Source organism: Shewanella algidipiscicola (genome assembly GCF_900380485.1).
In the GTDB taxonomy this organism is placed as follows: domain Bacteria; phylum Pseudomonadota; class Gammaproteobacteria; order Enterobacterales; family Shewanellaceae; genus Shewanella; species Shewanella algidipiscicola.
Window position 1 is genome coordinate 57,672 of the sequence record NZ_OXJV01000022.1, and the last position, 57,671, is coordinate 115,342.

The 57,671-nt window shown below is 46.5% G+C and carries 45 protein-coding genes and 4 tRNA genes (2 of these 49 cut by a window edge); 24 read left to right on the top strand and 25 right to left on the bottom strand.

Features of this window, described 5'->3' with window-relative positions:
* The 8 genes from DN599_RS18315 to DN599_RS18350 all read right to left on the bottom strand — a co-directional run.
* On the bottom strand, positions 1-3,267 hold the 5' portion of the coding sequence (locus tag DN599_RS18315) for a hypothetical protein (protein WP_110459035.1). The gene continues 294 nt to the left of window position 1, outside the view; the window shows 3,267 of its 3,561 coding nt (coding positions 1-3,267); it begins with the start codon at positions 3,265-3,267; the stop codon falls past the left edge of the window.
* Positions 3,268-3,464: 197 nt separating this feature from the next.
* Complete coding sequence (locus DN599_RS18320; RefSeq protein WP_204165152.1) at positions 3,465-4,553, bottom strand: porin; 1,089 nt, start codon at positions 4,551-4,553, stop codon at positions 3,465-3,467.
* Between the two features lie 131 nt (positions 4,554-4,684).
* Positions 4,685-5,656, bottom strand: coding sequence for a formate dehydrogenase subunit gamma (locus DN599_RS18325; protein ID WP_110459037.1), 972 nt, complete (start codon positions 5,654-5,656; stop codon positions 4,685-4,687).
* Positions 5,657-5,665: 9 nt separating this feature from the next.
* Complete coding sequence (locus tag DN599_RS18330) at positions 5,666-6,298, bottom strand: TorD/DmsD family molecular chaperone (RefSeq protein ID WP_110459038.1); 633 nt, start codon at positions 6,296-6,298, stop codon at positions 5,666-5,668.
* On the bottom strand, positions 6,295-6,843 hold the full coding sequence (locus DN599_RS18335) for a 4Fe-4S dicluster domain-containing protein (RefSeq protein ID WP_110459039.1): 549 nt from the start codon (positions 6,841-6,843) through the stop codon (positions 6,295-6,297). Before DN599_RS18335 ends, DN599_RS18330 begins: the two co-directional genes overlap by 4 nt.
* Before the next feature lie 11 nt (positions 6,844-6,854).
* Positions 6,855-9,056: a molybdopterin-containing oxidoreductase family protein gene (locus tag DN599_RS18340; protein WP_110459040.1), complete on the bottom strand. Its 2,202-nt coding sequence runs from the start codon at positions 9,054-9,056 to the stop codon at positions 6,855-6,857.
* Positions 9,057-9,179: 123 nt separating this feature from the next.
* Positions 9,180-10,622 (bottom strand): disulfide bond formation protein B, encoded by a 1,443-nt coding sequence (locus tag DN599_RS18345; protein ID WP_110459041.1) that lies wholly within the window; start codon positions 10,620-10,622, stop codon positions 9,180-9,182.
* Positions 10,623-10,832: 210 nt separating this feature from the next.
* Positions 10,833-11,795 (bottom strand): LysR family transcriptional regulator, encoded by a 963-nt coding sequence (locus tag DN599_RS18350; protein ID WP_110459088.1) that lies wholly within the window; start codon positions 11,793-11,795, stop codon positions 10,833-10,835.
* A 338-nt stretch (positions 11,796-12,133) separates the two neighbouring features.
* Between DN599_RS18350 and DN599_RS18355 the strand changes: the two genes are divergently transcribed.
* The 3 genes from DN599_RS18355 (at position 12,134) to DN599_RS18365 (ending at position 15,130) form a co-directional block, all read left to right on the top strand.
* Complete coding sequence (locus DN599_RS18355; protein ID WP_110459042.1) at positions 12,134-12,706, top strand: hypothetical protein; 573 nt, start codon at positions 12,134-12,136, stop codon at positions 12,704-12,706.
* A 965-nt stretch (positions 12,707-13,671) separates the two neighbouring features.
* Positions 13,672-14,619 (top strand): hypothetical protein, encoded by a 948-nt coding sequence (locus DN599_RS18360; RefSeq protein ID WP_110459043.1) that lies wholly within the window; start codon positions 13,672-13,674, stop codon positions 14,617-14,619.
* 106 nt (positions 14,620-14,725) lie between these two features.
* Positions 14,726-15,130, top strand: coding sequence for a DUF1801 domain-containing protein (locus DN599_RS18365; RefSeq protein WP_110459044.1), 405 nt, complete (start codon positions 14,726-14,728; stop codon positions 15,128-15,130).
* Between the two features lie 1,184 nt (positions 15,131-16,314).
* Here the strand turns inward: DN599_RS18365 and DN599_RS18370 are convergent.
* The 4 genes from DN599_RS18370 to DN599_RS18385 form a co-directional block, all read right to left on the bottom strand.
* Complete coding sequence (locus DN599_RS18370) at positions 16,315-16,893, bottom strand: lipid-binding SYLF domain-containing protein (RefSeq protein WP_110459045.1); 579 nt, start codon at positions 16,891-16,893, stop codon at positions 16,315-16,317.
* A gap of 317 nt (positions 16,894-17,210) precedes the next feature.
* Positions 17,211-19,292 carry a S9 family peptidase gene (locus tag DN599_RS18375; protein WP_110459046.1) on the bottom strand — a complete coding sequence of 694 codons (2,082 nt, stop codon included), beginning with the start codon at positions 19,290-19,292 and terminating at the stop codon, positions 17,211-17,213.
* Between the two features lie 93 nt (positions 19,293-19,385).
* Complete coding sequence (locus DN599_RS18380) at positions 19,386-20,282, bottom strand: hypothetical protein (protein WP_110459047.1); 897 nt, start codon at positions 20,280-20,282, stop codon at positions 19,386-19,388.
* Positions 20,283-20,547: 265 nt separating this feature from the next.
* Entirely contained in the window at positions 20,548-20,934 is a 387-nt protein-coding gene (locus DN599_RS18385) for a nitrous oxide-stimulated promoter family protein (RefSeq protein WP_110459089.1), read from the bottom strand.
* A 337-nt stretch (positions 20,935-21,271) separates the two neighbouring features.
* Between DN599_RS18385 and DN599_RS18390 the strand changes: the two genes are divergently transcribed.
* From DN599_RS18390 to DN599_RS18415, 6 genes are all read left to right on the top strand, one after another.
* Positions 21,272-22,069 (top strand): hypothetical protein, encoded by a 798-nt coding sequence (locus tag DN599_RS18390; protein ID WP_110459048.1) that lies wholly within the window; start codon positions 21,272-21,274, stop codon positions 22,067-22,069.
* A gap of 362 nt (positions 22,070-22,431) precedes the next feature.
* Positions 22,432-22,728, top strand: a complete 297-nt coding sequence (locus DN599_RS18395) for a hypothetical protein (RefSeq protein WP_110459049.1) — start codon at positions 22,432-22,434, stop codon at positions 22,726-22,728.
* Positions 22,698-23,009 (top strand): DUF3630 family protein, encoded by a 312-nt coding sequence (locus DN599_RS18400; RefSeq protein WP_162599249.1) that lies wholly within the window; start codon positions 22,698-22,700, stop codon positions 23,007-23,009. Before DN599_RS18395 ends, DN599_RS18400 begins: the two co-directional genes overlap by 31 nt.
* The gene (locus DN599_RS18405) at positions 23,006-24,010 is read left to right on the top strand and encodes a serine/threonine protein kinase (protein WP_110459051.1); all 1,005 of its coding nucleotides are present in this window, start codon (positions 23,006-23,008) and stop codon (positions 24,008-24,010) included. The genes DN599_RS18400 and DN599_RS18405 overlap by 4 nt, the downstream gene beginning before the upstream one ends.
* A gap of 128 nt (positions 24,011-24,138) precedes the next feature.
* Positions 24,139-24,750, top strand: coding sequence for a thiol:disulfide interchange protein DsbA/DsbL (locus DN599_RS18410; RefSeq protein WP_110459052.1), 612 nt, complete (start codon positions 24,139-24,141; stop codon positions 24,748-24,750).
* 406 nt (positions 24,751-25,156) lie between these two features.
* On the top strand, positions 25,157-25,369 hold the full coding sequence (locus DN599_RS18415) for a DUF1107 domain-containing protein (protein ID WP_110459053.1): 213 nt from the start codon (positions 25,157-25,159) through the stop codon (positions 25,367-25,369).
* A 23-nt stretch (positions 25,370-25,392) separates the two neighbouring features.
* Here DN599_RS18415 and DN599_RS18420 read toward each other — a convergent pair whose 3' ends face one another.
* Together DN599_RS18420 and DN599_RS18425 are read right to left on the bottom strand one after the other, a co-directional pair.
* Positions 25,393-25,599 carry a cell division protein ZapB gene (locus tag DN599_RS18420; RefSeq protein ID WP_110459054.1) on the bottom strand — a complete coding sequence of 69 codons (207 nt, stop codon included), beginning with the start codon at positions 25,597-25,599 and terminating at the stop codon, positions 25,393-25,395.
* A 322-nt stretch (positions 25,600-25,921) separates the two neighbouring features.
* On the bottom strand, positions 25,922-26,512 hold the full coding sequence (locus DN599_RS18425) for an outer membrane beta-barrel protein (RefSeq protein ID WP_110459090.1): 591 nt from the start codon (positions 26,510-26,512) through the stop codon (positions 25,922-25,924).
* Positions 26,513-26,710: 198 nt separating this feature from the next.
* Between DN599_RS18425 and DN599_RS18430 the strand changes: the two genes are divergently transcribed.
* On the top strand, positions 26,711-28,129 hold the full coding sequence (locus tag DN599_RS18430) for a lipase family protein (RefSeq protein WP_110459055.1): 1,419 nt from the start codon (positions 26,711-26,713) through the stop codon (positions 28,127-28,129).
* A 173-nt stretch (positions 28,130-28,302) separates the two neighbouring features.
* The gene (locus DN599_RS18435) at positions 28,303-29,406 is read left to right on the top strand and encodes a branched-chain amino acid aminotransferase (protein WP_110459056.1); all 1,104 of its coding nucleotides are present in this window, start codon (positions 28,303-28,305) and stop codon (positions 29,404-29,406) included.
* 293 nt (positions 29,407-29,699) lie between these two features.
* Here DN599_RS18435 and DN599_RS18440 read toward each other — a convergent pair whose 3' ends face one another.
* The 3 genes from DN599_RS18440 to DN599_RS18450 all read right to left on the bottom strand — a co-directional run bounded on the left by DN599_RS18440 (position 29,700) and on the right by DN599_RS18450 (position 33,347).
* Complete coding sequence (locus tag DN599_RS18440) at positions 29,700-30,647, bottom strand: acyltransferase (protein ID WP_110459057.1); 948 nt, start codon at positions 30,645-30,647, stop codon at positions 29,700-29,702.
* A gap of 30 nt (positions 30,648-30,677) precedes the next feature.
* Entirely contained in the window at positions 30,678-31,559 is an 882-nt protein-coding gene (locus DN599_RS18445; protein ID WP_110459058.1) for an acyltransferase, read from the bottom strand.
* Positions 31,560-31,823: 264 nt separating this feature from the next.
* Complete coding sequence (locus DN599_RS18450; protein WP_110459059.1) at positions 31,824-33,347, bottom strand: YifB family Mg chelatase-like AAA ATPase; 1,524 nt, start codon at positions 33,345-33,347, stop codon at positions 31,824-31,826.
* Between the two features lie 383 nt (positions 33,348-33,730).
* Between DN599_RS18450 and paeA the strand changes: the two genes are divergently transcribed.
* Positions 33,731-35,047 carry a polyamine export protein PaeA gene (paeA, locus tag DN599_RS18455; protein ID WP_110459060.1) on the top strand — a complete coding sequence of 439 codons (1,317 nt, stop codon included), beginning with the start codon at positions 33,731-33,733 and terminating at the stop codon, positions 35,045-35,047.
* Positions 35,048-35,091: 44 nt separating this feature from the next.
* On the opposite strand, the gene ilvY is transcribed toward paeA, so the two are convergent.
* On the bottom strand, positions 35,092-35,982 hold the full coding sequence (gene ilvY, locus DN599_RS18460; protein WP_110459061.1) for an HTH-type transcriptional activator IlvY: 891 nt from the start codon (positions 35,980-35,982) through the stop codon (positions 35,092-35,094).
* Between the two features lie 179 nt (positions 35,983-36,161).
* Here ilvY and ilvC point away from each other — a divergent pair, with 179 nt between their 5' ends.
* The 7 genes from ilvC (at position 36,162) to DN599_RS18500 (ending at position 46,042) form a co-directional block, all read left to right on the top strand.
* On the top strand, positions 36,162-37,643 hold the full coding sequence (gene ilvC, locus DN599_RS18465; protein ID WP_110459062.1) for a ketol-acid reductoisomerase: 1,482 nt from the start codon (positions 36,162-36,164) through the stop codon (positions 37,641-37,643).
* Between the two features lie 513 nt (positions 37,644-38,156).
* Positions 38,157-39,830, top strand: coding sequence for an acetolactate synthase 2 catalytic subunit (ilvG, locus tag DN599_RS18475; RefSeq protein WP_110459064.1), 1,674 nt, complete (start codon positions 38,157-38,159; stop codon positions 39,828-39,830).
* Complete coding sequence (gene ilvM, locus DN599_RS18480; protein ID WP_110459065.1) at positions 39,827-40,129, top strand: acetolactate synthase 2 small subunit; 303 nt, start codon at positions 39,827-39,829, stop codon at positions 40,127-40,129. Before ilvG ends, ilvM begins: the two co-directional genes overlap by 4 nt.
* A 22-nt stretch (positions 40,130-40,151) precedes the next feature.
* A complete protein-coding gene (locus DN599_RS18485; RefSeq protein ID WP_110459066.1) occupies positions 40,152-41,075 on the top strand; it encodes a branched-chain amino acid transaminase in 924 nt (307 codons plus the stop codon).
* A gap of 161 nt (positions 41,076-41,236) precedes the next feature.
* Complete coding sequence (gene ilvD, locus DN599_RS18490) at positions 41,237-43,087, top strand: dihydroxy-acid dehydratase (RefSeq protein WP_110459067.1); 1,851 nt, start codon at positions 41,237-41,239, stop codon at positions 43,085-43,087.
* A gap of 1 nt (position 43,088) precedes the next feature.
* On the top strand, positions 43,089-44,639 hold the full coding sequence (ilvA, locus tag DN599_RS18495) for a threonine ammonia-lyase, biosynthetic (RefSeq protein ID WP_110459068.1): 1,551 nt from the start codon (positions 43,089-43,091) through the stop codon (positions 44,637-44,639).
* Positions 44,640-44,899: 260 nt separating this feature from the next.
* On the top strand, positions 44,900-46,042 hold the full coding sequence (locus tag DN599_RS18500; protein WP_110459069.1) for a pyridoxal-phosphate-dependent aminotransferase family protein: 1,143 nt from the start codon (positions 44,900-44,902) through the stop codon (positions 46,040-46,042).
* A 200-nt stretch (positions 46,043-46,242) separates the two neighbouring features.
* On the opposite strand, the gene DN599_RS18505 is transcribed toward DN599_RS18500, so the two are convergent.
* From DN599_RS18505 to ubiK, 4 genes are all read right to left on the bottom strand, one after another.
* The gene (locus tag DN599_RS18505) at positions 46,243-47,601 is read right to left on the bottom strand and encodes a sodium-dependent transporter (protein ID WP_110459070.1); all 1,359 of its coding nucleotides are present in this window, start codon (positions 47,599-47,601) and stop codon (positions 46,243-46,245) included.
* A gap of 275 nt (positions 47,602-47,876) precedes the next feature.
* A complete protein-coding gene (locus DN599_RS18510; RefSeq protein WP_110459071.1) occupies positions 47,877-48,362 on the bottom strand; it encodes an Lrp/AsnC family transcriptional regulator in 486 nt (161 codons plus the stop codon).
* A complete protein-coding gene (locus DN599_RS18515) occupies positions 48,359-49,168 on the bottom strand; it encodes a phosphatase PAP2 family protein (protein ID WP_239473345.1) in 810 nt (269 codons plus the stop codon). Before DN599_RS18515 ends, DN599_RS18510 begins: the two co-directional genes overlap by 4 nt.
* A 109-nt stretch (positions 49,169-49,277) precedes the next feature.
* Entirely contained in the window at positions 49,278-49,538 is a 261-nt protein-coding gene (ubiK, locus tag DN599_RS18520; protein WP_110459072.1) for a ubiquinone biosynthesis accessory factor UbiK, read from the bottom strand.
* Positions 49,539-49,707: 169 nt separating this feature from the next.
* Here ubiK and rep point away from each other — a divergent pair, with 169 nt between their 5' ends.
* Positions 49,708-51,720: a DNA helicase Rep gene (gene rep, locus DN599_RS18525; protein ID WP_110459073.1), complete on the top strand. Its 2,013-nt coding sequence runs from the start codon at positions 49,708-49,710 to the stop codon at positions 51,718-51,720.
* A gap of 29 nt (positions 51,721-51,749) precedes the next feature.
* Here rep and DN599_RS18530 read toward each other — a convergent pair whose 3' ends face one another.
* Positions 51,750-54,392, bottom strand: a complete 2,643-nt coding sequence (locus DN599_RS18530) for a sensor domain-containing diguanylate cyclase (RefSeq protein ID WP_110459074.1) — start codon at positions 54,390-54,392, stop codon at positions 51,750-51,752.
* 236 nt (positions 54,393-54,628) lie between these two features.
* Between DN599_RS18530 and DN599_RS18535 the strand changes: the two genes are divergently transcribed.
* From DN599_RS18535 to DN599_RS18550, 4 genes are all read left to right on the top strand, one after another.
* A tRNA-Arg gene (locus tag DN599_RS18535) sits at positions 54,629-54,705 on the top strand.
* A 45-nt stretch (positions 54,706-54,750) separates the two neighbouring features.
* Positions 54,751-54,826, top strand: a tRNA-His gene (locus DN599_RS18540).
* A 63-nt stretch (positions 54,827-54,889) separates the two neighbouring features.
* Positions 54,890-54,966, top strand: a tRNA-Pro gene (locus tag DN599_RS18545).
* Between the two features lie 50 nt (positions 54,967-55,016).
* Positions 55,017-55,093 (top strand) — tRNA-Pro (locus tag DN599_RS18550).
* A 258-nt stretch (positions 55,094-55,351) separates the two neighbouring features.
* On the opposite strand, the gene DN599_RS18555 is transcribed toward DN599_RS18550, so the two are convergent.
* Both DN599_RS18555 and DN599_RS18560 read right to left on the bottom strand, forming a co-directional pair.
* A complete protein-coding gene (locus DN599_RS18555) occupies positions 55,352-57,274 on the bottom strand; it encodes a bifunctional diguanylate cyclase/phosphodiesterase (RefSeq protein ID WP_110459075.1) in 1,923 nt (640 codons plus the stop codon).
* Between the two features lie 8 nt (positions 57,275-57,282).
* Positions 57,283-57,671, bottom strand: the 3' portion of a protein-coding gene (locus DN599_RS18560; RefSeq protein ID WP_110459076.1) for a transglutaminase-like cysteine peptidase. Its footprint extends 319 nt past the window's final position; 389 of the gene's 708 nt are visible here — the last part of the coding sequence; its start codon lies beyond the right edge, outside the window — the gene reads right to left on this strand; the stop codon is at positions 57,283-57,285.

A 57,671-nucleotide genomic window follows, 5' to 3' on the forward strand; every position in this document is an offset into this window, starting at 1 on the left:
ATAGGCGTCATCTTCATAGTCGTCGCTATCGAGGGTTAGGCGCGTCGCCAAATCGATAGCGCCCTCTTGTACGTGCCTATCCATATAGCCCTTGACGAGTTCCTCCATCATTATCTTGTAAGCCCGGTAGCTATGATTCGCCAGCAGCAACATGAGTCGTTCACGGCGGTCAACATCGATGCACCACAAAAACTGTCCCACGCTATAGCAACGATATTGGTCGACACCAACGGTGGTCTCTGTAGATAAATATGCGTTAAATAAGGGAGCGATCGCCTCATAGGGGGTTTCCCCCTGTAAGTAAGACCAGAGGGTATTGTCGATAATGTGTTGGCGCTGTGTTAAGTCGGGTAACTGATGCAGAGCATGGAGCACTGCGCTGGCATCTACCTTGCTGTCAAGGATCAGGAGTTGGCCGCCGAAGTAGAATTGCTCTTGGGCGGCAGAGGCTTTATCGACAACTAACAGTTGCAACTCGTCGCCAACACGTTGGGCAATGGTGACATTAATCCAACTCATGTTATCGCAATGGCGAGATTGACTGATCTCGGCCTGTGGATGCAACTTGACGGGCAGTCTCAGCTTCTTGGGTAAATCATTGGTATCGCCGATAAAGCCAAAAAACAGTGTCGATGCGGCAAATGTGTGCGCAATCACGTTCTCCCACGATTGGATGTTCAGCGCGATAAAGTGGCGCAAGCATTGTCTAAAATCATCATCTAATGCAAAGGGAAGTTCTGGGAATCTGAGCGAGACATCCTGATGAAAATTCAGCTTATGGCTTTGATAGGTATAATCGAGTCCCCGCAGCAACGCCTGTGCTTGGGATCGTTGTCTTGCGCCCATCATGCTGGTATCCGCTTGGGCGCTGGGGGTCGTGGCTTGCATCAGTTCGACTAAAGCAAGGTAATCGTTCTCACGTTGTGAGCTGTAGATGGACTGCTCGACCTGAAACGCTAAAGTATAATCTTCGGCGATACCGTGGTGGTTTAGCATCTCATAGAAATTAATCTCATCGAGGGGGTTATCAAACCGTAAGCGGTAATCATGCTCACTATAGAGACGGCTGATGTGACGGATCATCTTCATTGGCGCCATGGCGATTAACAGTTGCCACAACCGCTCGGCGATATGAGCCTGTGCTATTGGCAACTGTTTCAACCAGAAGCAGATAATCGCTACACGCTGATAATCATCGTCATAGTCTTTGAAGCAGTGGTAGCTGATCTGCTTGTCACTGATCTTAGGGAAGTAGAGATCAGATCGGCGGCACACCTCGTCTCTGTGTAGGTGTTGATCGAAGAGTTCGATGATCCCTTGCTGACTGAGCTCGGCCTCATCGGCTGTGAAAAAATGGCTGACCTGCTCGAGCTCAGCAGGGGTAAATCCTAGCTCTTTACGATGACCTTGGCCCTGAATCTCGGCGCGCTCGAGCAGTAAGGCTAACGCGCGCTTGAATACGCCGGTTAATTCCGCTTGCAGCGCTGCGGTATAACTGTCATTAATCTGCTTATCGCTATCTTGCTTTAGCAGGTAGGCTTTGAGTGCATCGGTACCGAGATTATCCTCATGCCATAGGTTAGTGTCATAACATGCGCGTTGACTGAACAGCTGATCTGCCTGCTGCAACATAGTGGAGGTGACGGGGTCATCTAAATCGTAAAAGCTATTGATAAGCTGTTCGAGCTTATGTTTTTCGTGCTTGTTAAGCTCGCCGGGTGCGCTGCTGGGGTCAGGATCATAGCGGGCAAAATAGGCCTCGGTGGTCATCACGGCCTGGTAGCCGCCTTCACCCGTGAGCATTTCACACAACTGGGAAGATAGGGGCTGTTGGCCTAACAAGTGGTAAAAAATATCAATAAATCTCAGCATGATATGAGCCGACTTAACGTGGTCGACACTGTTTTTATCTGGGGTAACAAAGGCTTTTGACAAGAGGCCATGTTCGAATTCAACCCTAACGAAAGTATCTTCCTCTTCGAGTAGATCGTTGGCGGGGTCGCGTAATACCTCGTGCAAGTTTTCACGCAGATTTTCCAGACTGCCTCTATTCCAACAGGCGTCATCCATGGCATCGTATAATGACGGTGCATGGGTTTTACAATGTGTCCAAATATCGAAGGGGGCAAGGCTATCAAGGACACTCGGCTGCTTATTGAGTACCACATATTCCAGTATGGCTTCGCCATTATCTAAGGTGGCAATGAAGTCGGTTAGCATATGAATGCCGCCCATTTCCGCTTGCCGTGCTTCCTTGCGGGCATCATAAAGACGTTCATCTTGCTGTTGTTGATACACACTCTGGGCGTAGACCATCAGTGGGCCGTCGAGCTCGTTTTGTAACTGAAGCTGTAGATCCATTGCCTCATTCTCGAGGCTATCATGGATAAAGTGACGTCCGAGCTCAATGTCGTTTTCATCCTCCTCCCAACTACAAAACTCGGGGAACAGAGTTTGGTAGATGGCCAAGATTGGATTTTGGCTGTCGAGATCTTCACTTTCGCAGTAGGCAAGCATAGGTTGCGCGGCAAAGCGTTGTTTAATTAATTCAATAAAGCGCGGGTAGTGTTGTGGATTTTGCTGCAGGTATACCCCTAGCGGTTCATATTGCGCAGATGTGGCCTCCCAGTGACTACCGTAGAAGGCAAAGCGGAAGGCGGTATTGTCACACCAAATGAATGCCTTCATGATAGCCTCGCACCAGCCATGCTGCTTGACAAGGCTGAGCAGCATGTGTTCATAACCGGTAGCGTGCTCATCGTCCCAATAGGGAATAAAAAATTGTGCCAGATAAACCGCGTCTTCGGCATCTTGTTGGGCCAACATATATAGCGCTTCGGCGCCAAAGACACGCATATCATCGACCCACATTTCGCTGGTGTCATTCTCATAACGCGCATAATCAACTATGGCTTGCGCGGTTCGGCGCAGTTGCGGCTTAAGAGCGTCATGTTCGAGGGCGAGGCCGAATAGAATGGCTTCTGAAATATACAGGCTGCTCTCTTCACTGACGGTATCTTGTAAGTTATAGCCGCCATCAGGCGTCAAATTGAGGGCTTTGATGACTAAAGCGGCATGGGCCGTATCTGCCAGTTGCAGGTGTTGTCTATGACCACAGCTGATATCCATGAAGGCGATATCAAAATGGCCATCGTTAAAGGCTTGATGCGCATCTAGCCTGACTTGATACTCAGTTAATGCTTGCTCGATACTGTTGATGCTAGTGCGATCAAATTCGATGATCTGAGATTTTGGAAATGAGTCCATTCTAACGCCTTGTTCAATGAAATAAGTTGGAAAATTTAGCGGAGTAAAGAAGTGATTTTACATTGTTACCCTATAAATAACAAAGCGTTACATGTTTTCTGTGACCGTTGTTGATACTAAGCCTTAGCGTTACGTTGCTTAAGCGAAAGAGGCTGGCGATCGGCCTCTTTGATGAGTATTAATAGAAAAGGGCTAAATTAACCTTGCCAGGTGAGGTTGAAGTCGTATCTAAAGCCGATTGTGACAGCTTGATCGTCTTGACCATTTTCGATCTGTTTATTGAGATACTCTAAGTGCACGCGCACGTTATCGAGCGGATTCCACTCTAGTGTGGAGTTGAAGCCGTTGTAGTTTGCAGAGTGGTTACCATCGATGCCATCTTTAAACTGAAAATACCCCAATTTAATTTGGTATTCATCGTTGAGTGGATAAGCTAGTGCGGTATCTAATGTGCTACCACTTCGGTCGGCGTTAAGGGCTTGGTTGTCGAGGTTATACTGCTTATCTTGATAGCTGACGGCCAGATATAAGCCGTTGCCGAAGGTATAAGCAGCGACAGCGCCAAGGGTTTGGTTATCGCCATCAACCTGATCATTAATTAAGGTATCTTGGGTGACATAGCCTACCCCTAGGTGTAATGCCCCAACGTCATAACCCAACCCAATGTTAATCATATCGGCATTGGCATCGCCTCTGTCTTCGTCAATTTGAGCGCCTGCCATCCAGGTAAAATCACCCGTGATTAATTGATAAGTCACAAAATTATCGACAAAAAATGGACTTTCGTGATCATACGCATAGGGGCTGTTGCCATGGTTAAAAATGTCCACATATTCGGCAACTAAGGTGTATTGCGCTGGTCGCTGCTTGCCAATAGCCACTTGGCCGTATGGTGAAGAGATTGCGGCATAAGCCTGCCGGGCATTACCAAAGTCGCCTGAATTGGCGATATCTATACTCCATTCACCTAGTGCAATCGCTGTCCAGCCGTCGGCGAATGCTGTGCTGGCTTTGACACCGATTCGAGATAGCGCATCGCGCACATCCCAAGTATGTTCATCATTGTCATCAAGATAGCTCAAGGTTGGGCGAATAGAGCCGTAGAGGCTGATTTGACTGTTTTTAAATTGTGACGGGTTTTTAGGTTGCTCAAGTTGGGCGATACGTTGATTAAGCGCCTCAACTTGTGACGTCAACGTATTGTTTTCCGTTGCATAAGCCGATGTGGTACACAGTCCCATTACAAAAATGAGAGTGCCTTGGTGCAGAGTAAGGTTTATGTTCATTGTGGTAGACCATTTTTTGTATGCAAGAAGCCGCCAACCTCTTAATGTTAAGGGTCGTTAAGCAAGTCATTGCATACGTGGGTTGTAAGGGGGAAGGGCTCGGCGCTAATGCACCAAGCCTCGAGATCGTTTTACACTTTGCTTGATTTTTTGAGTTCGTTGAACCAAAGGTTATGGTGCTGTTTTGCCCAGTTTTCGTCACATTGACCGCTGAGCATGCATTCCATACCGCCTTCAGATATGACGGTGGCCATATAGATATGAACGACAGTGAAGGCGCCGAGCACAAAGGCACTCACAAGGTGTAGGATGAGCGCCAAATTTGCACCATCTTTAGTGGCCACTAAGCTTGGGAACATCAAGATTAAGCCTGAGCCAACCATTAATGCACCAAAGAGCGTGAAGCACCAGAACCACAGTTTTTCCCCCGCGTTAGCGAAACCGGCATCCGGGTGTTTACCTTTAAAGGGCCCAAAATTGAGGTAGCCACCAACTGCTTTAAGCCAGCCGATATCACAGGCTTCGGGTAACTGTTTTTTAGCCCACTTTATCACCATGACTGCCCAGCCAAGCATGAAGGGAAATGCCATCAGATTATGTAGAGCAACAGAGGTATCGATAAAGCCGAACCATTGGTAAGCCCCCATATTGGGAGCTAACCAAAAGCGGCCGGCGGTCATGATGAGACCTGTGATCACCAGTGCTAGGCAGGCAATTGCTCCGACCCAATGTACGAGAACATCCATACCGCTCCAGCGGTCGACTTTTTTACCAGAAAAGCCTTGGTTGAGTTTGGCTTTACCATTGATGACAACAAAAAGCGCGAGTAAGGCGATCATGCCGAAAAAGCCATAATTTAGTAGATCGGCCCAGAATGAAGCAGGGCTGAGGATCTCTATGTATTCTTGGTTGACCGAAGGTTGTGGTGCGGGAAACTGAGCTTGTAACGGCATCCCCCTGAGTTCGGGGATATCTCCCTGAACAACTTCTATTTGTATCGGTTGCCATTGTTGTGGCTCAGGTATCAGAGTGTCGGCTGCCAGTAAGTGAAAGCTGCACATAAATGCCATCACTCCAGCGATAACAGCAGTTATCATTTTCATTTCAAATCCTTAAGCATCTAAGTGACACTTTTTAATTGGGTTATTGATCTCGAGCGTCCCCAGTCTGTCAGCAAGAAAATCCTCCAAGACTTGGGCGTAACAAGTCCAAAACTTCAACCGAGCATGTTTAGACATGCCAGTGGTAAAGTCTTGATACCAAGTGCCTAAGTGATGTTGTAAAAACGTCTGGGCTAACAGCGTCAGCTCGGCTGCAGCCTGTGGATCTTGCTGTACTTGTTGGTAGCTCATGGCCTCGGCGCAGAAGAGAAACTCCAGTTCATTGCCGATATAATCTGCCGGCTCGTTAAATCCAGAGTCGGGAATGAGGCCTAACTGTTGATAAAAATCGGCTACGGCTACGGTGCGTTCGGTATGAATTTGCCTGCCATAATCACGATAGACCGACTCATACGGTGGCACTAGCAACTTGGTAGGACCGATGCACATCCGATTAAAGTCACATTCCAACTCTAACGACGATCCGTGCCATTGCCGAGCTTCATTAAGCAGTTCGCCATAACGTGGCTGTGACTCCAGCCAGTTGATGAGCTGTTGCAGCGATTCATCGCTTGCTGGCGTAAATAACATTCCTTTGAGTGCGTGATACCCAAGGGCTACGGGGCCAAATTCAAGCTTTGTCATAGCCGCTCCTTGACGATCACCATATTGGGTTTGGTAATGCAGTGCCCATAACCGATGCCCTCTTTACTGACGGTGTGGCTCTGGGTTAACAGTTGTTCTATTCTGTCTGTATCGAGGCATTTTACTGGGCAGCCATCGACACATGCTGGTTTAAGCCCTTGATCGATAAGCTCGATACACATGTTACATTTAGCGGCTTTTCCATCGGTCTTTAGCATGACAACGGCATCATACGGGCAGGCATTGATGCATAAACCACAGCCGGTACATTTCTCTCTATCGAGTACCACTAATCCGTCATTGCGGATGGTATATGCTTGGGATGGACAAACCATTAGGCAGGCAGGATTCCCACAATGCATGCAAGAATGGCTTAGCCAGACATCGACCATGTCGTCATCTCGCTTAACTTCAAAGCGGTCTACTTTACGAAAGCGGACATCTTCAGGCAGCTCATTATGGATCTGGCAGGCGATGGTGCAGGCTTGGCAACCGACACAATTTTCTTGTCTGAAGACAAATCCGAGTTGATGTTTGTTTTTCATGAGGATCTCCTTCAGGCTTTAGCCAGTGCCACGCGGGTTGAATGATAGGCTGAGCAGCCGCCCATATCGGTTAATTTGTCTGTCGTTAACGAATTTGTGCAACCGTCAGTCCCATTAGGATTGAGCCTGAGCCAATTGCATTTGGGGGTCATTAACGAGCCTTGTGGTACGCCTGTGGTGACCATAGCGACAAATTTGGCTTCGCCTCTATGGTTACTCAGTGTGACTCTGTCGTTATGCTTGATCTCATATTGCTGCGCATCTTTAGGGTGGATTTTGACGTAATAAGCGGGAATGGCACGAATATATTTAACGTTATAAAAAGAGCTGTTAACGCGTTGAGGAACGCCAGATGAGAGTAATCTAAAGGGGAGGTCACGCTCTCTTGGTTCCATCTCATCCTCTGGTAACCCCCAGTCGAGTACCGGATGAAATCCTGCGTCGGCCATGAGCTTAGAGCTGAACTCTATTTTGCCACTGGGTGTATCGTATTTCCCATCAGCCAAGACAGGTTGAGGTACATCGAGTTTGATATACTTTTCTTTCATCAAGCGGTCATAATTGACCCCTTTATAATAGGGCGAGTCGGTGTCGAGGAGTTCTTTGATGATGTCATCATTACTGGCTTGAAACGCTTCATCTTTAAAGCCCATCGCTTGTCCTAGCTCGCGAAAAAAGGTCCAGTTACATTTAGATTCGCCCAGTGGTTCAATCACTTTTTGGCAGACTTGAACATAATAGCCGTGGTAATCACCGACGATATCTTCGGTCTCAAACTGGCTCGCGGCAGGAACAATGATGTCACAGTATTGAAGTGAGTCAGTCATGACCATATCGTGGCCGACGACAAACAGATCTTCGCGTTTCATGCCATCGAGTACGGCGTTGGTATCGGGAGCCACAACCACCGGATTGCCGTTATAAATGATCATCCCATGGATCGGCTTACTCGGTTTATCGTGGCTGGTGGGATGACTAGGATGTAGCGCTTTAGCCAACTCAGTCATATTGATCCGCTGCGCATCTGGATTTTTGCGCATATATTTACCGCTGGCCTGATATTGATTTAACCCACCACCGGCATGAACATTATCGTAGATAAGGCCGTTGCCTCGTTTACCAAAGTTACCGGTCACGGCTTGTAACATGGCGACCGCCCGTGACATTCTGGCGCCATTAAAGTTACGTTGGAAACCATATCCCATCCGTAGCATGGTTTTTTCGTTTTCCCCTAATACCTGGGCAAACTCGAACATTTTATCTCTTGGAACACCAGTAATAGTTTCGATTTCGTCATAGCTAATTTCATCGAGTCGCTTGAGGAGCTCGTCATACCCTATGGTCTGCTCGGAGATGAACTCGTGGTTTACGAGATCTTTTTCAACTAGGTACTTAATAATGCCCGCACACAGTTGTACGTCGGTACTCGGGCGTGGTTGTAGGTATATATCGGCTTGAGAACAGAGTGGGGTACGTTGTGGGTTTACTGCGAGTAGTTTGGTACCACGATCGCGTGCTTGGTTAATTAACTTGATAGCGATGGTGTTAGAAACGACTTCATCGTGACCCCAAGTTAAGTAGACATCGCTAAGTAAGACATCTTCAGGATCGGGACCGAGAAAGGTACCATAAAGCGATTTGAGCCCATCGTAGGCGGCGTAAGTACACACTTTACGCTCTAAAATGGAGGAACCTATGCGATTCCAAAAACGCTCGCCCGATGCAGACATGCCTATGGCACCATAGTTACCAGAGTAACTGTAAGGCAGTATGGCTTCGGAACCATGTTCATTAACTATTTGATTAAAACGCTTGGCTATTTTCTCATAGGCTTGTTCCCAAGAGATGCGGCGCCATTTGCCTTCGCCTTTTTTACCCACTCGCTCCATAGGGTGCAATATTCGGTCGGCGGCGTAAGTATACTGTACATAGCTTTGCCCCTTAAGGCAGGGAGCCTTGCCAGTTTTCGCTTGTTCTTCTGCTCCAGTGACATAGGTCATTATGCCATCCTGTACCCTAAACTTAAGCAGGCAACGAGCGGCGCAGTTGCGTAAACAGCTGTGGTAAACGACTCTGCCATTACGTTTAGCTAGCAGCCCCGAATTGACTCCAGCGACTTTAGCATTAGCCATTCCGGGCGTTAACCCTGATAAGGAAGAGAGTACCGCCGTGGCACTGGCTCCTTGTAAAAATGTGCGTCTATTGATTTTCATCGTCATCACTCACCATAATGTGGACCGTTGGTCGGTTATGATTATTAGCCCTAAGGCCTTTATGTTGCTGGGATTGACCCAGCGTTACCCTAGAGGGATATCCCCCTCTAGGGCTAAGATGGGTTACATTACGAACGTTTGAAGTAGGTTTTGGCCATTGACACAACTGACTGTTAAGAGTTGACCGTCGTGAACCAAAAGCCCTTGAGGATTAGTGGTGCCGACGAGTTGGGTCATTGCACTCACTTCGCCTGTGGTTAAATTGAACTGCAGCACTTCGCTGGCATCATTATTGAGTAACCAAGCTTGCTCGCCATCGATGCTGATCCCAGTTAGCTTCGGCAGCGCCATACCAGTTAACCCTTTAAGGTTGGCTTCGGCAGACAGTGTCGTATCTTCTTTGTCGAATCTCGATACCACTAATGTTTCGTTGAGCTCATCGCGGGTGGTGACTGTGATATATTGATCCAGCATCTTGCTGTAACCCAGCGTCAGGCTGTAGCTGGTCTTGGCTCGGATGGTGCTAAACTGACCACGGGCTGTCTCACCTATGCCGTCGCTGCTTTGAGTGAAGCCGCGATAATTTATTTCCCAGTTTTGTTCAGGGTCTAAAACCAATTCGGCCCAAGCCTTGTTAAACCCCATGACCATCAAAGTATTTGTAGAAGTGAAGGCGACTCCGTTGAGTTGCTCAATATGCAGCATGTACATACCGTCGATCTGCGCTTGATTGAGTAACTTGAGCTCATGGTCAAGGATATAGACCCAATTATTGGAGGTGGTTATGGCATAAATTTGCTTTTCGGCTTGATAATCAATGGCGGTTACGCGGCCAGAGATAGTATTCGGTAGTGAGGCCTGGCTGAGTAATTTAGCTGTTGGAGCCGCAGTAAATAGAGGTGATGCTGGCTGCCATTGTTCAATATCGGGATCGCTAATACCATAAGCGCCACGAGCATTAGGGGCGTACGTTGGCCAGTGATCTAACTCCCAGCTGATAAACTTGGGATTGAAGGAAACTCGCCCCGGGCTGTCTTGGCCCACGAACGGAATAGGACCTGTTTGGGTAAATGCTTGCACTATGTTGCCAGCAATGACGAAAATAAATACCCAAGAAGCAAGCTTCGGTAAGGTGTCGAAAGGTTTTTTGCTATAGGCATTATCAGGGAATTTATTGCCTAGTGTGAGCATCAGTAATGCGACGACGACCAAAACGATGACAAAGACAAGTAATGCCCATGTATAAGTGTGAGCGCCCATTATTTTTAATGAGAATCCTTGGCCTATATCACTTCCCAAATTAATTGAGGTGTGTAGTAATGCCATAAAAGCACCATAAATACCTAGCCATACCAAAGCCGCTATATATTTAGGTTTGATACCAAAGCGAACGATGTAGAGCGCGGTAAGCGACACCAGTATCATGGCTGTGCGCTCTTGCCAGCAAAATGCACATGGGTTATCAAGAAGAATGAATCCGAAAAAGAAACAGGCTATTCCGACGGGTAAAGCCATGATAATTATCGAGGCAAACGATGCTAACTTATTAAATGTATGCTCTTTCATAATATCTCTCTAATAATTTCCAACTGGAAGTAAAATGCCCCAAGACATCATGATCCAAATAAAGAAACTCATTCCTATACAACTGAAAAGAAGTCTGTCTGCTAATTTTTCTTTTTCAGGTTTCTTATAAACAAGATAGGCCGCGTAGGCCGCGATGCAAAAAAGTGTGAACTCCATTTAATACCTCGTGTTTCATTTGTGATTTATGTTTTATTTGGCCGTAGCTAAGCGCCACTCTCGTTCTAATCCATAAACAAGTTTTGATTTAACCCAGTTGAATGCTGGGGAGTTATTAATATTCCCATATAGAATATAATTGCCTACGGCGCGGTGTTCGCTTCGTATTTCTTTTATTGTTTTAATCATTTCATCAGGTAATCGTCGATAACTTATAGCAGGAATCATATCGACGAAGTTTCGGGTAAATTGATTGCAACTAAGGGTAATGCTGTTTGATTTAGCTAACAATTGCATCGCAGTCGCAACACTGTCTGTATAACCTGCAACATCCATTTGTAATCCACTATCACGACATAGATTGACCAGTAAGGGGCAGATAAGATCGTTATAGTTATCTATTTCAAGAAGTGAATAATTTGCGAGTAATTCTAGGGACATGAATTCGGAGAAAATAGGGTGTTCTTTATTAGCAAGAATATATATATCACCCGTTTCAGAAAAAATTTCATAGTTAAGCCGGTTATCATCGAAACCCTCGTAAACGACGACGAAATCGATATCACCACTAATGACCTCTTGACTACAATCATGACTGAGAGCGCGAACGTCGAACCTTAAATTTGGCGCTTCGGGTAAAATATAATCATCTATAACATTATGGACAGCGTAAACAAATTCATCGTATGCTCGTATAACAAAATGACCACCAGATTGGCTTGGAGAAAATATTGAATGTTTTCTTTCAAGCAATTGATATTGTTCTACTAGTAATTTTGCATGAGGAATGAGTTCTTCAGTTTTTTTAGTGGGAATTAATCCGTTTGATTTTCTAATGAATAATGAGTCCATAAATACATCACGTAATGAATTTAACGTCCTGCTCACAGTGCAATTGGATATGCCTAATTCGGTTGCGGCTAAATTTCCTTGTCCATGTTTGTATACGGACAATAAAACTTTCAATTGAGTGTAATTAAGGTTGTCCATTTTCATTTCTATAATCCCCCCCACCATTTGAAGGATTACTATGAGTTTATTATTTTGCAATTACTAAGCTTAAGATCACATTGATAAAGGTTAATTACTTAAAACATGAAATGGTTCCTGTTTTTGAATAGTCGAAATATCCTTATTGCTGTTGATGAAATTAATGTTTTCGGTGGTTTTAAATTGAAAGTGTGAATTAATTCTATTAAATAGTTGAAATTAAATATAATCTATTTAATTGTGATCTTGTTACTTGTAGTCAAGGCGCTACTTGAGTTAGGGATTAAGCTTGGTTTCAACTAAGTCACTTAGACTAGGGACTTTATTAGCATAAGGAATAGATAATGAAACGAGTAGGATTAATGATTGCTTTGTTGGCCTCAGGTACGGCTCAAGGGCAAAATGTAGCGGTGCAAGATGTGTTTTTTGATGCCATCACCAAGCATTGCGGCAAGGCATATGAGGGAGTCGTAACGGCAGGTAATAGTGCCGACTCGGCATTTAGCGGTAAAAAGCTGGTGATGCATGTGCGAGAATGCCGAGATAGCGAGTTAAAAGTACCGTTTCATGTTGGTGACGATCATTCACGTACTTGGGTGATAACCAAAATCGATACCGGACTTAGATTAAAGCACGATCATCGTCATCAAGATGGCAGCGAAGATAAAGTCACTATGTATGGTGGCGATACCATCGACAGTGGCAGCGCCCAGCTGCAATCATTTCCGGTCGATCAATTCTCTATCGATAATTTCAAGCAAAATGGCCTTAGCCAGTCAGTCACCAATGTGTGGCACATGGGGATCACCGATACCCGTTTTATGTATCGCTTAACTCGAGAAAATCGCGATTTTAAGGTGGAGTTTGATTTGACCAAGCCAGTAGCGTTGCCGCCAGCGCCTTGGGGGCATGAATAGCCGTGGCCTTGGAATAAAGGCTAGGTATTTGATGTTTGCTTGAGCGGCGTGTTTTTTGAGAGTGTGTTTGAAGGGGTACCTTCACAGTTATTAATCGCCTGTCCGGCGGGGAATGTGCAAGCGCTCTTTTGGCTCGGTGAGTGAAGCGTCGCTTCATGCTAACGAACGAGAGACAGGGATTGTCTAACTGGCTTTTAGATAGGGATATCGTTGTGAGCACGTCCGTGTGGGCTCTGCGAAATCATCTGACCTCCAAGGACGGAGGGAATGCCGAAAAATGTCTGGAACATTCTCGGCCATGATTTCGAAGGCCAAAACCGCGCTTACACCGATCTCTAACGCCTCTTCGATTTGGCTTCAATTGGAGCGAATAGCAAATCAAAAACTAACGTGTTTTTGCCCCAAAGTTTGTTGGCCTTGGCATGAAGAACAATGACATTTGCTTGAGTAGCGGCTGGCTGCATTTTTATTTATTGAAAGTGGTGAAGGTTGAACCTTCAATGTGAGTTAATTGCTTGCAGCAGGCTAATGTGCAGATACTGCTTCGGGGCGCTTTTCGCCGTCCTTGGCCGCTTAACGAAAACGTCCCTGTTTTCGATACCCTCAGCCGTATCTACACCGGGTTATTCTGTCTCTTCGATTTAGCTTCACTTGGTGTGAGCCGCTAGTTCAAAAGCTAACAAACGTTCGCCACGTTCGATGCGCGCTAGAAAACAGAGCAAAAAACCTGTTTTTTATGCTCGATAAACTGCCTGCAATTTTATAATTAGTTGTAGAGACCTCTACATCAACTCGTTCAGTTTTGCGGGGAACTTATTCAACTTTTATGAATGCGATGTTCACTTTATCGCTTTATTTCAATGTATTAGCGTGTCATAGTTGCTGCAGGTTGAATTTTAGGCAGTTTATTGAGCTGCTATTCAATAAGCTGTTATACAACATTCAGAATGAGGAGTACCAATCTTATGGCGAAGCCAGGAGATGATCTTGAGAAAATAGTGGAGTTAATAGAAAGATCTATTTCTCCATCTTCAGTCATTCGTCAGAATGTGATGATGCCAGTGTTGAATTCACAAATTGGAAGAACTAGGCAATGTGATGTTGTCATTGAGAGTGGTCCTGAATTTCGTCGTAATGTAACAATCGTTGAGGTTCAAGACCGAACATCAAAAGTTAATATTGCTACTTTCAACGACTGGTTGAAGAAGCTAGATGATGTTGGCGCTAACAGTTTAATCTGTATTTCGAGAAAAGAATTCCCAGAAAGTGTAAAGGAAGAAGCACGGTTTCAAGGTAACAGAGTTCTTCTAGTTAACCTAAAAGAAACAACTCCAGAGTCACTCCCACTAAATTTTTTGTCTTTTTATGTGGCATATGAAAATGTCAGTATTACTGGTATAGATGCTTTGAGTTGTTGCGTCGAGAAAGGAAGCATTGATTTAGCATCATTAGACACTCAAGCAATGCACTCCCATGAAAAAATATGGTCTAGAGACAAATCTTCAAACATGTCTATTGTCGAACTGTTATCTCCTTTGATAAAGGAGTCACATCATGATTCAAAAGGCATAATAAAGGACGTGGCTACCTTTACGTTTAAAAACGACAAGCGTTTAGTCCTATATTGTTACATAAATGGTGAGTATATTCGCGTTGGACTGAATGTGACCGTTCAGTATGTTTACGATAATCACCTTCTTTCTATGGTGGTGTCCAGCTACGAACAAATTGATCATGGAGTGTTGGCTTGGGTTTTTGAAATTGAGCATGAGACAAGTCACGGAAAAATAAAAACTAAAGTTCCAGTAACAAAGCATGGTAACGATGCATATAAAATGCTCGATGTTATCAACTCAACTGATTTTAATTCTCAGGTGACAATAAAAAGCTTAGGGCAAAAACCTGTTGTATAACAAAGCATTTAAGAGTGATTCGCAACGCTTGGCAGTTTCGCTTCGCTCAAGTATAGCCAAGCGCCGCTCACACCTTAATGCGGCGTTATGTGAATGGGAGATTCCAATGGACAAGGTAGTCAAAGATCACTTCGATGAATATCCGGAAAATGTTCGTATTAGGTTAGAGGAACTGCGAAATCTAGTCTTTCAAATCGTATCTGAATTGGATCTGGGTGATGTCGATGAATCTCTAAAATGGGGTGAGCCAAGCTACAGCGTAAAAACAGGCAGTCCACTAAGAATGGATTGGAAGCTGAAGTCTCCTAATAATTATTACCTGTTTTTTAATTGCCAAACTAAGCTAGTCGATACATTTCGGGAATTGTATTGTGAAGAACTGGAGTTTCAGGGAAACAGAGCAATAGTGCTGTCCTTATCGAAACCGTTGCCAGAAACAGCAATCAAATCCTGTTTAGAGCTAGCTTTAACCTATCAGCAGCGTAAAAACTTTCCTCTTTTGGGTGCTTGAAAAAATTCACATAACAAATGGCTCAAGAGGGATTGCCAACGCGTGGCGGCTTTAGTACAAAATTAAAGTTCAGTGTTTATGGTGTGTTTTTTGAGTTCGGCGGTGCGTTGTCAACCCCTTAGCCGGGCGTTAATCTATACAAATATTAATCTGAAACATACCAATTAGAACATTAGTCCTAACAAGTTTTGGTTCAAAAATAAGTTAGCTTTTGATTGTCCGAATGACACGAGTAAGGTCAAATCGAAGAGATTAAGAACTCGGTGTAGGTGCGGCTGTGACCTTCCGTGACATGGATGTCACGGCAGAGCCTACTGGGATAGTACTTGAACAACGTCCATGTCTAAAAGCCAGTTCGGCATCCATGCCTCTCGTTCGTTAGCGCGAAGCTGGGCTTCACTCACCGTGTCACAGAAGCACCTGCACGAATAGCCTGCGGCAAGCAATTTATAACAATGTGGGTTAACGCTACCATCAATCAATAAAAACTAACTCGACTAAATGTTACAAGCCCAAAAAAGCCAACACCTTCATTCGAAGGCCAAGATACTTTTGTCCAAAAATGATTCACCATTGACAGACCTGTGGATACAAAATAAAGATAAATCGAAGAGAGTGATAAGTCGGTGTAGGTATGGCGGTGGGGGTTGGTGGCATGGATGCCACCGTCGAGCTTATAGGGATATACTTGCAGCGCCCCACCGAAATACCTGCACGAAAGGCCTGCGGCAAGCAATTCAAAACAATGTAAGTTAACGCTACCATCAATCAATAAAACCTAACTCGACTAAATGCTACCAACCAAAAATGCCAACACCTTCATTCGAAGGCAAGCACACTTTTGTCCAAAAATAATTTAGCTTTTAATGCCCAGAATGACACCTGTAACGCAAAATCGAAGAGATAGATAAGTCGGTGTAGGTGCGGCTGAGGCCTTCGATTTCAGGGATGAAATCGCAGAGCGCCTAGGGATGGCTCTTGTTTAACAAAAAGTCAGCGATGCCGAAGAAGCACCTGCACGAATAGCCTGCGGCAAGCAATTTAAAACGATGCAGGTTAACGCTACCATCAATAAATAAAAACCAATTCAACTAAAAACTAATTCAGCTAAAAAGCATAAGCCAGGCGGGAAGAAGTTTAAATAGAGCAGAGGGAGCCATCTGGCTCCCTCTGCTAGATGATGGCTATTTGGGTTCAAAAGTGAAGGATTGGCCTGCGAGCGCCGCTTCATACATTAAGCCACCTTTAGCGGCGGTAAATACCGCCATGCCATTGATGTATGAGGCACTTGCAGCTTTGTTGCTGCCCGATTGTCCCGCACCCGCCGAGTTACCTGTGGTGCCCACTTGGGCATTGGCACCGACATTGATCGCGACCGCGGATGCATTAGCGCTAAATTCGAAACTACCGCTGGTAAATTCTTCATACGCTTTGGCATCTTTAAAGAAAATAATTTCGCTGTATGCCTGACCGCCGAGCTGGAAACCAATCGACAATTGCGACAAGCTGGTATCGCCAGTATGAATACCGCCACGATAAACGCGACCTTTACCATATGCTGCGCCAATCCCTATGCCACCTTTACCTACGGTGGGGAAGATAGCGTAGCCATAGGCGCTATTAAAAAATTCTTGGGTGTCTGGGGCTTTCTTAAAGTTGTTTAGTGCTTCGCTGTAGCTATCGGTGGCAAATGAGGCTTGGGAAAATAGTAAGCCAACAATGACACAGCAGCTAGCGGTCAAACGTGATATCCACTTTTTCATGATGCACTCCTTTGTATTCAAATAAGGTTATACCCACAGTTATCAATATTCGTTTCATAGAGCGGCGATGGTAAAAGTCAGCATAGAAGCTGTACGGCATAGGATGAATCGCGCTAAGGATTATATTTGGTCTGTCACTTGCCTTATCAACCCCTGCCTAACTTTCATCTATTGATGTGGACTGTTAATAGCATACGCACAGATAGCCAAAAATTGAATGTTATTCGATGAAAAAAGCGCCTATTAAGGCGCTTTTATTGGGTGTTGTCAGCTAAGGTTCAGCCCTGCTCACTGTGGTTGTCACTTATGACACGATTTTACTTAGCCGCTTTAGGTTGCTCTTTACCTAATACATAGTGTTCAAACCATTTTTTATCCCAATCCATTTTGGCTTGTCGGTGTTGATATTGACTCAGTCCGTGACCTTCACCGGGATACACCAACAACTCAACAGGCACATTAAGGTAATGTTTTAGAGTGCGATAAAGCCCTTGAGCATGGCCCAGTGGCACGCGTTGATCGTTTTCGCCAATGTGAATTAGGGTCGGTGTGTTGATATTACTGGCATGGGTGAGCGAAGAGCCATGAGTGTAAGCGTCGGGCTTTTCCCAAGGGAGGCCCTGCATAAAGTTAATTACATGGCCTGGGGTATCTTCGAGCATCCATTGCAGGCGCTGATCGAACACCCCGGCACCAGAGCTCGCCGCCTTGAAGCGCTGGGTGGTACTGATGAGGGCATTGGTGAGGTAACCACCGTTACTCCAGCCCATCACCGCCATTTTGTCACTGTCGGCAACGCCTAGCGCGATAAGGTGATCGACTCCCGACATGATATCGGCAACTTCGATGTCGTGCTCTTTGCCTACAAGGTCGGTTAAGAATTTGTCGCCATAGCCCGTCGAACCGCGGTAATTGGGCGACAATAGTGCCCAGCCATTGGCGGTAAAGGTTGAGCGGCCGTAGGAGCGATGCTGCAAGGCGTACGGTGTGGCAGCCGTTGGGCCGCCATGCAGTTGTACAATTAGCGGCAGTGGTCCGTCACCCTGTTTGTAGTTGGCGGGTAAGTCGAGGATCCCTTCGACTTGAGTCCCATCTGGCGCGGTCCATTTAACCACAGATATTTGGGGTAAAATCCAGCTGTCGACTTGCGGATTGATGTTAGTGATGCGCTTATACTTGGCTTTTTTGCTGGCGGCATCGGCAATAAACAGATCGCTAAAATGCTCGAGTCCGTTGTGGTTAAAGGCGAGTTTTTTGCCGTCATGGCTAAAGCTGTAGCTGCCCATCACTAGATCGCCGGCGATCACAGTGCGCGTATCACCCTGCTGTTGTTGGTTGATGTCGGTGCAAAACAGTTTAACTCGGCCATGGTCGGCGCCGCGATAACAGATCTCATCGCTATTGGGGCGCCAATGAATGTCGCTGCCATTGAGGGTGATATCGCCGCTGCGTTTAATTTCTAGCGGTTTGGCTGGTTTTTGCTGTGGTGTAACGACAAATAATTTACCCGGATGACCATCGAAATCGATTCTAAAGGCTAGCTGTTGGTTGTTGGCGTGCCAGTCGAGACCGAGCAACCAGCCATAGGGTGATGGTGCATCTTGGCGCCAAGCGCTATCGGGTAGCACAATGTTGCTGTTAGTGCGGGTGTTGTATACCTCGAGGTTTGACCAACCTTCATAGTGTACCAATTCATTATCGGCAGTGGTGATACGGGCAATTTGGCTGGCATCTTGGGTAACCTTAAATTCCCATACCACCTTATCGTCGTCGAGCAGTAATGTTTGCTGGTAATGCGCGAGATCTAACTTATAAAGAGGGTTAGTGGTGATCTTACCGTGGCCATATTTCGGGGGGCTGTGGCTGGCACGCATATCGGCCCAGATATCGGTTTCTGTGGTGGTTTTATTAGCCAAAAAATAGAGGTTGTGACCATCGTGGCCGACTTGGAAGGCCTTAACGCCCTCGGTTTCTTTGGTCACAGGGACCGCTTCGCCGCCTTGTAGCGACAGCCTAAAGATTTGGGCTTTACCATTGTATGGCGCTTTTTTATCTTCGTGTGTTTGTTGACCTATATAGTAAATATATTGACCATCCGGGCTCCACTGCGGGCTAGCTTCACTTTCGTTGGTGAAGGTGAGGCGGCTGGTTTTTCGTGATTTGATGTCGACTAGCCAAAGATCTTTTTGTGCTTTATCTAACGCTTTATCCCAACGCGATTCTAACCATACCGCTTGTTTGCCGTTAGGGCTTAATTGCACATGACTCATATTGGCAATGTCGAAAAAATCGTTATTGGTGATCTGGTGGTTGCGTTCGGTAGCAACAGCTTGGCCTGTTAGTGCCATAAGTCCTGTGGAGATCACCGCAAGTACGGTGAGCTTATTTACTCTTCCCATCTTGATCCCTTCAGTAGTGCATTTATCATTATTTTTTAAGTGGCTTAGCAGCCGTGAGATACCTTAACTCAAAATGGTTTTTGCGCAAATGTGTTAGGGTTTATTTGCAGGGTTATCTTGGGTATCGTCAGCGTTTAAGATCTGTTGCAGGTAATTGAGTTCTTCGGCATTGAGCAGTTGCTGACTGGATGGGCGTTGATTGGGATCGGTCATTTTTGACGACAGGCGTCCCCTCAGATAGGCGGCAAGGGTGATCTGTTTTAGGCCATATAAGGCCAAAACGTAGACGGTTAATAATAAACATAAGCGGGTGATGGCTTGGGCGGTGATAGACACATGGTCACCAAAATAAAAGGGCAATATGACGAGTCCGGTGCGCACGACCCAATTGATTAACATTGCCAAGGTCAATACAAGTAGCCATCTAAATTTAATGTCTTTAAGGCTGTCTTGATGGACTCGGCGCGAGCGTCCCCGAAATTGATTGAGTAATTTGATGATCAAATAGAAATAAATAAGAGCTTGCAGGCTCAGGAGTGCAGGTAATACCGCACCTAATACAGTGACATGACTTAGATTGGTGATAGGGTCATCACTGAGGTTGAGGTAAACATTGGCGTCCAGTACAAAGGCTAAGCTAATGACCACCATGAGTGCTAGCGCGGGGTAGAAGTGACCAGACATGCGAATGTCACGATGGATATTGTGTAGGCTGCGATAACAGTAAAGATACAGCAGTGGCATCTGCAGAAAATACACCGGAATAATCAGAATAAACAACATGGGTAAGGGCACTGGAGAATTGGTTTTGCTGATAAGCCCGGTTAAAAAGTATAAGGCTAACAGATTAAATATTGCGCCCAATAACTTGTGGTTGTCATGTTTATCGCGATAAACATGACGAATATAGAGGCCTAATCCGATGCAGTGAAGTCCGCCGATCAGAGAGAGCCACCAATAGCCTTCGTATAAAAAGTCGTTGTAGGTCATTTTCCTATATTCAATGCATTTGCGGCGTTGACGCAAGTAAATTGTATTATTTTTAAGCGTAGTGGGGATTTTCCAGAGTGTTTGGGCGAGCAAGTAAATCAGCGAGCTATTTATTACTGAAAAATATTGACCTTAAATGGACTGATCTGATTAAGCTTTTGTTTTAATAAGGCATTTAACGTTATTCGGGTCTGCTTTAGCCATTAAGTATTGAGTAGAACCATAATATGAGTGTTGTGAGACGCTATAGATCTTGCCAGTGCCATTATTTTTGAGCCAGGCGCTGGTGTCGATTCGAGCTTGCAACAGGAGGCTTGCTTGGCACGGGGGCGCGTTCGGCCCACAAATGGCGCATTGCCATAATCGGGTGCGGCAGCAGCATGCGTGGCCCGGCAAATACCATGATTTGGCGTGCTTTGGCTTTTAGCTCAGGTTTATAACAATGTACCGGACATTTATTGCAGGTAGGCTTGGCCTGCCCGTAGGGGCAGCGGTCGAGTTTTGTGTGTGCGTAGGCCAAGAAATCCTGGCATTGCTGACACGCTTCAAGTTTACCTTTGGCTGGGCAGTGAGCCTTACAATAAATCTGGACCATCGCCTTAATAGTCTCAAACTCACGCTTTAATCTACCATTGAGCAGTACGTCGTCCATTGGGTTACCCGAGTTATTTGCTAGGTTATGTTGAGAGTAGCGTGCGTAGATATTGAACACAAAAGTCATCACATATTTTATGAAGGTGCGCACAAAATAGTGCTTTAAAGATAAGGGCGATTAGTGTCGCTTTGCATCAATATTGCGATGTAAAGCGACAAACTTAAACCGAAAATGGCATTTTTAGCCTCACTTTTTGATACCCGAGTGAAAAAGAGGTATAAATAATTGATTTATAGCAAGAGAATCGATGAGTCATATCGGTTACTATCTGTACATATTATGTAAACAAAAATCAGCCCGAACATGAGGCGCGATCAACCAACGGTGGATGATAATGAAATATATAGCCATTATTTTGCTAGTAGCTGTCGGCATATTCTTATATAGAAGAGCACAGCGATTAGCCCAAGAGGAGCAACAGGAGGTACAACAACCTGTTGAGAAGATCGTATCGGGCGAAGATAAGGATCTTGTGGTGTCGACAACCGCGCCAGTCGATAAAGCCGAATCGACAGTCGCCGATAAATCCCCGTCGATAGAGACCGACCCCATTGTTGCAACTGAGCATGAAGTGGCTAAGCTTGCTGCAGAGCCAGAGCCAGAGCCAGAGCCAGAGCCAGAGCCAGAGCCAGAGCCAGAGCCAGAGCCAGAGCCAGAGCCAGAGCCAGAGCCAGAGCCAGAGCCAGAGCCAGAGCCAGAGCCAGAGCCAGAGCCAGAGCCAGAGCCAGACGATAAAGTATTACCGCTTGCTGATGGGTCTTGGGCTAACGAAAAGTTGCAGAAGGCACTTGATGAGTATCAGCAAGCACTTTCGGTAGATACAAAACACCACGCCCTATTGCAGGTGATAGGTGAGTGTTATAAACAGCGCAAGCAAGAGAAGTATTGCGAATATGGCGCCCAGTTAGCACCTCACTACCAGTCGATTTTTGCCAGTTTAGCGGCTCCAGAGAAAGAAAAAGGCACTGGCTTTATGCAGTTGTCGACCCTGCTCAATGATTGTGGTCAGTACGATGCTGCATTGAACCTGTGTCAATTGGCTATCGATTATGGTTTAAGTGATGGCACTGTTACCGGTTTTGAAGGGCGCATGGAACGTATCGAAAAAGCCAAGGCCAAAGCATCGCAGTAATCTACTGCAACACGGACATAAGCCGTGTAAACTGGCATTTATATTGACGTTAAAGGCGAACAGGGTGTCGCCTTTTTTATGTCTGGAACATTTATGTCAATTTGCCATGGATGGAAACAAATGGACGTTATGTCTGGAACATTTATGTCAATTTGCCATGGATGGAAACAAATGGACGTTATGTCTGGAACATTTATGTCAATTTGCCATGGATGGAAACAAATAGACGTTATGTCTGGAACATTTATGTCTGGTGTATTTAATGCTTGTCGATGGGCCATGGATGGAAACCCATAAACGTTTTTAAGCGCGTTTAGGTTGAGGCTCACGGAGAGCTTACATTGCCGTTATTTGGAGAAGTTATGCAAACTCGCTATCAATTATTATCCTGCTGCGCGCTTTTATTGTCATTGACGGCATGCACGCAAGTGCCTCAATGGACATTATTTTATTATCCCGAGCAAGATAAGGTGAGTGAAGGGGAGCTGGCCCCCTACATTGCCGGTTATTATGAACAGGTAGAGCAATGCCTCGCCAAGGGGGCCGGTATGGCAAGATTGAGTCAATCGGGCCAGGGGGCCTACCAATGTGGTTATCAATGTAAAGAGGGGGAAGCGGGGAGCATTCAATGCGACCGTTTCGAGCAACCTACACGATGAACTATTCACTTAATCAAAATGCAAAGAGCTTAATGATCAATGGCGACATTGATTTTGATCAGTTTGAGGCTTTTGCGACTCCGCTAGTACAAAGGTTGGATTGCCGAGTCATTGAGCGTCACTGGGGAGCCGACAGGCATCAGTGGCAGTTAGACTTCGAAGGCACGCTGATTGGGCTGCACTATGAGTTTTACGGCGATATCTGCTGGCTTTCGGTTGAGTCAGATGAAGAGTTTGAGGTGTTAGAGTACTTAGCGACATTATTGGAGTCTTCTCGATGAGCGATACGTCAACCCCTGCTGGTTTTCACTACCAGGCATTAACCCCAGATTTAATTCTCGATGCGATCGAGTCTGTAGGTATTTATCCAGAAACTGGATTGTTAGCGCTCAATAGCTATGAAAACCGAGTCTATCAATTTCGCTGCGATCGACAAATTCGTTATGTGGTTAAGTTTTATCGACCTGAGCGCTGGAGCGATGCGCAGATCTTAGAAGAGCATGAGTTCTCCGCCGAGCTCGCGCAGCAAGAGATCCCCATTGCCACGCCAGTGCTGATTGAGGGGCAATCATTACATCACTATCAGGGGTTTCGTTTTGCACTATTTCCATCGATGGGAGGACGTGCCTTTGAAGTGGATAACCTTGACCAACTCGAAGAGGTGGGCCGTTTTGTCGGGCGCATGCATCAGTATGCTAAAGCCAAAACCTTCACTTACCGCGAAACCTTAAGCCCTGCATTGTTAGGCGATGAGTCACTTGCTTGGCTTAAGGCCTCGGGTCATGTACCGCAGAGCCTAGAGACGGCCTACTTCACCGTAGTCGAGCAAGTGCTTGCCAAGGCCAAGCGCTTATGGGCCGAAGTGGATGCAACATCGATGCGCCTGCACGGCGATCTGCATCCGAGCAACATTATGTGGACCCCAGACGGGCCCGGGTTTGTCGATCTCGATGACGCCAAAATGGGCCCCGCAATGCAAGATCTCTGGATGATGCTAGCCGGTGATCGGCAGCAGCAAACCTTACAACTTGAAATCTTGCTGGAAGCGTATGAAGAGTTTTGCGAGTTTGATAAGCGCCAACTCAAGCTTATCGAGCCGCTTCGCGCCATGAGAATGTTGCACTATAATGCTTGGTTGAGCCGCCGTTGGGAAGATCCTGCCTTTCCGATGAACTTTCCTTGGTACGCCGAGGAAAAGTACTGGGAACAGCAAATTTTGGCCTTTAAAGAGCAGTTGGCCCTATTAGATGAGCCGCCACTTAGTTTAATCCCTCAATATTAACCAGGGGGAAGTGAGTATCTTGTAACAGAAAAAATGAACTAATGCGCTTGAGGTACACTCCAAAGCACATTATGTTATGTTCGAAATTGTTATTGTCGATGGTGCATTAGCACCCAAAAGGAAGCATCATGAAAAAAGCGTTACTGGTTGCATTGGCATTATTAATGACCCCTATGGCGGCATTGGCTGCCGATTATAAAGAGGGTGTGCACTACACTGTGGTAAATAAGGGCCCTGCGACGGCTAAACCTGAAATTGCTGAGTTTTTCTCCTTTTATTGCCCTCATTGTTATAGCTTTGCCAAGGTACAGGTACCACAGATCAAGGCTAACCTACCCGAAGGCGTAGTGTTTAAGCAAAATCACGTTGAGTTTATTGGTCGTGAAATGGGCACAGAAATGTCGCGCGCGTTTGCCATTGCGCATCAGTTAAAAGTGGAAGATAAGATTGAGCAAGCGCTATTTGCCGCTATTCATGACAAGAAGCAACGCTTTGTTAATCGTGACGATATTCGCCAAGTGTTTATTGCCAATGGCGTATCGGGTAAAGAGTTTGATGCAGCAGCCAATTCGTTTATGGTCAGCGCACAGATGGCGCAGATGAAGCGCGCTACCGAAAACGCTCAGCTGTCTGGTGTACCAGCGTTAGTGGTTAATGGTAAGTATCGTGTCGAAACAGGGGCGATTAAATCTTATGATGAGCTGCTAGACATTGCTTTTTACTTAACAACGCTTAAGTAAGTATTACTGTCAATGATAAAAAGGAGCCTCTGAGCTCCTTTTTTTGTGCCAATTCATCATGGGGTTATGGGTGTGATTAACGATTCAATCCTCATCATTGCTCGGGCTGTGCAGGCAAAAAAAAACCGCATTTTCGGCCATGCTGAAAATACGGTTATTGGGCTATAAAACCCTATTTACCCTGAGTAACCGGGCTAATCTATCAGCGTGTCAAATAGTTGGCAAGCGACATTTTAATGGCGAGTGCTGTCTATTGGTCTGATAGACAAGGCGATTATTCCCGTTTATGTGATGTGTTACGACAATAGCTAAAAAAAAGGTGAGTTGAGAGGAAACTTACTGGGGATCAATGAGGTCAAATTTAACAATAATTACAATAACGCAGAGCCGTTTGCTTGGAGGTCTTATGAGGTTTTTCCCCGTTTACGCCCCTAAACTCATTGTAAAACATGCACGCATTTTTGTTTCAGGTGTTATCTGGGTCAAGGATTTGGGTCGACTGGAATTCGATAAAGGGCGGTTTTTACTGCCACGACAAAGTTTACCTCGAGTGAAGCAAGCTATTATCGAGTTGAATCAGTTAATAGAACGTCAGCATAACGAAGCGAAGATGGTTTAGATCTTCGCTGTTAGTGAGTGAATTTACTCGCTCACTTCGTCATTTAATAAACCCACAAGGCCAGTGACTTTTTCATTCCATGAATGAAGATCTTGGCTCAATTGTTGGTTTTTTTCGCTTAGGCTGCTGTTCTTTTGTTTCTCTTCTTCGAGCTCCATTTTTAGTAGCTCAATCGTTTCGAGTGCAGCTTGGATTTTTGTCTCCAGCTTGGACAGTAGTTCAAGGCTCATCGGGAGTCCTAATAGTTTCTGGATGGGTCTATGATTCTATCAGCGCCGCTATCACAGTGAATAGCTAATTTATACTAATTGTCTAAAAATCATTCGATAATTCGATTAAACATCGTTTATTTTTATGCTTGGTGGCATAGGTAACATTTTTGCCGTTATTTTAAAGAGATAAGCTTAGCGATTGCGATGCCGTGGGGTTAGATCTGTTTAGGGCGTGGGAAGCGATATATTCGTCATTGTCACTCAATTTAAAGGGGGAATGACTTATTAACACAAGGCCGTTATCCATAGATAACGGCCTTGTGTGGTGAACGAGTCTAGATTAGAAGCGGTAATCAACAGACAGGTAGACTTGCTGGCTATCGTCAAGTGAGAACGAGGCTGAACCAGCATCTGTGCTGATCCCTGCATCATAGTCTTGCTTAAGATAGCGGTAACCAATCTCTGAGCTTAAATTATCGTTAATTTTATACATCAATCCCGTTTGACCACCCCAGACAAAACGGTCTTTTGACGAGAGGTATGAGGTGTCGGGACTGACGTGATTAACCCCTGCCGTAGCACCAACAAACCAGTTGAGCTTATTGCTGGCATCAAGACCAAGCAAGTAGTCATATGAAAGCAGTAAACTTTGCTGCTTGGCTAGATCGTCTGAATTATAGGAGTAAGTGGTATAGATACGATTATTATCATTTAAGTATGCACCTGCTCTGACTTCGTATACGGCGTCATTCTCACGCTCTTTAATAGAAAAATAATCATTATTAAATTCGGGATCGACTCCCTGCCCAGCCCCTTTATAGGTATTTTGCTGGGCGCCTACACCGCCACCGATGAACCAATCAGCGGCCATGGCTGGGGCTGATAATACACTTGCAACGGTTACTGCTAGGGCTAATTGTTTGCTGCTCATAATATGCTCCTTGATGAAATAAAGTGTTACTGTCTTTCGTTGAGGCCATAGTATTTCAAGCGAGCTGAACGATAACTGAATAATATCTAGATGAATAATTAAGCCTTTTTTATCAACAAAGCCACAGATAATCTGCTCGAGCAAACAATCCATCGCTATGGTTGGCAAACCGTTAAGTTGAAGAGAGGGGATCAGACCATGAAATTGGTGTTTATACATGGGTGGGGAGTGACTAGCACCACCACTTACGGCGAATTGCCACAAGCCTTGGTTAAGTTGGCGCCTGCGTCATTAGCATTGCAAGTACAGCATATCTATTTGGGGCGTTACATTAGCTTTGATGATGCGGTGACCTTAGATGATATTGCTATTGCATTTGAAGCGGCGCGCTTGCGTGAACTCGGTGATAGCGAGTTTTCGGTCATCACCCATTCAACGGGCGGCCCCCTTATCCGCCAATGGTTGGCGCGATATTATGGCTCGGCTACCGATGGGGTAAGCCACTTAGGTCAAGGAGTGGCTGGTGGATCTGCTGAGCAATTAAGGGCCAGCTTATCGCGCTCACCATTAACACATTTAGTGATGTTGGCCCCAGCGAACCATGGTTCAGCGCTAGCACAATTGGGTAAGTCGCGTGTGAGTCGTCTCAAAGCCTGGTTTGATGGGGTTGAGCCGGGCCAGCAGGTATTAGATTGGTTAGAGCTTGGCAGCGATGGTCAGCATCGACTCAACCTGCAGTGGCTCAATTGGGATCTTTTATCAGCACAGATTTATCCGTTTGTACTCACTGGCGAAAGTATCGACTCGGCCCTGTATGACTATGTGAATAGCTATACAGGCGAAGTTGGCTCTGATGGGGTGGTGCGGGTATGTGCTGCGAACATGAATTTTGTCTATGGTGTATTACAGCAAGGTGAGGCTCAATGCCGCAGTTATAATGGCCAATTCGAGCAGCTGTTTACGCTGCAACAATTAAAGCAGCCACAGCAAGAGTGTGCATTTGAAGTGTTGCCGCGGGCTAGCCACAGTCATAAGAAAATGGGGATCCTGAACTCTGTCACTCGGCGTAATGCCGATAAAAAGCCGGTGGTGCAAAGGATATTAGCGTGTTTGTCGGTAACGAACAGCCATGACTATCGACAATTATCCGCGCAAATGTCACATGCGTCAGCCAGTCAACGTACGGGCTCACCCTGTTGTATGTTGGTGCTGCGTATTAGTGATCATTTGGGTTATCGGGTCACCGACTTTGATCTCTATCTGTTAGCGGGTGATGACTATCATCCGGGTAAATTACCGCGAGGCTTAGTGATTGATAAGCAGCGTAATAGTGTCAATGGCAATGTGATCACCTTTTATCTAGATGCCCGAAAGCTAGCCAAAATCAGTGCAGGTAAATTGGGGATTAAGTTGGTCGCTCGGCCAGAAAGTGGTTTTACTTATTATAAAAGTGCCGAATTTCATTGTATGCCAGCACAGTTAGCGCAATTGATTACTGCGGACAAAACCTTGATGTTGGACTTGATTATTCAGCGCCATATTGCTGCAAATACTGTTCAATTGACCCATGTCGGTGAAGAGCCCGATTTTAAGCAGACTAAAGCAAAGGACTACTAACGCTGACTTTTCAGACACGAGTTTAGGGTTAGTTAACACATAAAATTTTTACTTTGGCGTCCATAAATTTGTACTAAAGCATATGCCTACGGGCTTACTGAGCGCTGTGGTTTGGCTTGACTTTATTGCGATGCATCCATAGTCTGCTTATTCAGTAATCAAGGTGGTATGCAATGCACATAAACTATAATTTAAAACCTGCATGTGAACGTCGTACTGAGCAGTTTGAGCCCGAAACCAATGTGGGTTTTGGTAACCTAAGAACTGATCATATGTTTTTGATGGATTATCGCGACGGTGAGTGGCGAGATCCGAGAGTTGTCCCTTATGGCCCGTTTGAGGTCGCGCCTGGTGCTATTGCACTGCATTACGGCCAATCCGTGTTTGAAGGCGCCAAAGCCTTTATGCACCAAGATGGTGAGATCTATACTTTTCGTTTAGATAAAAATGCCGAGCGTCTTAATACCAGTGCCGATATTCTCTGTATTCCAGCGTTGCCCGAAGCGATGCAGCTGGCGGGTATTAATGCCTTAATTGACGTCGACCGTTTATGGTTCCCGATGCAAGAGGGAGCCTGTCTTTATATTCGCCCGTTTATCTTTGCCACAGAGGATAGATTGTCGGTGAGTCCGAGTCAGCAATACACCTTTTGCGTGATGTTGAGTCCGAGCGGTGCTTATTATGCTGATGGCTTCGATAAGGCAATTCGTCTGCTTATAAGTAAGCGTTTTCATCGTGCGGTGTCTGGTGGTACTGGCGCATCTAAAGCGGCGGGTAACTATGCAGCATCGTTGAAAGCAGGTAAGGCTGCTGCCGAGTATGGTGCTGCGCAGGTGCTTTATCTTGATGCTAATAACCAGCAGATTGAGGAAGTCGGGGCGATGAACCACTTCCATGTGCTCAAAGATGGTACCATTATTATTCCTAAGTTTACCGATACCATCTTAAAGTCTATTACCTCGCAATCAATATTAGATTTAGGTGAGCAGCTAGGCTGTGAAGTGCGCCAAGAGACGGTGATGCTGGATAAGTTTATTAGCGACATTGAGTCAGGTGAGATTATCGAAGCGGGTGGGTTTGGCACCGCCGCGGTGGTCTCTCCGGTGGGTTCTTATATTTTCGAAGATAACCGTGTGGTCACGGTAGGTAATGGTGAAGTGGGTGAGCATACTCGGCGTATTTACCAAGTGTTAACCGATATTCAAAAAGGGCTGCGCCCAGCGCCAAATGGCTGGCTTGGACGGGTTGAGCGAGTGGAACCAGTTATATCGCATTAGTCATTACCGTGATATTCATAAAAAGCGCTTTTTTTATGTGTTTTTTATCTAATGTTTAGGCCATTTGGCGGCTCTATTCGTCGAGTAATATGGTGACATTAGCACGCTCAGGCATCGTATTGGCGCAGTGCGTCATTGAGGATCACAATATTAGTTTATGAGGTTGACAACACAATCGAGTGGCATGTTAACCATCAAGAGTGAATCAAAAATGCATGACTAACGGGAAACTAGGGCCACATTTAGTGGTTAATGAGCGCGCTATGACTGGGCGCGCTTATCGGTAGCGGGAGTTACTGCTGAGTTGGGCTAGATGTTAGCTTGTCAGTCACTAGTTGGTGTGAGTGATAACGCTGCAAAATTTGATGGATCTGCTCATCTTTTTGCAGCCAAACTCCATTGAGCCAGCGTTGAAATTGAGCGCGACAATCAGCATCATTAAAATAGCGAGCATCATCAACCTCTGGAACGGGCAAGGTTTCTATGCGGACCACAATCTGTTTGATTTTGCCTTGCATCACTTCTGAAAGGGTGTCGCCTTCAGAATCTGGATAGACCAAGGTTACATTTAATAGGTTGGTAAATTGCTCGCCCATGGCCGAAATCGTAAGGGCGATGCCACCCGCTTTAGGACGTAACAGGTAGCGATAAGGTGAGTGTTGGCGTGCGTGTTTTTCTTTAGTAAAACGACTGCCCTCGACATAGTTGATAATAGCAGTAGGGATAGTTTTAAATTTTTCGCAGGCGCGCCGCGTAGTGTGTAGATCTTTACCTTTTAACTTAGGGTTCTTCCTTAGTTGCTTAGCGCTAGTTCGGTTCATAAATGGCATATCCAAGGCCCAACAACCTAGCCCAAGAAACGGGACGTATAGTAGCTCTTTTTTGAGAAAAAACTTTAACATCGGGATGTTGTTGCGCAATACGTAGGTGAGAGCAGCAATGTCGAAGCCACTAAGATGATTACTAATCAGTAGATACCAACCATCTTTACGTAGCCCTTCTAGCCCCTCAATATCCCACTCTATCTTGGCGATGAGATATAAAATACCGCCGTTACAGCACGCCCAGCCCCACATAAAGCGGTTCATTATGTGGGTCAGCATATTTCTAAAGGCGGTTATCGGTACCAGAAGCTTGATTAGACCGCCTATAAAAATGAGGCTACTCCACCAGACAGTGTTGATGATCAACAACATCATGCTGAGGGCGAATAATACTGGGCCGGGCAAAAAATTTAACATCTTTTAGAAGTCCCTTTTTATTACATGTTATTACTTAGCTAGCTTGTCTAATACGCTATCTTTCTCTTTCCAAATACGGTTTAACTCATCCTGGAAACCGATTTTAAACGCTCTATCGTTTAGGTAGTCCCCACGCATTTCACTAGCGATATCAGATACCTTTATATGGACTCTTATCTGCTTGACTTTACCCGAGATGTAATCCCAATAACTGGGGGTATTGCCAGGATAATAGATAGCCACATCGACCAGCTTGTGGATATGTCCGCCCATCGCTGACAGAGCAAATGCCATTCCGCCAGCCTTGGGTTTAAGCAAATGTTTAAACTCAGAATTTTGTTTTTGATGTTTGGCCGCAGTAAAGCGGGTACCTTCGACAAAATTCATTACACTCACAGGTTTATATTTAAATTTTTCACAGGCTTTACGGGTGATCTCTATGTCTTTGCCCTTAAGCTTAGGGTTTTTACGCAGTTGCGCGCTGGTATAGCGGCGCATAAAAGGAAAGTCGAGTGCCCACCAAGCCAAGCCCAGAACGGGCACATAAATTAGCTGTTGTTTGAGGAAAAACTTTAAAAATGGGATCTTATGATTAAATATGCGTTGTAGTACCGGAATATCGACCCAAGATTGATGATTCGCGATCACCATATACCACTCTTTTGGCGACAGCTCGGCATCGCCTTCAATTAGAATCTCGACCGGATGAAAGATACGCTCAATGAAGGTATTAACACTGATCCATGCTGTCGCGCAATGATCGAGTATATAACTACACCCAGTGCGTAATGGCCCGATTGGGATTATTTTTATTATACTTACCAATAAGATAGGTATTACCCAGAAGATGGTGTTAATCACATAACAGCTAAATGCTAGGCTGCCTCTGATTAGCGATATAACAGAGCCCATTAAATTCCCCATAAAAAATTTGGAGACCTATGTTACTCGGCCTAAGGCTTTAGCTCAATGCTCTTAATATCAGAGGGTATTTTTCAATTTTTATACTGCTGGTTTTAACGCCGTAGCCATCGCTCAAAAGTGCGATTCTTTACGTGGTGGGAGGGGGCTGTTGTAACATAAGCCATCGCAGCAGGCTAAGCATCATCGCTCAAGCCTTCCATAAAAACATCAAACTTGAAAACTAAGCGCAAAATGATTAATAGGTTAGAGGCGTTAATAACTATTTTTCAGGCTGTTAAGTAGCCTGTCCATGGCGCGATAACCTAAGGCTTGGGCGATATGACTGCGATCTACCGTTTGAGATTGTGCTAAGTCGGCAATGGTGCGGGCTACGCGCTGCAGTCGATGATAACTTCTTACTGAAAGCCCAAGTTTATTGACACTTTGCTCTAAAAATTCCAGATCCGTTTGTGAAAATCCTCCGGTTTGCGTCAGCTGTTTGCCACTCAGCTCAGCATTCAATACGCCAGCACGGCTCAGTTGGCGCTCTCGAGCGGCCTTCACTCTGCTTGCTATTGTCGCGCTGGTTTCGGCGGCGTGCTGTTGCTGCGTCAAGGTGCCTTCGGGCAGTCGAGGGACATCTATGGTCAGGTCAAACCTATCGATAAATGGGCCCGATAAGCGTGACAGATAGCGCTGTATTTGATCTTGTGTTGCCCGTGCGTTAGCGGTATCGCCGCAGGGACTGGGGTTCATGGCTGCGATAAGCTGAAAGCGACTGGCGAAGGTGAGTTTAGCCGCCGCCCGTGAGATGACGACCTCACCAGTTTCCATAGGCTCACGTAAACAGTCGAGCACTTTTCTTGGAAATTCAGCGACTTCATCTAAAAATAGGACGCCTCGGTGAGCTAAAGAGATCTCGCCTGGCTTGGGGTGACTGCCACCGCCGACCAGTGAGATAGATGAGCTAGTATGGTGGGGGCTGCGGAAAGGGCGCTGATAAAATTGGGCTTTGGGTACGGTCTGCCCCGCGACAGAATGGATCGCAGCCACCTCTAACGCCTCGTCATAACTCAAAGGCGGCAGCAGCTGAATGATCCGGCTGGCCAACATGGTTTTACCTGTGCCAGGAGGCCCCAAAAACAATAAGTTATGGTTACCTGCTGCGGCAATCTCTAAGGCGCGCTTGGCTTGATATTGACCGATCACATCGCTTAAGCAGGTTGATTGCGGCGGCGCATCGCTAGCAATCCACTCTAAACCTGTGGCAATACTCGGTAGGGATTGCTGTCCGTGAAGGTAGGCACTGACCCCTTGTAAGTGAGTGGCAAAAAAGCTGTTGTGGTATCCGACTAATTCGGCATCGCTGCGGTTGCCGAGGGGCAAGATTAAGTACTTGTGGTGCTTGCGGGCAAAAACGATCACAGGCAAGAGGGCCTGACATTGACGAATGTGCCCAGATAATGCGAGTTCACCGACAAATTCATGATCTTTTAACATGGCGACAGGGATCTGTTTCGATGCCGCCAAGATGCCGATGGCGATCGGCAGATCATAACGGCCTCCCTGTTTAGGGAGATCCGCTGGGGCGAGGTTGACGGTTATTCGTCGCTGTGGAAATTCAAATCCAGCATTGATTATCGCGCTGCGCACTCGTTCCTTAGCCTCTTTGACTGAGGTTTCCGGCAGACCGACCAAATTGAAGGCGGGCAAACCGTTACTGAGGTGGACTTCAACGATAACTTCGGGAGCTTCGACCCCTAAACTGGCTCTGGTGGTGACACAGGCAATCGCCATAAACAAATCCTTTTGTTTTTAGTCTATTGTAGGTTGTAAGAAGTAGGGCTAAGTACGCAAGTGTAAGTGTAGCAGTTAAAAATAGGCCCGTTATTTAAGCAAAATATGTCGATTTATGTTGCCTATTGGCTATTTTCTGATATATAGACGCCAGATTGTGACATTATCTTGTCGAGCGGCATATTGGCATCGAGATTGGGTTTTCGATGGGCTTGAGCTGACATTATCTTGATCTTGTTGCATCCTGTTGGCACTAGAGCCGATACCTATGGCAGCTCACATCTTGTTACGATTAGATGTACATATGACTTAAGTGCCAATGTACCGCGTAGAGGTGGCTGCTCGGTCGCTATTGACCACTGCCTTGAAGAATTAGGTGTAAAATGAGTTTTGTTGATAATGCATTGATTATTTTGTTGTTAATTGGCATCAGTTGCTTCTTCTCCATGTCTGAAATTGCTTTGGCTGCGGCGCGTAAAATCCGTTTGCGTCAAATGGTCGATGAAGGTGATTTACGGGCGGAAAGAGTGCTTAAACTGCAGGCTCAACCAGGCAGTTTTTTTACTGTCGTACAGATAGGGCTTAATGCTGTGGCGATTATGGGCGGTATTGTCGGTGAGTCGGCATTTACCCCCTATGTTAAAGCGGCTTTAACTGGCTGGGTCACTGAACCTTGGCTGGGGCAGTTAAGCTTTATCTTGTCATTTGCCATAGTTACCAGCCTGTTTATTTTGATTGCCGATTTAATGCCAAAACGGATCGCGATGGCGATCCCCGAGCGTGTGGCTGTGGCTTTGGTTGGCCCTATGATGTTATGTATAGTGCTACTGCGTCCATTAGTGTGGTTTTTTAATGGCTTAGCCACTTTTGTGTTTAGAATATTGCAAATTCAAACCGTGCGTAATGATCAGGTGACCTCGGATGATATTTACGCGGTTATGGCTGCGGGGACCGAGGCGGGCGTACTCGATAAGGGTGAGCAGCAGATGATGGAGAATGTGTTTGAAATGCAAACCGTTCCTGTCACTTCGGCGATGACGGCGCGTGAGAGTTTGGTCTATTTTTTGCTGCAGGACAGCGAAGAGGATATCAAGCGTAAAATCACTAACGATCCACATACCAAGTTTTTAGTGTGTGATGGCCAGCTTGATTGCATTAAAGGGGTGGTAGACGCTAAGGAGTTGTTGATCCGAGTGATTAATGGTCAAAGCATCACCCTTAAGGGCAGCCCATTGGTGCGTAATTGCTTAATTATCCCTGATAGTTTGAGCCTGTCTGAAACCATGGAGTATTTTAAAAATACCCGTTCAGACTTTGCCGTGGTGATGAATGAATACGCCTTGGTTGTGGGGATTGTCACTACCAACGATCTGCAAAGCGCGGTGATGGGCGCGTGGTCGTTGCACGAGAGTGAAGAGCAGATCATTGCCCGTGATAAAGACTCATGGCTGGTGGATGGGGTAACGCCCATCACAGATGTGATGCGCGCCTTTAACATTGAGCAATTTCCACAGAGCCAAAATTACGAAACCATTGCCGGCTTTATGATGCATATGCTACGTAAAATCCCTAAGCGTACCGAGTTTGTTAATTACGCTGGTTACAAGTTTGAAGTGGTCGATATTGACGCCTATAAAGTTGACCAGTTGATGGTGACACGCATCGATACGCAGGATGAACCTTTGCTCCCCATCGACTAGTTGTACAAGTTGACCGCCAGTGCTGGTTAACTCTTTGGCGTGGCTTACGACCTTCTCATGCGTTGTAACTCTTGCAGAAATGCCGCGATAACGGGCTCGTCTTCGCGGCTTTTTTTACTGCAACACCCCAACTCAAAAGGCGCAATTGCGACAGGCGATGCTAACTGCTGGATCCTATCTTTTACCGGGCTGTTATTGATCACCACCTCTGGAGTAATACTGACGCCACAGCCTAGCGCGACCATAGAGGCAATGGCTTCTTGGCCAGAGACTTGGGCATAGACATTGGCATTAAGCCCTAATTGCTTAAACCAGTTATCGATACGTTGCCGCCCCGGACCATGTTCGGGGATGATAAACGGTAGCCTATCCCAAGGGATATACGACTCACACAGTAACTCCTGCACCGCACATTTAAACGTAGGCGCGATGATAACAAGGGGGACATCGTCGATTTTAATAAAGCTGAGTGATTCTGGCAGGGTGTCTGGTTTGGCGGCGATACCAATATCGGCACGGTTTTGTTTCACCATATCCACAGCATTAGCCGCATCGCCAGTGATGAGGGCGATTTCCACCAATGGATGCTCGCTTCTAAAGCGGTCCAATAACCCGGGCAGATGGCTATATGCTGCCGTTACCGAGCAGTAAAGATTAAGTCGGCCGCGTAATCTATCTTGCTTAGGATCGAGCCGATATTTCAGTTTGTTCCAATTATCTAAAGTTTGTTCGGCAAAGTGGCGATATTCCACCCCTGCACTTGTGAGGGTCACGCTGCGGTTATCCCGTTCAAACAGTTTAGCGCCCGCCTCCTCTTCTAAGCGCTGCATAGCGCGGCTTAATGTTGAAGGACTCACATGCATCTGCTGGGCGGTCTTCGCAAAGTGCAGGCAGTTAGACAGGTGCAGATACAATTTGATGGTGCGAATATCCACGAAATCCCCTCGGTGCCTTGTAGTGTAACGTTAAGAATATTGTTGCATAAAATGCAATGTGATGTTTCGAATATATCATTTTAAGCAATAAGCGCCATAGGCTATAGTGATTTTAATCACAGCTTAGCCATCGTCGGTTGAGCCCGTTTTTAAGTCCTCACTCAAAGGTGGAATATCTGATGGCTAACTATTTTAATTCTCTGAATTTGCGTCAACAATTAGCACAGCTAGGTCAATGTCGTTTTATGGACCGCAGCGAATTTAGCCAAGGCTGTGATTACATTAAAGAGTGGAATATTGTGATCCTAGGTTGTGGCGCTCAAGGCCTTAACCAAGGTTTGAACATGCGTGATTCGGGCCTCAATATCTCATTTGCACTTCGCCCACAGGCGATTGCAGAAAAGCGCGCTTCGTATCAAAAGGCGACCGGTAACGGTTTCCGCGTTGGTACGTTCGAAGAGCTCATTCCTGATGCGGATTTAGTGCTTAACCTGACTCCCGATAAACAGCACACCGATGCCGTTAATAGTGTGATGCCATTGATGAAACAGGGCGCAGTGCTGTCTTATTCTCATGGCTTCAATATTGTCGAAGAGGGAATGCAAGTGCGCCCAGATATCACGGTGATCATGGTAGCGCCTAAGTGTCCGGGCACTGAGGTTCGTGAAGAGTATAAGCGTGGTTTTGGTGTACCAACCCTGATTGCCGTACACCCAGAAAACGATCCTAAGGGTGACGGTTTTGAAGTGGCTAAAGCGTATGCGAGCGCCACGGGCGGTGACCGCGCTGGCGTGCTGCACTCATCATTTATCGCCGAAGTGAAATCTGATCTGATGGGTGAGCAGACTATTTTATGTGGCATGCTGCAAACGGGTGCCATTTTAGGTTATGACAAGCTCGTTGCCGACGGTGTAGAGCCTGGTTATGCGGCGAAACTGATCCAACAAGGCTGGGAAACCACCACCGAAGCACTTAAGCACGGTGGTATCACTCACATGATGGATCGCCTATCTAACCCTGCAAAAATTAAAGCCTTTGAGATGGCAGAAGAGCTAAAAGGCATTCTGGCGCCGTTATTTGAAAAGCACATGGATGACATCATCAGTGGTGAGTTTTCGAAAACCATGATGGCAGACTGGGCTAATGACGACGCTAACTTGCTTAAGTGGCGCAGCGAGACTAATGAAACAGGCTTTGAAAATGCGCCAACGTGCGATGAAGCGATTGATGAACAAGCTTATTTCGACAAGGGTATCTTCCTCGTTGCCATGATTAAAGCGGGTGTAGAGCTGGCGTTCGATACCATGGTGTCAGCCGGTATTGTCGAAGAGTCGGCTTACTACGAGTCACTGCATGAAACGCCGCTGATTGCCAACACCATTGCACGTAAGCGCCTGTATGAGATGAACGTGGTTATTTCAGATACCGCCGAATATGGCTGTTATCTATTTAACCACGCTGCAGTGCCGTTATTGCGTGATTATGTCAACCAGATGTCACCAGAGTATTTAGGTGGTGGGCTTAAAGATGAGGGCAATGGCGTCGATAACCTGCGCTTAATCGAGGTTAACGAGGCGATTCGTCATACCGCCGTTGAATATATCGGTGCCGAACTTCGCGGTTATATGACCGAAATGAAGCGCATCGTTGAAGAAGCTTAATTAATTCAATATCAATTAGCCCAGCTTAAACCAGTGGGCTTAAAGCAATAAATACCAAGCTATGTTTGCTCTAGGATGACTGAACATAGCGGATAATTTTGTCCGATGAGTGGAAAGGTTATCGCGGTAGTCTTATCTGAAGTCGTCGTTCGACAGAGACGATTAACAGTTTTGACAGATAGCTGCAGGTTTTGGTTGTGTTATTCACAGGCTTTGTGGTATTGATTAAAAGGTCTACTGAATTTTAACATTGTAGATACCGAATTTAAGCAAACACACTGATTAGGAATTACCCATACATTATGTTTAACCAAGCTGCCCTGCTCATTATCGAGATTATTACCGTGGTGATTATTAAATCACAGCGGGGGCATCGTATGGCGCATCAAACCACCTAATTAGGTCAAGATTGCAACAAGAACCCCCGCTCCGAAAGGACCGGGGGTTTTTTGTTTTTAACGGTTTAGGCCGTTTGCTTAACCCCGACAACACTTAAAATGCAGGATGTAGTACATGGAAATAGGGCCGCAGATCAGAGGCGCAGACGCCGTTATCAAAGTACTTGCCGCGCATGGTGTAACCACAGTATTTGGTTATCCAGGCGGCGCAATTATGCCCATCTATGACGCCCTGTATGGCGCGCCGGTTGAACATCTGCTCAGTCGTCATGAGCAAGGGGCCGCATTTGCTGCCGTAGGCTATGCCAGAGCGAGTGGTAAAACTGGGGTCTGTTTTGCCACATCGGGGCCGGGTGCGACCAATCTTGTGACTGCGCTGGCCGATGCCCTGCTTGATTCGGTTCCCTTGGTCGCTATTACCGGTCAAGTTTCTACCGCCGTGATTGGCACCGATGCGTTTCAGGAAATTGATGTATTGGGTATGTCGCTGTCATGTACCAAGCATAGCTTTATGGTGACCGATATCGATGAGCTTGTACCGACTCTGTATCGCGCCTTTGAGATTGCCGCATCTGGCCGTCCAGGCCCAGTGCTGGTTGATATTCCTAAAGATATTCAAATAGCCATGCTCGATTACAAAACGCCGCTATTGGGCTTAATGGCAGAGCCTCAGGCGGATGCAAGTCAGCTTGCAGCGGCCAGAGCACTGCTAGCAAAATCGAGCAAACCCATGCTGTATGTGGGTGGTGGTGTGGGCATGGCGGGTGCGGTTGAGCAGCTTCGAAATTTCATCGATGTGACTGGTATCCCCTCGGTCGCGACGCTCAAAGGGCTTGGCAGTATTACCCATGATAGTGAAGGTTACTTGGGTATGCTGGGGATGCATGGCGGCAAAGCGGCGAATATTGCCGTGCAGGAGTGCGATTTACTTATCGTGGTGGGCGCGCGTTTCGATGACCGCGTGACAGGGCGGTTAGCCACCTTTGCCGAACATGCCAAAGTATTGCATCTGGATATCGATGTCGCCGAGCTCGGTAAACTGCGTCGCCCAGATGTGGCCATTGCAGGGGATCTACGCCAAATATTGCCTGCAATTGCCCAGCCGATGGCTATCGCCCCTTGGTTGGCTGAAATTGCTGGTTTGAAGGCACAACATCAATGGAATTATGACAGGCCAGGCGAGCTGATTTTTGCACCTAAAATGCTCAATAGTCTGGCAAATAAATTACCCGAAGACAGTGTGATTGCCTGTGATGTGGGTCAACACCAGATGTGGGTTGCGCAGCACATGTGGTTTCGACGCCCTGAAGATCATCTGTCTAGCGCTGGCCTTGGTACTATGGGGTTTGGTTTGCCGGCCGCGATTGGCGCAAAAGTCGCGCGTCCCGATGCCTGTGTGGTCGCGGTGTCAGGTGATGGTTCCTTTATGATGAATGTGCAGGAGCTCACCACAGTTAAGCGTCGTCAAATTCCACTCAAAATTCTGCTTATCGACAATCAGAAGTTGGGCATGGTTAAACAGTGGCAACAGCTGTTTTTTGAAGAGCGCTTTAGTGAAACCGACCTGTCCGATAACCCTGATTTTGTCACTATGGCGTCGGCGTTTGATATTCCAGGGCGCACCATTACCCACAGCGCGGAGGTTGACGCTGCGCTTGATGAAATGCTTAACACTCAAGGGCCGTTTCTGCTGCATGTGAGAATCGATGAAGCCCATAACGTATGGCCACTGGTACCTCCTGGGGCGTGTAACCGCGACATGATGGATGAGATGGAGAAACAGACATGATCTATAACCTAGCCTTAACCTTAGTTCAGCAGCCCGAAGTGTTAGAGCGCGTATTACGTGTCGTGCGCCATCGCGGTTTTAAAGTCACTACCCTAGATATGCAGTTGGCTGCTAACGGCACCACACAGGTCGACATGGTGGTGGAGAGCGAGCGAGCCCTAGAGCTGCTCAGCCATCAGCTTAATAAACTGATTGATGTCACCGAGTGCAAAGTGTTATCGGCCGAACAGCTATCAACAAAACTCACGACAAGACTATCTACAACACAAATACAACCCGCTAGCGCCCTAAACGCCTAAGCCCTATAGATGAGAAAATATTATGGCCGCAAAAACTGCAGAATTGATTTGGTTTAATGGTGAGATCATGCCGTGGGGCGATGCTAAGGTGCATGTTATGTCGCATGCGCTGCATTATGGTACCTCAGTCTTTGAGGGGATTCGTGTTTACGCGACTCATCTTGGCCCAGCGGGTTTTCGTCTAACTGAGCATGTGCAGCGACTGTATGATTCGGCAAAAATATACCGTATGCCAATTCCTTATCGCTTTGAGCAAACGATGCAAGCCTGCCGAGATATTGTGCTTGCCAACAAGTTAGATGGTGCCTATATCCGCCCATTGGCGTTTTATGGTGATGTGGGGATGGGGATCACTCCGCCTAAAGATGCCAAATGTGAATTAATGGTGGCTGCGTTTCCTTGGGGTGCCTACTTAGGCGAAGACAGCATGGAGCGCGGCGTCGATGTGGCGGTAACTTCTTGGAATCGTCTTGCGCCAAATACCATTCCGACTGGAGCGAAAGCCGGTGGTAACTATCTGTCATCTTTGCAAATTTCCACAGAAGCAAAACGTAATGGCTTTGACGAAGGTATCGCTCTCGATGTCAATGGCCTCGTCAGCGAAGCCGCGGGCGCTAATCTGTTCGTCATTAAAAAGCATAAGCTGTATACCCCGCCAGCCACGGCAGCGATCTTAATGGGCATCACCCGTGACACCATTATTACCTTGGCGCGAGATAAGGGTTATGAAGTGGTGGAAGAGCCGATGTCGCGCGAGTTTTTATATTTAGCCGATGAGATGTTTATGACAGGTACCGCCGCCGAAATTGTGCCGGTGCGAAGTGTGGACCGTATCGAGGTAGGCGTGGGTAAGCGCGGGCCTATTACTAAAGACATTCAAGCGAGCTTCTTTGGGCTATTTAATGGCGAAACAGAAGACAAGTGGGGTTGGCTAGAGCCACTCTAAGCGGTTGACGACAGAGTCGCTGTTTGTATAACAGAGTCATCAGTTGTTGCTATAAAAGATTAGGTTAGTTAAAAGCCCGACAATGCGATAGCGTTATCAGAGGGCAAATATTCAAAGCTAGGCGATGTGATATCGCCTATCGATAAAAAGGAAGCAATCTCATGGCAAAATTACGTTCAGCTACCAGTACCGAAGGTCGCAATATGGCCGGTGCTCGTGCACTTTGGCGAGCGACAGGGGTAAAAGATAACGATTTCGGTAAGCCGATTATTGCCATTGCCAACTCCTTTACTCAGTTTGTGCCGGGGCATGTCCACCTGAAAGATATGGGCTCGTTAGTGGCTGGCGCCATTGAAGACGCGGGCGGTATCGCCAAAGAGTTTAATACCATCGCGGTTGATGATGGTATTGCCATGGGCCACGGCGGCATGCTCTACAGTCTACCGTCACGTGAGCTGATCGCCGATAGCGTTGAGTATATGGTCAATGCCCACTGCGCCGATGCGTTAGTGTGTATCTCAAACTGCGACAAAATCACCCCTGGTATGTTAATGGCGGCGCTGCGTCTTAATATTCCTGTGGTGTTTGTTTCGGGCGGGCCGATGGAAGCGGGCAAGACTAAGCTATCGGATAAGATCATTAAGCTGGATCTGGTTGATGCCATGGTGGCCGCGGCGGATGACCGTATCTCAGATGAAGACAGTGAAAAAATTGAGCGTAGCGCCTGTCCAACATGCGGCTCATGTTCAGGCATGTTTACCGCCAACTCAATGAACTGTTTGACCGAAGCGCTAGGTTTATCTTTGCCGGGTAATGGTTCTATGCTCGCTACCCATGCCGATCGCCGTGAACTCTTTTTAGAGGCGGGTCGCCGCGTAATGGCGCTGGCGACTCGCTACTATAAGCATGACGATGAATCAGCCTTGCCACGCAATATTGCCAACTTTAAAGCGTTCGAGAACGCCATGGCACTGGATATCGCCATGGGCGGCTCGTCCAATACCGTATTGCATCTGTTAGCAGCGGCTCAAGAGGGCGGTGTCGATTTTACCATGGCCGATATCGATAGAATGTCGCGTCGGGTGCCGCACCTTTGTAAAGTGGCGCCATCGACACCCAAGTATCATATGGAAGATGTCCATCGTGCTGGTGGCGTAATGGGCATTTTAGGTGAGCTAGACAGAGCCGGCTTGCTGCATACCGATGTGAGCCATGTTGCCGGTGAAAGCCTTAAAGCGGTATTGGCTAAATATGATATCGCCCAAAGTAGTGATGCAGCGGTGCACAAGTTTTTCTCAGCAGGGCCAGCCGGTATTCCAACCACCAAAGCCTTTAGCCAAGATTGCCGCTGGCCAAGTGTCGATGTCGACCGTAAAGCGGGCTGTATTCGTACCCGTGAATTTGCGTTTAGCCAGGAGGGTGGCCTAGCTGTCTTGTCGGGCAATATTGCGCTGGATGGTTGTATCGTCAAAACCGCTGGCGTCGATGAAGCGAATCATACTTTTGTGGGCAGTGCTCGAGTTTATGAAAGCCAAGATGATGCCGTCGCCGGTATCTTAGGTGGTGAAGTGGTTGCGGGTGATGTGGTGGTCATTCGCTATGAAGGCCCTAAAGGTGGCCCTGGCATGCAAGAGATGCTTTACCCAACCAGTTACTTGAAATCTAAAGGCCTAGGTGCGGCTTGTGCGCTTATCACCGATGGCCGATTCTCTGGCGGCACATCGGGTTTATCTATCGGTCATGTCTCACCAGAAGCCGCAGCTGGTGGCACCATAGGTTTAGTTGAAACCGGGGATCGAATCGAAATCGATATCCCTGCTCGTACCATTAAGCTGGCGGTTAGCGAGATAGAACTGGCTAGCCGCCGCGCAGAGATGCAGGCGCGTGGCAAACTGGCGTGGAAACCCAAAGATCGACAGCGCGCAGTATCGCTTGCGCTTAAAGCCTACGCCATGCTTGCGACTAGTGCCGATAAAGGCGCAGTGCGAGATGTTAGCAAGCTGGAGGATTAATATGTTGGCATTAGCCTCACAATCTCAGTTAGATTTAGCGCACTATTATCTGCAGAAGATACTGTTATCTTCTGTCTATGATGTGGCTAAAATCACCCCACTTTCTAGCCTAAATAAGCTCTCTGCACGTTTAGGCTGCCAAGTGTTTCTTAAACGCGAAGATATGCAGCCTGTGCACTCGTTTAAGCTGCGCGGCGCCTATAACCGTATCGCTCAGCTCAATGCCGAAGAATGCCAGCGTGGCGTAGTATGCGCCTCTGCGGGTAATCATGCGCAAGGGGTGGCAATGTCGGCGTCGGCGCGTGGAATAAGCGCGGTGATCGTGATGCCAGAAACCACTCCCGAAATTAAGGTCGATGCGGTGCGCCGCCTTGGTGGCACTGTGGTGCTGCATGGTCAGTCTTTCGATATGGCCAATGAGTATGCCCAGCAACTCGCTCAAGATGAGGGGCGCGTATATGTCGCCCCGTTCGATGATGAGGCGGTTATTGCAGGTCAAGGTACGATTGCGCAAGAGATGTTGCAGCAACAGCGCGATCTCGAGGTGATCTTTGTGCCTGTTGGCGGTGGCGGCCTGATCGCGGGTATCGCCGCTTATTACAAAGCGGTTATGCCGCAGGTGAAGATTATCGGGGTCGAGCCAGAAGACTCTGCCTGTCTAAAAGCGGCGCTTGCAGCCGATGAGCGTGTGGTGTTATCGCAAGTGGGGTTATTTGCCGATGGTGTGGCGGTAAAACAGATTGGCGCAGAGCCTTTTCGATTAGCACGTGAATATGTCGACCACGTGGTGACCGTGACCTCTGATGAGATCTGCGCTGCGGTTAAAGATATTTTTGAAGACACCCGCGCGATAGCCGAGCCGGCAGGTGCATTATCACTGGCTGGACTGAAAAAATATATTGGTGACGAGGGTAAAGGCCAGAAGGTCGCTGCTATCTTAAGCGGTGCCAACGTAAACTTTCACAGCCTGCGTTATGTGTCGGAGCGCTGTGAGCTAGGTGAGCAAAAAGAGGCTATTTTGGCGGTTAAAGTGCCAGAGCGTCCCGGTATCTTTTTACGCTTTTGTGAGCTATTAGACAAGCGTGCCATGACCGAGTTTAACTATCGTTTTTCCAGTCGTGATAAGGCGGTGGTGTTTGCGGGCATTCGTTTGTCACAGGGGCAGGTTGAGCTCGATGAGATAGTTGCCAGATTAGAGGGCGATGGTTTTGAAGTGCAAGATCTCTCCCATGACGAGACGGCAAAACTGCATGTACGTTATATGGTGGGGGGGCATCCGCCAGAGGAGCTTGAGGAGCGCCTGTTTAGCTTTGAGTTTCCAGAGCATCCCGGTGCCTTGTTTAAGTTTTTGACAACTTTGCAGAGTAAATGGAATATCAGTTTGTTTCATTATCGTAATCACGGCGCCGCGTATGGTCGGGTACTTGCGGGGTTTGAAGTGCCAGAAAGCGATGCTATCGCGTTTCAGCAGTTTTTAACCGATGTAGGTTTTGTCTATCAAGAGGAAACCCATAGCCCAGCCTATAAGCTGTTTTTAGATAATCGAGAGTAGTCGATATGCTTGCGGTTAAATGAGACGATTTTAGGACGCTGCTGCGTCCTTTTATATGTTATCTTGCTATGGGTAACACATTGAATTCGTATACTAAGCGCGAATAATTAACGACACTAATAAGATGCCACTCATGGCACAGACATAACTGTGAATACGTAGGGATGTGGTAGGGCAGGCGTCAATCTCTTGCCTCCATATAAACCAACAGTTAGCCCGAACCCTAATGGATAAAGCGAAGGCTTTATAGAGGAAAGAAGATGTTAGCAGCACCGAAAGTAAACGCATTTAACCCTCCACGTCGAACGCTGATGGGTCCAGGCCCTTCGGACGTTTACCCTGAAGTATTGGCCGCTCAAGCTCGTCCGACAATTGGTCATCTTGACCCGCTGTTTGTGGGCATGATGGATGAGCTTAAAGCGTTGATCCAATATGCGTTTCAAACTGAAAATGCCATGACTCTGGCGGTATCGGCGCCTGGCAGTGCGGGTATGGAAACCTGTTTTGTTAATTTAGTTGAGCCCGGCGAAAAAGTGATAGTGTGCCGCAACGGGGTGTTTGGCGAGCGGATGCGTCAAAACGTTGAGCGCGTTGGTGCTACTGCGGTGGTCGTCGACAACGAGTGGGGCATGCCTGTGTCGGTTAGCGATGTTGAGGCCGCGCTGAAAGCTAACCCTGATGCGACGTTTTTAGCCTTTGTCCACGCAGAAACCTCAACTGGCGCCTTGTCAGATGCCAAGCGTCTATGTGCGCTGGCCAAGCAGCATGATTGCCTCTCTATTGTCGATGCGGTGACCTCTTTAGGCGGCGTAGAGCTTAAAGTGGATGAATGGGGCATAGATGCTATCTATTCGGGCAGCCAAAAATGTCTCTCCTGTGTGCCAGGATTATCGCCTGTGTCGTTTTCGTCTGCGGCGGTAGAGAAACTTAAAGCACGTAAAACACCCGTACAGAGCTGGTTTTTAGATCAAAGCTTAGTGATGGGCTATTGGAGCGGCGATCAAGCTGCTGGTGGCAAGCGCAGCTATCATCATACCGCTCCTGTGAATGCGCTGTATGGATTGCACGAATCACTTCGTTTGCTTGCCGAAGAAGGGCTTGAAAACGCGTGGGCGCGTCATCAAAACATGCATCAAGTGCTGCGCGAAGGATTAGAATCATTAGGGCTTAAGTTTGTAGTCGATGAGCAATCTCGTTTGCCGCAACTTAACGCTGTCTATATTCCTGAAGGGGTCGATGATGCCTTAGTGCGTCAGCAATTACTGGAAAACTATAACTTAGAGATAGGCGCAGGCCTTGGCGCATTAGCCGGTAAAGCATGGCGTATCGGTTTGATGGGCTTTAGCGCGAGGCGTGAGAACGTGGCCTTATGTTTACGAGCGCTTGAAGAGGTACTGCGTTAGTCACGGCTGATGGCTGGCACACTAAAAAAGGGGAAATTAAATTCCCCTTTTTTGTGGCTGATAATTAGCGTTATAGCAAACAGGATCACCATTGCTGTTAAGCGAATTTGATTGTGAAGACTTTAAAAGATCGGTCAATGGCTCATTTCAACTCTTAATTGAGCAGCATTAATCAAGCGGTGCCTTTGAGCTATTAATGGTTAACCAGAAACCAACTGCACTATAATAAGGGTGATTAATACCGGGCAAACAAATTTGACGTAAATAGGCCAAATTTTCCAAAAAAGACCATCTGCATTGGCGCCTTCTTGGGCTCGGATTGTTGTCATGAGACTGTGTCGGTTCCATACCCAGCCAAGGTAGATAGCGATACCCAAAGCAATCAGGGGCTGGGCGCGCTCGGTAGTGATGGTGATGATCAAGCCAAACAACCATTCAAAGTTAAATACCATGATAGTCGACAGAAGCATGATAACGCCCGCTACCAAATAAGTTGCGCGGTGGCGCTCTATGTTGGTTTTCTCAACAATATAGCTGGTCGGTACTTCGACTATCGAGATGGCAGACGTTAAGCCTGCTATGGTCATCAGTATAAAAAAGATGATGGCAATCAGCGGCCCTAGCACACCACCTAAGGTGTCAAACAGCGCGGGCAATACCGTAAAGACCAGAGTATCGGCATTTAACAGGCTACCGTCGGCGCTGAAGATCTGCACGCCATTATGCTGCGCCACATACATGGCCGGGATAATCATTAACGCTGCAAGAAAGGCCACACAGGTGTCGGTTAAGGTGACATAAGCGGAGAGCGTAGCAATGTTTTCCTGCTTATTGAGGTAGGCGCCGTAAACCATCATAGCGCCAGTGCCTATGGTCAGAGAAAAGAAGGTCTGCCCCAGCGCACCGACTAAGACCTCGGTTTCCAAAATCCGGCTAAAATCAGGCACCAGTAGTGCAGTTAACCCGTCAGCAGCACCAGGCTCAGTAAGAATATAACCAACGCCCATCACCAATATTACCAACAGCAGTGGCATTAGCCGTTTAGACCAACGCTCGATACCTTGTTGCACGCCTTGGCGGATAACCATTACAACCATCAAGGTAAAGACGATGGTAAAAAGCAGGTTTCGCTCAACGGAGAAGGCCATTAGCCAGGTTGATGTTTGCTTAAAACCGGTAACTTCGGCTATGGGCGCAACAGCAAAGCTGACAAACCAGCCAGATAAGATCATATAAAAAGTGCAGATCAAGGTGGCGGTGATGATAGAGGCAAAACCGATAATTTTACCGATATAGCGACTGTAAGAGGATTGACCAATATTAGCCATGGCGTCGGCAGGGTTGGTTTGGCCATGGCGGCCAATCATCAGCTCAGCAACTAACATGGGATAGCCAAGGATAAGGATGAGAACCAGATAAACCAGCAGAAATGCACCGCCGCCATGAGTGGCCGCTTGGGTTGGAAAGCCCCAGATGTTACCAACACCGACAGCGCTGCCCGCTGCGGCCATAATGAAGCCAACTCTTGAACTAAAATGGCTTGAATCGTTTGAACTCATTGGGTTGTGCGCTCCTTTAGCAAAGAGGCCGCATCATAGCGTTTACAATGAGTAGGTCAACAGGTAAATATTGCTTTAAAGTGCCTTAGTTTTAACGAGTATTTCTTTAAAAATACTTAGTGTTGGACTTTTATTGCCAGATGGTTTGTTTTTGCGTGATTATATTGTGTTGATTGCTCGGCATGGTTGAGTGACGCAATTAGATTGCGTGAGTAAATAATCGCTAATGCGTGCAGATTATCTCAATGTTTGGCTGAGGTTGGCTTATGGAGAGGTCAGTCATACGACTTAGGCAATGGTATCGCGGTGTGGTTTTTTGCTTGTTTGAGCACAAAGCTTGAGCGAATACCGGCGATATCTTGGTTGGTAGTGAGCTTCTCTAGCAGGAAGTGTTTAAAGGCCTCCATATCAGCGACTAACACCTTGAGCTGATAGTCGGCGTCACTGCCTGTGAGCAGGCAACATTCGAGTACTTCGTCGTAGCGGTTCATTGCTTGTTCAAACGCATTGAGAACCCTTTGGTTGTGTTTTTCCAGTCTGACCTGCACATAGGCAGTGAGATGCAGATTAAAGAACTCTGGACTCACCAAGGTGGCGTAGCCAGTAATGATGCCACTATCTTCAAGGGCCTTAACTCGGCGCGAGCAGGGCGAGGGAGACAGGCCAACTAACGCAGCCAACTCTTGATTCGATAAGCGCCCATGTTGTTGAAGTAGCGATAGGATTTTAATATCAATTTTATCGAGTTGCATTGTTGTCATCGGGCGTCGTGATTCGATACAGTCGCCCTAGTGGGTAATACTTTTTGCTGGAACTGGAGGATAATCGCGATACACAGCAAGGCCATTAATCCGCCGATGACCGTAGCCGCCAGTACATCTTGCGACCAATGCATTCCCAGTAACATGCGGCTTAATCCCATGGTTAAGCTCCATAAGCCTAAGAATAATGGCAACAGGTATTGACCGCTGAGTAAGAGAAAATAACTTAACACCATCGACAAGGTGACGGCAAATAAGGTGTGGCCCGAGGGGAAAGAGAAGCCGACTTCGTGTTGCCAGTGAGCGGCAATTTTATTCGACAACTTGATCTCGGGTGCTGTGGTCATTGATGGGACATTTGTAAGCTGGTTAAGGGCTTGGCTTACCATAGGACGGCGCAGGGCGGCCGGAAGTTGATAAAACTCCTCTAATTGCAGCAGGCTTTGCTGCGCCATCAAAGCCGCGTTGGGTCTAGGCTCGCCAAAAAAGGGTTTCAAAAAATGGTTGAGCCCCAAGGTGGTGAGCATGCTCAGACCTACGGCGAGCACCAGCGCGATAAATTGTCGGCGAGGCACCATGGTGAAGCAAACGCCGAGTAACACTATGGCGGTCAAGGCCCCATATGGCGCAGTGCCTGAGGTGGTGACCCAATAGAGCAACTCGGCCAAAGGGGAGTCAAGCGCGATTAACGGAAACAGCGACGTACCACTCAGCAACAGCCCTGCTGGCACCAGGAGTAGGAGTAACCATCCAATAGTCAGCGCCGATAGTAAGCGCCTTGAGAGTGTCACAATGTTACCTTGCACACCAGTTACCTCGCACAAAAACCGTTAAATCAAAGGTCACAGCGACCTTACAGGTTGCCCCTACTGCTCAATCTTGATATCACATCAGGCCGACATGCCTTGACTCTACTTATTCGCCTGCGGCTTGGTTGAGCTTGGCTTCTAAGGCATCGACTTGGGCTTGTAGGGCTTCGAGTTTTTCACGGGTTTTAAGCAGAACGTGTTGTTGTACGTCAAACTCTTCGCGTGACACTACATCGAGTTTCATCAGTTGGTTTTGTAAAATTTGCTTACTTTTATCTTCGAATTCGCCAGCGAATTGTTTTAGACCGCTAGGAAGGTTATCGCTAAGCTGCTTAGCCATCTCTTCAATTTTCTTTGGGTTAATCATGGTTTTTCGCCTCTGGGCAATCAAGTCAATATGCTGAGAATTGTACCTGAGCTACTGCGGATAACAAATTAAAAAGCCGCTGGTTATTTTATCTCAATAGATGGGCGCAGATTCTGGTATGATCTGCCTCTGATTTAGACCCTTTTATCTGCTTGGTAGTTGTAAATTCATGAAGCTCAATCCCGGTCAAAATGATGCTGTTCATTATGTTTCAGGCCCTTGCCTCGTCTTAGCTGGCGCAGGTAGTGGTAAGACACGCGTGATCATTAATAAAATTGCTTATCTGGTACAAAAGTGCGGATATCAAGCCAAAACGATTGCCGCGGTGACCTTTACCAACAAAGCGGCTCGCGAGATGAAAGAGCGTGTTGCCCAATCTATGGGGCGTAAAGAAGCGCGCGGTTTATGGATTTCAACCTTCCACACCTTAGGGCTGGAGATCATTAAACGTGAATATAAAGTATTGGGATTAAAGCCCGGCTTTTCACTGTTCGATGATCAAGACTCCCTTGCGCTACTTAAAGAGTTAACTGAAAACGAACTCGATGGTGATAAAGATCTGCTGCGCCTGTTAATGACCGCTATTTCAAACTGGAAGGGCGATTTGGTGATCCCTGCTCAGGCGCGCAAACTCGCCAAAGATGAGCAGTCGCAGTTATTTGCCCTGTTATATCAGCGCTATGCTCAGCATATGAAGGCCTATAACGCATTAGATTTTGATGACCTCATTTTATTACCTACGCTGCTGCTAAGGCATAATCAAGAGGTGAGAGAGCGTTGGCAAAAGCGGATTCAATATTTATTGGTCGATGAGTATCAAGATACTAATACCAGCCAATATGAGCTGGTTAAATTGCTGGTGGGTGAGCGAGCCCGGTTTACTGTGGTGGGTGATGACGATCAGTCTATTTACTCATGGCGTGGCGCTAAACCGCAAAACCTAGTGTTATTGGGTAAAGATTTCCCCTCATTAAGGCTGATTAAACTCGAGCAAAACTATCGCTCCAGCCAACGTATTTTGCGCGCCGCCAATATATTGATTGCCAATAATCCCCACGTGTATGACAAGTCGCTGTTCAGTGAGCTGGCCTATGGTGAGCCGCTGCGGGTGTTGATGGCAGCCAATGAAGAGCAAGAAGCTGAGCGGGTGATTGCCGAGATGATCAGGCATAAATTTGTCGGTAGGACCCAGTTTGGTGACTACGCTATCTTGTATCGTGGTAACCATCAATCACGCTTGTTAGAGCGTGCCTTAATGACTAACCGCATTCCCTATAAGCTCAGTGGCGGCACCTCATTTTTTGGCCGCGCCGAGATTAAAGATATCATGGCGTATTTGCGTTTAGTGGTAAATCCTGACGACGATAATGCCTTTTTACGGGTAGTTAATCTGCCTAAACGTGGTATTGGCCCTGCGACACTGGAGCGCTTAGGCAATTACGCCAATGAAAAACAAATTTCGATGTTTGAGGCGATATTTCAAGGCGAGCTTAATCATCATCTACCACCTGCGGCAATGGCGTCGTTATATAAGTTTGGCAAATTTATCGTCGATATGGGCGAAGAGGCCAATCGTGGTGAACCCGTAGAAGCGGTTAAGCGCCTTATTCGTAATATCAATTACGAAGATTATCTATACGAAACCAGCACCAGCGCCAAGGCTGCTGAGATGCGCATGAAAAACATCTCGGAGCTGTATCGCTGGGTGACCGAAATGCTACAAGGTGACGATCTTGATGAGGGCATGACCTTACCTGAGGTGGTGACGCGTTTAACATTGCGCGACATGATGGAGCGTAACAGCGAAGATGAAGCGGGCGATCAAGTACAGCTAATGACCTTGCATGCCTCAAAAGGGCTGGAGTTTCCTTACGTGTTTATGGTGGGGGTTGAGGAGCGCATCTTGCCGCACCAAAGCAGTATCGACGAAGACAACGTCGAGGAGGAAAGGCGTCTGGCTTACGTGGGCATTACCCGTGCACAAAAGGAGTTGTGGTTTATGATCTGCCGTGAGCGGCGTCAGTTTGGCGAGGTAATGCGTTGTGAACCTAGCCGCTTTTTGCTTGAGTTGCCTCAAGACGATCTGATTTGGGAAAACCGCAAGCCTGCACAAACTGAGCAGCAGCGGGTGCAATCAGGTAAAGCCAATATTGCCAACATACGTGATATGTTTAAGAAGTAGTGTTGCGCTGACCTTATGGCGTTGAGTCATTAGGCATACAAACTATCAGATTCCCGCTTGGTTTGGGGTAAGGTTTTTGAATCAATCGACTTACCGAGTGCCAGTCCCTGCCCCTTATGGAAACCGAGCTTTAGCAGCTGTTGGTGCTGAACCTCGGTTTTGACCCCCTGCACAAATATTTTTAAATCTAATGCGTTTGCAGCGAGTTGGTGGGCGGTAAGCAGCTTTTGATGCTGAGGGTGACTTAAGTGGCTAATATAACTGGGGTCAAGCTTAAGGCCGCTTAATGGTAAAAAGCTAAGGCTACTCAAGGCGCTGTGGGCGCTACCATAGGCATGCAGCCCGAGATTGATGCCGAGTTTATGTAACATTTCAAACGCATTGATATGGCTTTCAGTATCTTGCACAAACGCTTTTTCATTAAAAAACATCCAGATCATTTCAGGTTTGCTGCAGCTCTGTTTAAGGCGATTTTTAAGTTTGCGCACCGCATGTTTATGTTTTAAGTGGCGACTAGAAACATGTAAATGCAGTTGTATCGGGCCATTTAGGGCCACTAGCTGAGGGTAATCGAGATTAAGTTGTTCAAATAAGTAAAGGTCGAGCTCTTTGGTGAGATTACAATGCTCTGCAATATTACTGAGTTGTGCCTGTTTAAGCTTACCCAATTGCTCATGTTGCCAATAGAGTCTTGGCTCATAGGCCAATATTTCTTGACTGTCTAGAGTCATAATGGGGAAGTATTGTAGAGCTAAACTTTTGTTGACTAAGGCTTCTCGCAATTCTAATTCTAAAGTGATGTCGTGTGCCTGTTTTCCTCTTGTGCGGTTGTCGCTGACAACATAACAGCCTTTACCATTCGATTTTGCCTGATACATAGCTGTATCGGCATCTTTGAGCAAAGATTCGCTGGTGTCATTGTTGTTTTGACCACTAAATGCAATACCAATGCTGGCCCCAGAGGTAAAGCTCTGCTGGGCTAGCTGGTAAGGAATCGATAGTTTACCGAGAATCCGTTCGGCTACTTCAATTGCGTCATTGCTGTCGTGAATGCTATCGAGCAGGATGACAAATTCATCACCACCAATGCGTGCCAGTGTGTCGTTATCACGGATACACAGGTTAAGTCGTCGAGCCGTTTCAATCAAAAAACGATCGCCTTGTAAATGTCCTAAGGTGTCATTGATCAGCTTAAAACGATCTAAGTCGATAAACAGTAAAGCAAAACGGTCTAAGCCATGGCGTCTGACATGTTTAACCGCTTGACCTAAGCGCTCCATAAACCGTGCCCGATTAGGTAAGCCGGTCAGAATATCATGGCAGGCATCATGTACTAACTGTTGCTCAACTTTGCGCCGCTGACTGATCTCTTTTTCTAAGTCTTGGTTAAGCATGGCTAATGCGCGAGTACGTTGGGCGACTTTTTCTTCTAACTGTTCATAACTTTGCTTTAATGATTCGGCCGATAATTTACGTTCAATGGCGGTGGCAATATGCTGCGACACAAAAGTTAATAGGCCGAGATCTTTTTCTTGATAGGTGTGAGAAGCGCTAAAGCTGTATATGGTCAAGGCACCTTTGACCACTCCTTGGATAAACAGTGGTACGCCGATCCACTGATTAATGGTATCTGTATGATTGAGTTGGGGCGCGATAGCGTACAGTTGCTTAGCGTCGATCAGTGCTTTGATATCAGACTTTTCGAGTAATATGGGTTTCTTGTGTTTCAGTATAAATTCAACTAAACCGTCGGCGAGCGGACGTATAGAGGGTATATCAGTGTTTAATTGAGACACATAGAAGGGAAAGTTTAAATAGCGGCCACTGTCGTCGAGCAAGCCGATGTAGCAGTTATTAGCGGGTAACAGATGACTTATCACCCGATGTAATTCAGTGTAGAACACAGTGTCATCGATATTTGAGTTAGACAGTTCGGCAATTTCAAATAGTGATTTTTGCAGATGCTCTGCTCGGCGTCTTTCATTCACCTCTTGCTTGAGCTTGTCGTAAGCCAGGCTCAGTTCTTTGGTTCGATGCTCGATAGCGGTTTCAAGGTTGTGCTGATACTGCACCCGTTCAATTACACCTGAGACATGTTGACTAATAAAGGTGATCAGTTCGAGTTCAATATCGCCATAACTGATCTCTGGATTATAACTTTGAACGGCCAGTACACCTATGGTCTGTCCACCGCTGAAGATAGGTACCCCAAGCCATTGATGGCAAGTAGAACCGCGACTGACAACTTCTTTGGCTGCGATTAGCTGATTAAACTTGTCATTATCGCATAGTAACGCTTGTTGTTGACGAAACACATAGCCGGTCAATCCGCTGTAGAGCGCATTGGAAATTTTTTCCGATGGAAAAAGCTGGCTGGGGTGGGGATCTTTTTCATCGATGAAAAAGGGAACATTCAACTCATTGGTATCACTGTTAATTAAGGCAATGAAAAAATTATCAGCAGGCAAAAGTTTGTTGAGGTTTCGTTGAATGCCTGAATAAAAATCATCGGCACGTTTTGCACTTGCAGCAATATTGGAAATATCGAGTAAAGCATTCTGAATCACCTCAGAGCGCTTATATTTTCGCGCCAGACTTTTTAAGCGGGTAATCCTTTTGCTTAATTTGTCTATATCACGATCTGCAAGTTGGTCTGTTTCTTCCCTAAACATGACACCGCCAATTTCTTATAATTATCATATCTGTGACTGTATTAGATGAGGGTTATAAATAGCATAAAAAAGAAACAGTACCAAGTCATTATTTTGACTATTGCAGTGAATTTTGACCTAAATGGGCTGTCAGAGGCGTAAATCTGTTAAAAGTTGAGCAAACGCATAAAAAAATCGATGTTTGCTATAGACGAACAGGTAATTAATCCATATTATATGCGGCGCTAACAAGGCAGGCACCCATAGCTCAGCTGGATAGAGCGCACCCCTCCGGAGGGTGAGGCCGAGGGTTCGAATCCTTCTGGGTGCACCAGTTGGATTTGAGGTTAAAGTTAGCAAGTAAGCAGTAATATCAGTGGTGATTGTAGCTCAGTTGGTAGAGCCCCGGATTGTGATTCCGGTTGTCGTGGGTTCAAGTCCCATCAGTCACCCCATTACTTCTTATCCTACATTGAGGGTGACCTCATTAAACATCTACTACTGTTTAAGTAGAGACTCGGTGATTAGCGCAGCCCGGTAGCGCATCTGGTTTGGGACCAGAGGGTCAGAGGTTCGAATCCTCTATCACCGACCACATTATAAAATAGCGAGTCCAACTCGGTATTTTGACAAATTAAAGATTTTCGGTGATTAGCGCAGCCCGGTAGCGCATCTGGTTTGGGACCAGAGGGTCAGAGGTTCGAATCCTCTATCACCGACCACTTTCGAAAGCCTTCTGAATAGTCAGAAGGCTTTTTTCGTTTTGGCTTACTTGTCCTGTAGAGAAGTTGCTAGGGCCTGTGACAGTGAAGCTTATTTGTAATGGCGGCGATTCATGCTGGTTGCTCTGCATCTGAACTTGTGTTGCCGGCTTACATCCTGAAGTTTAACCAGAGCCCATCGATTTTTATCCGTCTGTTGCAGTCTTTACTGCTGGTCTGTGAATAATAAAAAAGCTGCCATTGGCAGCTTTTTTATTATTAGTTGAGCACTTTTTCTGGTGGAGATATATAACCCATATAAGCCTCGGTTTTGAGTGGTTCAAACCTAGCTAGCTGCGCTTGCTCTTCGATACCTGTGACAATGACCTGAATATCGAGGCCTTTAGCCACGTTAACTAGGGCGCGGCAGAGTTCGCTACTGTGTTCATTTTCATCGTAGTAAGCGAAGGACTGATCCAATTTGACATAACTTGGGCGTAGTGTCTGTAGGTAAGCCATTGAGCCAAATTGACGACCAAAATGGTCGATGCCAAAGTGTGCACCATTATCTCTAATAATGGCACACAGAGCCTGACAAGCGTCAGGGTCGCTATAGATACCCGCTTCGGGAATATCAAAAACAATCCTTTGGCTAAAATGGCTATTGCGGAGAAATTGATTTAACCATTTGTGAAATTCGAGGTCGCGTAGGCTGTGGAATGTCAGATTAATCGCAATAGGTTCATAATTTTTTTCAATAATGCCATTGTCTACAATGGACTCGATAAGACAGCGGTCCAGTAAAGAGCCCAATGATAAGAGTTCAACATAAGGCATAAATTGCCCAGCATGGATCTCTGTCTCGCCAATGGTTAATTGGCAATATAGCTCGCGCTGTAACACTGTGGTTTGATTATTGAGATACACGGACTGCCATTTAAATTGAAAGCGCTTTTCCGTGATCGCCGCGCTAAGGTGTTCGCGCCACTGCTCTTTGCTGTAGAGCTGTTTTTCATCGCTTTCAAACCAGTGGAAAACGTTATTTTCGGCGACAGCTTGTTGTAATGCATTGTCTGTTTGTGACAGCAACTCTGAAACCGTCATCGAATCTGTACGATGGGCGATACCGATAGCAAATTGTTCATTAGGCTTACAGCCTGCCTTAGACATTTCCTGATTCACAGTTCTAATGAGCGTGTGTAAGTATTTGCTGCTTTGCTCTTGTTCGGCGCTGGTGATTAGAAAAGCAAATTCATACGCTGCAATACGGGCAATTACAGACGGGGCGACTTCATCGAGTTGTTGTTGCAGTCTTTGTGCAAGTAAACGTATGGTCTCATCACGTACTTGGTAACCATATTTACTGTGCACCTCCTCTAGCCAGTCAAACTTAGCCATCATTAATGCGCCATTATTAGGCTCGCTTAGCCAGCTATGGATACGTGCCATCATGTATTGGCGGTTAGGCAGGCCTGAAACTTGGTCGACGAGATTTTTCTTTCTTAACTCAGTCACTTCTTCATCGAGTGAGTTGAATATTTTTTTCAGCTGATGAGACATGCTATTAAAGGCCGATACGACCGACTTTAGCTCTGTGGTTTTTGGCAGTGGCAAATCTGGACCAAACTTGCGCTTGGACACTTCTGTGGCGTGTTCCGCGATATCGTGCAGAGGTTTAAGAATCCAGGTAAGTCCGAAGCGAGCCAGCATAATGGCGATTAAAAACAGAATAGAAATCGCTATAATAGAATTAGTCATGGTGCGCCATAGCTCGTTATACCCAAAGCCTGGGTGAGCGGTTATTTCTAGCTTAGCTAATTGGAGCCAACCTGAGGTGATGGTGCTTTCGCGGCTAATGGTATTAAAAAAGCCTAAATCGATAAACCATTGCGGAACGCCTTCAATTTTAACTGAGTTTTCCCATACTTGTTGCTTACCATCAATCAACCATGTCAGTTTGACTTGCTGATAGTAACCGCCTTCAAAGATCACATTTATCAAGGTTTCGGCGCCGACAATGTCGCCAGCTTCTAAGTCGGGAACTAGCATGATCCCTAAACTGTGGCTGGTGTTATTCAGGTCAGATTCCATTTGTTTGGTTAAGAAACTTTGGGTCTCGGTAAACTGCACGTAAGCCAAGCTAACGACAACGACCAAAAATAGGCCCAAAAGCAGTGAGTATATCTGTCGAAACAGTGTCATTGTTCTAGCTACTCCAATCTTAATTTGGGCATTTTCAGTCGCTCTACACCCAATCTTTGTTTGAGATCATTCCATTTTTCAAGACGTTCAGATGAGCCTGCAAGCACACCTCGTCCTTTCTCTTTGTTTAACCACAGCTGTCGACCATTGAAACTGTATACAGGAATAAGATCGTTTCGTTGCGTTGCTGGTTTTATGGTGCGATCGAGATTATCAAGTACTAAGGGAATTGAGCCTGGTGTTTCATAATAGGCCAGCACCATGTGGTATTGGTTAACTGAGGTGGCTTTGACCATAGTGATGCGTAATTTGTCATCGTCGATGCCAAGTTGCAGCAGGGTGAAATATTTTGCGATAGAAAAGTCTTCACAGTCACCGCCATTGACACCAATAAATT

Excerpts from the sequence above, each read along its gene's own strand:
- ilvG (WP_110459064.1), top strand. The coding sequence starts at position 38,157 with ATGGAAATAGGGCCGCAGATCAGAGGCGCAGACGCCGTTATCAAAGTA.
- DN599_RS18530 (WP_110459074.1), bottom strand. The coding sequence starts at position 54,392 with ATGTTTAGGGAAGAAACAGACCAACTTGCAGATCGTGATATAGACAAA.
- paeA (WP_110459060.1), top strand. The coding sequence starts at position 33,731 with ATGAGTTTTGTTGATAATGCATTGATTATTTTGTTGTTAATTGGCATC.
- DN599_RS18450 (WP_110459059.1), bottom strand. The coding sequence starts at position 33,347 with ATGGCGATTGCCTGTGTCACCACCAGAGCCAGTTTAGGGGTCGAAGCT.
- DN599_RS18360 (WP_110459043.1), top strand. The coding sequence starts at position 13,672 with ATGGCGAAGCCAGGAGATGATCTTGAGAAAATAGTGGAGTTAATAGAA.
- DN599_RS18425 (WP_110459090.1), bottom strand. The coding sequence starts at position 26,512 with ATGAGCAGCAAACAATTAGCCCTAGCAGTAACCGTTGCAAGTGTATTA.
- ubiK (WP_110459072.1), bottom strand. The coding sequence starts at position 49,538 with ATGATTAACCCAAAGAAAATTGAAGAGATGGCTAAGCAGCTTAGCGAT.
- ilvA (WP_110459068.1), top strand. The coding sequence starts at position 43,089 with ATGTTGGCATTAGCCTCACAATCTCAGTTAGATTTAGCGCACTATTAT.
- DN599_RS18370 (WP_110459045.1), bottom strand. The coding sequence starts at position 16,893 with ATGAAAAAGTGGATATCACGTTTGACCGCTAGCTGCTGTGTCATTGTT.
- DN599_RS18405 (WP_110459051.1), top strand. The coding sequence starts at position 23,006 with ATGAGCGATACGTCAACCCCTGCTGGTTTTCACTACCAGGCATTAACC.
- ilvD (WP_110459067.1), top strand. The coding sequence starts at position 41,237 with ATGGCAAAATTACGTTCAGCTACCAGTACCGAAGGTCGCAATATGGCC.
- DN599_RS18390 (WP_110459048.1), top strand. The coding sequence starts at position 21,272 with ATGAAATATATAGCCATTATTTTGCTAGTAGCTGTCGGCATATTCTTA.
- DN599_RS18445 (WP_110459058.1), bottom strand. The coding sequence starts at position 31,559 with ATGGGCTCTGTTATATCGCTAATCAGAGGCAGCCTAGCATTTAGCTGT.
- DN599_RS18325 (WP_110459037.1), bottom strand. The coding sequence starts at position 5,656 with ATGAAAATGATAACTGCTGTTATCGCTGGAGTGATGGCATTTATGTGC.
- DN599_RS18320 (WP_204165152.1), bottom strand. The coding sequence starts at position 4,553 with ATGAACATAAACCTTACTCTGCACCAAGGCACTCTCATTTTTGTAATG.
- DN599_RS18385 (WP_110459089.1), bottom strand. The coding sequence starts at position 20,934 with ATGGACGACGTACTGCTCAATGGTAGATTAAAGCGTGAGTTTGAGACT.
- DN599_RS18365 (WP_110459044.1), top strand. The coding sequence starts at position 14,726 with ATGGACAAGGTAGTCAAAGATCACTTCGATGAATATCCGGAAAATGTT.
- DN599_RS18400 (WP_162599249.1), top strand. The coding sequence starts at position 22,698 with ATGCGACCGTTTCGAGCAACCTACACGATGAACTATTCACTTAATCAA.
- DN599_RS18340 (WP_110459040.1), bottom strand. The coding sequence starts at position 9,056 with ATGAAAATCAATAGACGCACATTTTTACAAGGAGCCAGTGCCACGGCG.
- DN599_RS18395 (WP_110459049.1), top strand. The coding sequence starts at position 22,432 with ATGCAAACTCGCTATCAATTATTATCCTGCTGCGCGCTTTTATTGTCA.
- DN599_RS18420 (WP_110459054.1), bottom strand. The coding sequence starts at position 25,599 with ATGAGCCTTGAACTACTGTCCAAGCTGGAGACAAAAATCCAAGCTGCA.
- DN599_RS18330 (WP_110459038.1), bottom strand. The coding sequence starts at position 6,298 with ATGACAAAGCTTGAATTTGGCCCCGTAGCCCTTGGGTATCACGCACTC.
- DN599_RS18375 (WP_110459046.1), bottom strand. The coding sequence starts at position 19,292 with ATGGGAAGAGTAAATAAGCTCACCGTACTTGCGGTGATCTCCACAGGA.
- DN599_RS18410 (WP_110459052.1), top strand. The coding sequence starts at position 24,139 with ATGAAAAAAGCGTTACTGGTTGCATTGGCATTATTAATGACCCCTATG.
- DN599_RS18415 (WP_110459053.1), top strand. The coding sequence starts at position 25,157 with ATGAGGTTTTTCCCCGTTTACGCCCCTAAACTCATTGTAAAACATGCA.
- ilvM (WP_110459065.1), top strand. The coding sequence starts at position 39,827 with ATGATCTATAACCTAGCCTTAACCTTAGTTCAGCAGCCCGAAGTGTTA.
- DN599_RS18355 (WP_110459042.1), top strand. The coding sequence starts at position 12,134 with ATGAAACGAGTAGGATTAATGATTGCTTTGTTGGCCTCAGGTACGGCT.
- DN599_RS18440 (WP_110459057.1), bottom strand. The coding sequence starts at position 30,647 with ATGTTAAATTTTTTGCCCGGCCCAGTATTATTCGCCCTCAGCATGATG.
- DN599_RS18485 (WP_110459066.1), top strand. The coding sequence starts at position 40,152 with ATGGCCGCAAAAACTGCAGAATTGATTTGGTTTAATGGTGAGATCATG.
- DN599_RS18555 (WP_110459075.1), bottom strand. The coding sequence starts at position 57,274 with ATGACACTGTTTCGACAGATATACTCACTGCTTTTGGGCCTATTTTTG.
- DN599_RS18380 (WP_110459047.1), bottom strand. The coding sequence starts at position 20,282 with ATGACCTACAACGACTTTTTATACGAAGGCTATTGGTGGCTCTCTCTG.
- DN599_RS18435 (WP_110459056.1), top strand. The coding sequence starts at position 28,303 with ATGCACATAAACTATAATTTAAAACCTGCATGTGAACGTCGTACTGAG.
- rep (WP_110459073.1), top strand. The coding sequence starts at position 49,708 with ATGAAGCTCAATCCCGGTCAAAATGATGCTGTTCATTATGTTTCAGGC.
- DN599_RS18500 (WP_110459069.1), top strand. The coding sequence starts at position 44,900 with ATGTTAGCAGCACCGAAAGTAAACGCATTTAACCCTCCACGTCGAACG.
- DN599_RS18430 (WP_110459055.1), top strand. The coding sequence starts at position 26,711 with ATGAAATTGGTGTTTATACATGGGTGGGGAGTGACTAGCACCACCACT.
- DN599_RS18350 (WP_110459088.1), bottom strand. The coding sequence starts at position 11,795 with ATGAAAATGGACAACCTTAATTACACTCAATTGAAAGTTTTATTGTCC.
- ilvC (WP_110459062.1), top strand. The coding sequence starts at position 36,162 with ATGGCTAACTATTTTAATTCTCTGAATTTGCGTCAACAATTAGCACAG.
- DN599_RS18505 (WP_110459070.1), bottom strand. The coding sequence starts at position 47,601 with ATGAGTTCAAACGATTCAAGCCATTTTAGTTCAAGAGTTGGCTTCATT.
- DN599_RS18345 (WP_110459041.1), bottom strand. The coding sequence starts at position 10,622 with ATGAAAGAGCATACATTTAATAAGTTAGCATCGTTTGCCTCGATAATT.
- DN599_RS18510 (WP_110459071.1), bottom strand. The coding sequence starts at position 48,362 with ATGACAACAATGCAACTCGATAAAATTGATATTAAAATCCTATCGCTA.
- DN599_RS18335 (WP_110459039.1), bottom strand. The coding sequence starts at position 6,843 with ATGAAAAACAAACATCAACTCGGATTTGTCTTCAGACAAGAAAATTGT.